Source organism: Streptomyces sp. NPDC043996 (genome assembly GCF_056435225.1).
Genome location: NZ_JBWKEY010000003.1, coordinates 718,276 through 775,946 on the forward strand (window position 1 = coordinate 718,276; position 57,671 = coordinate 775,946).

General features: G+C 74.5%; 40 protein-coding genes. 28 read left to right on the top strand and 12 right to left on the bottom strand.

Annotated features, from left to right (window positions below; all coding sequences use genetic code 11):
- Positions 1 to 185: 185 nt before the first annotated feature.
- Complete coding sequence (locus tag AC07A4_RS10625; RefSeq protein ID WP_478595744.1) at positions 186 to 1,415, bottom strand: serine/threonine-protein kinase; 1,230 nt, start codon at positions 1,413 to 1,415, stop codon at positions 186 to 188.
- Positions 1,416 to 1,570: 155 nt separating this feature from the next.
- A complete protein-coding gene (locus tag AC07A4_RS10630; protein WP_478595747.1) occupies positions 1,571 to 3,175 on the bottom strand; it encodes a serine/threonine-protein kinase in 1,605 nt (534 codons plus the stop codon).
- 581 nt (positions 3,176 to 3,756) lie between these two features.
- On the opposite strand from AC07A4_RS10630, the gene AC07A4_RS10635 reads away from it, so the two are divergent.
- The 8 genes from AC07A4_RS10635 to AC07A4_RS10670 all read left to right on the top strand — a co-directional run bounded on the left by AC07A4_RS10635 (position 3,757) and on the right by AC07A4_RS10670 (position 18,433).
- Complete coding sequence (locus AC07A4_RS10635; protein WP_478595750.1) at positions 3,757 to 6,957, top strand: FHA domain-containing protein; 3,201 nt, start codon at positions 3,757 to 3,759, stop codon at positions 6,955 to 6,957.
- A 309-nt stretch (positions 6,958 to 7,266) separates the two neighbouring features.
- Entirely contained in the window at positions 7,267 to 8,709 is a 1,443-nt protein-coding gene (locus AC07A4_RS10640) for an ABC transporter substrate-binding protein (RefSeq protein ID WP_478595752.1), read from the top strand.
- 7 nt (positions 8,710 to 8,716) lie between these two features.
- On the top strand, positions 8,717 to 10,096 hold the full coding sequence (locus AC07A4_RS10645; RefSeq protein WP_478595754.1) for a carbohydrate ABC transporter permease: 1,380 nt from the start codon (positions 8,717 to 8,719) through the stop codon (positions 10,094 to 10,096).
- Positions 10,093 to 10,968, top strand: a complete 876-nt coding sequence (locus AC07A4_RS10650) for a carbohydrate ABC transporter permease (RefSeq protein ID WP_478595756.1) — start codon at positions 10,093 to 10,095, stop codon at positions 10,966 to 10,968. The genes AC07A4_RS10645 and AC07A4_RS10650 overlap by 4 nt, the downstream gene beginning before the upstream one ends.
- A gap of 209 nt (positions 10,969 to 11,177) precedes the next feature.
- On the top strand, positions 11,178 to 13,472 hold the full coding sequence (locus AC07A4_RS10655) for a bifunctional glycosyltransferase/CDP-glycerol:glycerophosphate glycerophosphotransferase (RefSeq protein ID WP_478595758.1): 2,295 nt from the start codon (positions 11,178 to 11,180) through the stop codon (positions 13,470 to 13,472).
- Between the two features lies 1 nt (position 13,473).
- The gene (locus AC07A4_RS10660) at positions 13,474 to 14,349 is read left to right on the top strand and encodes a class I SAM-dependent methyltransferase (RefSeq protein ID WP_478595760.1); all 876 of its coding nucleotides are present in this window, start codon (positions 13,474 to 13,476) and stop codon (positions 14,347 to 14,349) included.
- A 263-nt stretch (positions 14,350 to 14,612) separates the two neighbouring features.
- Complete coding sequence (locus tag AC07A4_RS10665) at positions 14,613 to 15,569, top strand: hypothetical protein (protein WP_478595762.1); 957 nt, start codon at positions 14,613 to 14,615, stop codon at positions 15,567 to 15,569.
- Positions 15,566 to 18,433 (top strand): stealth conserved region 3 domain-containing protein, encoded by a 2,868-nt coding sequence (locus AC07A4_RS10670; RefSeq protein ID WP_478595765.1) that lies wholly within the window; start codon positions 15,566 to 15,568, stop codon positions 18,431 to 18,433. The genes AC07A4_RS10665 and AC07A4_RS10670 overlap by 4 nt, the downstream gene beginning before the upstream one ends.
- Before the next feature lie 4 nt (positions 18,434 to 18,437).
- Here AC07A4_RS10670 and AC07A4_RS10675 read toward each other — a convergent pair whose 3' ends face one another.
- Positions 18,438 to 19,073: a LuxR C-terminal-related transcriptional regulator gene (locus AC07A4_RS10675; RefSeq protein WP_478595767.1), complete on the bottom strand. Its 636-nt coding sequence runs from the start codon at positions 19,071 to 19,073 to the stop codon at positions 18,438 to 18,440.
- A gap of 326 nt (positions 19,074 to 19,399) precedes the next feature.
- Between AC07A4_RS10675 and AC07A4_RS10680 the strand changes: the two genes are divergently transcribed.
- The 8 genes from AC07A4_RS10680 to AC07A4_RS10715 all read left to right on the top strand — a co-directional run bounded on the left by AC07A4_RS10680 (position 19,400) and on the right by AC07A4_RS10715 (position 25,861).
- Positions 19,400 to 19,681: a hypothetical protein gene (locus AC07A4_RS10680; RefSeq protein WP_478595769.1), complete on the top strand. Its 282-nt coding sequence runs from the start codon at positions 19,400 to 19,402 to the stop codon at positions 19,679 to 19,681.
- Positions 19,682 to 19,774: 93 nt separating this feature from the next.
- Positions 19,775 to 20,368 (top strand): stage II sporulation protein M, encoded by a 594-nt coding sequence (locus tag AC07A4_RS10685; protein WP_478595772.1) that lies wholly within the window; start codon positions 19,775 to 19,777, stop codon positions 20,366 to 20,368.
- A 215-nt stretch (positions 20,369 to 20,583) separates the two neighbouring features.
- Positions 20,584 to 21,291, top strand: coding sequence for a hypothetical protein (locus AC07A4_RS10690; RefSeq protein ID WP_478595774.1), 708 nt, complete (start codon positions 20,584 to 20,586; stop codon positions 21,289 to 21,291).
- Positions 21,292 to 21,327: 36 nt separating this feature from the next.
- Positions 21,328 to 21,846, top strand: coding sequence for a hypothetical protein (locus tag AC07A4_RS10695; protein ID WP_478595777.1), 519 nt, complete (start codon positions 21,328 to 21,330; stop codon positions 21,844 to 21,846).
- The gene (locus AC07A4_RS10700; RefSeq protein WP_478595780.1) at positions 21,843 to 23,540 is read left to right on the top strand and encodes a hypothetical protein; all 1,698 of its coding nucleotides are present in this window, start codon (positions 21,843 to 21,845) and stop codon (positions 23,538 to 23,540) included. Before AC07A4_RS10695 ends, AC07A4_RS10700 begins: the two co-directional genes overlap by 4 nt.
- A complete protein-coding gene (locus AC07A4_RS10705; RefSeq protein ID WP_478595782.1) occupies positions 23,537 to 24,148 on the top strand; it encodes an ATP-binding cassette domain-containing protein in 612 nt (203 codons plus the stop codon). The genes AC07A4_RS10700 and AC07A4_RS10705 overlap by 4 nt, the downstream gene beginning before the upstream one ends.
- On the top strand, positions 24,145 to 25,119 hold the full coding sequence (locus AC07A4_RS10710; protein ID WP_478595784.1) for an ATP-binding cassette domain-containing protein: 975 nt from the start codon (positions 24,145 to 24,147) through the stop codon (positions 25,117 to 25,119). Before AC07A4_RS10705 ends, AC07A4_RS10710 begins: the two co-directional genes overlap by 4 nt.
- Positions 25,112 to 25,861 carry an ABC transporter permease gene (locus AC07A4_RS10715; RefSeq protein WP_478595786.1) on the top strand — a complete coding sequence of 250 codons (750 nt, stop codon included), beginning with the start codon at positions 25,112 to 25,114 and terminating at the stop codon, positions 25,859 to 25,861. Before AC07A4_RS10710 ends, AC07A4_RS10715 begins: the two co-directional genes overlap by 8 nt.
- A 44-nt stretch (positions 25,862 to 25,905) precedes the next feature.
- Here the strand turns inward: AC07A4_RS10715 and AC07A4_RS10720 are convergent, their stop codons facing one another.
- Positions 25,906 to 28,020, bottom strand: coding sequence for a bifunctional glycosyltransferase/CDP-glycerol:glycerophosphate glycerophosphotransferase (locus tag AC07A4_RS10720; protein WP_478595788.1), 2,115 nt, complete (start codon positions 28,018 to 28,020; stop codon positions 25,906 to 25,908).
- A gap of 153 nt (positions 28,021 to 28,173) precedes the next feature.
- Between AC07A4_RS10720 and AC07A4_RS10725 the strand changes: the two genes are divergently transcribed.
- Both AC07A4_RS10725 and AC07A4_RS10730 read left to right on the top strand, forming a co-directional pair.
- A complete protein-coding gene (locus tag AC07A4_RS10725) occupies positions 28,174 to 31,662 on the top strand; it encodes a bifunctional glycosyltransferase/CDP-glycerol:glycerophosphate glycerophosphotransferase (protein ID WP_478595790.1) in 3,489 nt (1,162 codons plus the stop codon).
- Positions 31,659 to 33,173, top strand: a complete 1,515-nt coding sequence (locus AC07A4_RS10730) for a hypothetical protein (RefSeq protein ID WP_478595793.1) — start codon at positions 31,659 to 31,661, stop codon at positions 33,171 to 33,173. The genes AC07A4_RS10725 and AC07A4_RS10730 overlap by 4 nt, the downstream gene beginning before the upstream one ends.
- 41 nt (positions 33,174 to 33,214) lie before the next feature.
- Here the strand turns inward: AC07A4_RS10730 and AC07A4_RS10735 are convergent, their stop codons facing one another.
- Positions 33,215 to 34,750 carry a glycosyltransferase family 39 protein gene (locus AC07A4_RS10735; protein WP_478595796.1) on the bottom strand — a complete coding sequence of 512 codons (1,536 nt, stop codon included), beginning with the start codon at positions 34,748 to 34,750 and terminating at the stop codon, positions 33,215 to 33,217.
- Between the two features lie 134 nt (positions 34,751 to 34,884).
- Here AC07A4_RS10735 and AC07A4_RS10740 point away from each other — a divergent pair, with 134 nt between their 5' ends.
- The 5 genes from AC07A4_RS10740 to AC07A4_RS10760 all read left to right on the top strand — a co-directional run bounded on the left by AC07A4_RS10740 (position 34,885) and on the right by AC07A4_RS10760 (position 40,200).
- Positions 34,885 to 36,549, top strand: a complete 1,665-nt coding sequence (locus tag AC07A4_RS10740) for a glycosyltransferase family 2 protein (protein WP_478595799.1) — start codon at positions 34,885 to 34,887, stop codon at positions 36,547 to 36,549.
- An 85-nt stretch (positions 36,550 to 36,634) separates the two neighbouring features.
- Positions 36,635 to 37,615, top strand: a complete 981-nt coding sequence (gene galE, locus AC07A4_RS10745; protein ID WP_478595801.1) for a UDP-glucose 4-epimerase GalE — start codon at positions 36,635 to 36,637, stop codon at positions 37,613 to 37,615.
- Between the two features lie 117 nt (positions 37,616 to 37,732).
- Positions 37,733 to 38,614, top strand: a complete 882-nt coding sequence (locus AC07A4_RS10750; RefSeq protein ID WP_478595803.1) for an NAD(P)-dependent oxidoreductase — start codon at positions 37,733 to 37,735, stop codon at positions 38,612 to 38,614.
- A 273-nt stretch (positions 38,615 to 38,887) separates the two neighbouring features.
- Positions 38,888 to 39,430 carry a GntR family transcriptional regulator gene (locus AC07A4_RS10755; RefSeq protein WP_478595806.1) on the top strand — a complete coding sequence of 181 codons (543 nt, stop codon included), beginning with the start codon at positions 38,888 to 38,890 and terminating at the stop codon, positions 39,428 to 39,430.
- Positions 39,427 to 40,200 (top strand): GntR family transcriptional regulator, encoded by a 774-nt coding sequence (locus AC07A4_RS10760; RefSeq protein WP_478595954.1) that lies wholly within the window; start codon positions 39,427 to 39,429, stop codon positions 40,198 to 40,200. The genes AC07A4_RS10755 and AC07A4_RS10760 overlap by 4 nt, the downstream gene beginning before the upstream one ends.
- 305 nt (positions 40,201 to 40,505) lie before the next feature.
- Here the strand turns inward: AC07A4_RS10760 and AC07A4_RS10765 are convergent, their stop codons facing one another.
- Positions 40,506 to 41,126: a TetR/AcrR family transcriptional regulator gene (locus AC07A4_RS10765; RefSeq protein ID WP_478595808.1), complete on the bottom strand. Its 621-nt coding sequence runs from the start codon at positions 41,124 to 41,126 to the stop codon at positions 40,506 to 40,508.
- Between the two features lie 161 nt (positions 41,127 to 41,287).
- Here AC07A4_RS10765 and AC07A4_RS10770 point away from each other — a divergent pair, with 161 nt between their 5' ends.
- The 4 genes from AC07A4_RS10770 to AC07A4_RS10785 all read left to right on the top strand — a co-directional run bounded on the left by AC07A4_RS10770 (position 41,288) and on the right by AC07A4_RS10785 (position 47,003).
- Entirely contained in the window at positions 41,288 to 42,199 is a 912-nt protein-coding gene (locus AC07A4_RS10770; protein ID WP_478595811.1) for an ABC transporter permease, read from the top strand.
- A complete protein-coding gene (locus AC07A4_RS10775; RefSeq protein WP_478595814.1) occupies positions 42,186 to 42,968 on the top strand; it encodes an ABC transporter ATP-binding protein in 783 nt (260 codons plus the stop codon). The genes AC07A4_RS10770 and AC07A4_RS10775 overlap by 14 nt, the downstream gene beginning before the upstream one ends.
- 161 nt (positions 42,969 to 43,129) lie before the next feature.
- A complete protein-coding gene (locus tag AC07A4_RS10780; protein ID WP_478595957.1) occupies positions 43,130 to 45,340 on the top strand; it encodes a CDP-glycerol glycerophosphotransferase family protein in 2,211 nt (736 codons plus the stop codon).
- The gene (locus tag AC07A4_RS10785; protein ID WP_478595817.1) at positions 45,330 to 47,003 is read left to right on the top strand and encodes a glycosyltransferase; all 1,674 of its coding nucleotides are present in this window, start codon (positions 45,330 to 45,332) and stop codon (positions 47,001 to 47,003) included. The genes AC07A4_RS10780 and AC07A4_RS10785 overlap by 11 nt, the downstream gene beginning before the upstream one ends.
- A 46-nt stretch (positions 47,004 to 47,049) precedes the next feature.
- Here AC07A4_RS10785 and AC07A4_RS10790 read toward each other — a convergent pair whose 3' ends face one another.
- The 4 genes from AC07A4_RS10790 to AC07A4_RS10805 form a co-directional block, all read right to left on the bottom strand.
- The gene (locus AC07A4_RS10790; protein WP_478595820.1) at positions 47,050 to 48,531 is read right to left on the bottom strand and encodes a hypothetical protein; all 1,482 of its coding nucleotides are present in this window, start codon (positions 48,529 to 48,531) and stop codon (positions 47,050 to 47,052) included.
- On the bottom strand, positions 48,515 to 49,057 hold the full coding sequence (locus AC07A4_RS10795) for a GtrA family protein (RefSeq protein WP_478595822.1): 543 nt from the start codon (positions 49,055 to 49,057) through the stop codon (positions 48,515 to 48,517). The genes AC07A4_RS10790 and AC07A4_RS10795 overlap by 17 nt, the downstream gene beginning before the upstream one ends.
- Positions 49,054 to 49,929 (bottom strand): polyprenol monophosphomannose synthase, encoded by an 876-nt coding sequence (locus AC07A4_RS10800; protein WP_478595824.1) that lies wholly within the window; start codon positions 49,927 to 49,929, stop codon positions 49,054 to 49,056. The genes AC07A4_RS10795 and AC07A4_RS10800 overlap by 4 nt, the downstream gene beginning before the upstream one ends.
- Positions 49,930 to 50,134: 205 nt before the next feature.
- Positions 50,135 to 55,096, bottom strand: coding sequence for an NAD-glutamate dehydrogenase (locus AC07A4_RS10805; RefSeq protein WP_478595827.1), 4,962 nt, complete (start codon positions 55,094 to 55,096; stop codon positions 50,135 to 50,137).
- A 540-nt stretch (positions 55,097 to 55,636) separates the two neighbouring features.
- Between AC07A4_RS10805 and AC07A4_RS10810 the strand changes: the two genes are divergently transcribed.
- A complete protein-coding gene (locus AC07A4_RS10810) occupies positions 55,637 to 56,203 on the top strand; it encodes a DJ-1/PfpI family protein (protein WP_478595830.1) in 567 nt (188 codons plus the stop codon).
- Between the two features lie 133 nt (positions 56,204 to 56,336).
- On the opposite strand, the gene AC07A4_RS10815 is transcribed toward AC07A4_RS10810, so the two are convergent.
- Positions 56,337 to 57,017, bottom strand: coding sequence for an HAD family hydrolase (locus tag AC07A4_RS10815; protein WP_478595833.1), 681 nt, complete (start codon positions 57,015 to 57,017; stop codon positions 56,337 to 56,339).
- A gap of 55 nt (positions 57,018 to 57,072) precedes the next feature.
- Positions 57,073 to 57,588: a DUF6912 family protein gene (locus AC07A4_RS10820; RefSeq protein WP_478595836.1), complete on the bottom strand. Its 516-nt coding sequence runs from the start codon at positions 57,586 to 57,588 to the stop codon at positions 57,073 to 57,075.
- Between the last annotated feature and the right edge of the window lie 83 nt (positions 57,589 to 57,671).

Sequence of the window (57,671 nt, forward strand, 5' to 3'; positions counted from 1 at the left end):
CCGCCCGTGCGCCCCTGGGCCGCGATACGGCGCCCTCGACGCGTGGCGCTGCGGGTACGCGAGCCGTACTCGCTGTGGGCAGCTGGGCCGCCCAGAGGGCGAGGGGGGCACCCCCTGCTCGAGCGAAGCCGAGAGCTTGGGGGAGGGTGGGCACAGCTCGGCGGAGCCGCCGGGTGGTGTGGGCCCTAGGGCGCCGGAGGGGCCGAGTCCCCGGGGGCGGAGGGCGGGGCGTCGTCCGTGGTCGCGTACCAGGCGCCCGCGCCTATGGCGGCGGCCAGGACCGCCCCCGCCGCCCCGAGGGCGATCCGGCGGCGGCGCGTGGAGTCGCGGTTGCGGGCCGAGCCGGGCCGGACGGCGCCGCTCGCGCGCGGGGCCCTCGCGGTGCCCCGGGCGCCGCCCGCCAGCTCCTCGGGCCCGGGGACCCGCATCGAGGTGTGGGTGTCGCGGTTGGCGTCCGCGGGCGCGGAGCCGGGCACCAGGGGGACGGCGCCCCGCCGCGGGGGCCGCTCCCGCGGCTCCGGCGCCGCCTCCTCGTACGCGTCCTGCGGCTGCGCCTCGGCGTCCGGCTCGTCGACGTCCAGGGGCGGCATGCCCGCGAGGAGGGGGAGCTGCTCGCGCAGGCGGGCGGCGAGCTCGGAGGCGCGCAGCCGGGACGCGGGGCCCTTGGCCAGGCACTGCACCATGAGCTGCCAGAGCTCGTCGGGGATGCCGGGCAGGGGGACGACGGTCTCGGTGACGTGGCGGCGCAGGACCGCGCCGGGGTGGCCGCCGCCGAACGGGGTGAAGCCCGCGAGCAGCTCGTACAGGACGGTGGCCAGGGCGTAGATGTCGACCGCCGCGCGCGGGGGCAGGCCTTCGACGATCTCGGGGGCCAGGTAGTCAGGCGTGCCGATGATCTTCGTGGCGCGGGTCCTGCGCGGGGTGTCGATGAGCTTGGCGACGCCGAAGTCCGTCAGGAGGGCCGGGTGCGACCCGCCGGGGCCGAGCGGGCCCTGCATGTCGAGGAGGACGTTCTCGGGCTTCACGTCGCGGTGCACGATGCCCGCGGCGTGCGCGGCGGCCAGGCCGTCGGCCACGTCCGCGACGATGGCGACGGCGGCCTCGGGGGCGAGGCGGCGCTCGCGCTCCAGGCGGGTCCGCAGGTCCGTGCCGCGGACCAGGTCCATGACGAGCGCGAGGTCGTTGCCGTCGACCACCAGGTCGTGGACGCCCACCACGCGCGCGTGGTCGAGGCTCAGCAGGGCCGTCCGCTCCTGGACGAAGCGGCCGACGAGCTCCTCGTCGGAGGCCAGGTCCTCGCGAAGCAGCTTGATCGCGACGGGCCCCTCGGGACCCTCGCCGAGCCACACCGTGCCGGCGCTGCCACGGCCCAGGATCTGATGGGCGGTGTACCGGCTGCCGATCTTGCGTGCCAAGACTGCTCCTACGGATGTGTGTTGGCGTCAAAAGTACGCGGCCATGACGCCAACCTTCACTCCGGGAGCGGAAATCACCCCTCAGATGTCGACAAATCCCCAAGGTCGCGAGGATGTTGCCGTGCTGCCGCCCGGGGCACGGGCCCCGGGGCGGATCAGCCGTTCAGCTTGGAGCTCCACTCGGATGCCTGGTTCCACAGGTCCTTGACCTGCTCCCAGTACCCCTTGGTCGTGCCGATCCAGTCCTGGAGCGGGCTGAGCTCCCAGACCAGCCAGCTGGCGACGAACAGGATCACCAGGACGACCAGGCAGCCCTTGAGGCAGCCGAGGCCGGGGATCTTCGTCGGGTTCGCGCTGCGCTGGCGCCGGGGCTGTGCGGGCTGGGGCGGCTGGGGTGCCTGCGGGGCCGGGGCCGGGGCGGGCGCCTGAGGTGCGTAGGGCTGTGGCTGCGGGTGGTACGGCTGCGGCTGCTGCGGCGGGTGGTACGGCTGCGGCTGGCGCTGCGGCGCGTACGGCTGGGGCTGCTGCGGCGGGCGCTGCTGGGGGCGGGCGACCTGGCGCTGGGGGCGGCGGCGCAGGGGGTCCTGGCTCGGGTCCAGGTGCTGCACCTGCGTCTGGTCGTTGCGGTCGCGGGCGGCGCGCATCTGGTTCTGCCAGGGGTGCGGCTCGTCCGGGCCGGGGCCCACGGGGGGCATGACGGCCGTGGGGTCGGCGGCGCCCTGGGGGCCGCCGGTGTGCGGCATCACGCTGGTCGCCGCGTGCGGGTCGTACGCGCCCGGGGCGCCCGAGGTGTTCGGCAGGACCTGGGTGGGGTCGGCCGCGCCGGGGGTGTCGGGGACCGGCGCCGGGGCCGGGTCCGGGGCGAGCAGGGCGGCGACGCCCTCGGCGGCGGCGATCTGCGCGCCGGAGGCGTGCACCCCGATGCCGTCGGCGACGGTGCGCAGGGCGCGCGCCAGGTTCTCGGCGCTGGGGCGGCGGTCGGGGTCCTTGCTCAGGCAGCGCTCGATGACCGTCCACAGCGGGTCGGGGACGGTCGAGGGGCGGCGCGGCTCGGCGCTCAGGTGCTGGTGCAGGACTTCGAGGGCGGAGCCCCCCGCGAACGGCGGGCGGCCCGTGACCAGCTCGTACAGCAGGATGCCCGCGCCGTAGATGTCGACGGCGCTGGTCTGGGGGCGGCCCTCGGCGGACTCCGGCGCCACGTACGCGGGCGTGCCGACGAACTCCTGGGTGCGGGTCAGGCCCGGGGAGTCGGCGAGGCGGGCGATGCCGAAGTCCGTGAGCATCGGGTGCATGCCGTGGGCGTCCTGCTTGACCAGGACGTTCGCGGGCTTCAGATCGCGGTGGACCACGCCGTCGGCGTGGCTGGAGGCCAGCGCGTCGGCGATCTGCGCGGTCAGCAGGGCGGCGGCGGCCGGGGTGAACGGGCCGTTCTCGCGCAGGTACTTGTGCAGGTCCGGGCCATCGATCAGGTCCATGACCAGAGCGAGGAGGTCGCCCTCCACGACGAGGTCGCGGGTGCGGACGATGTTCGGGTGCGTCAGGCGCAGCAGGACGGAGCGCTCCCTGAGGAAGCGCATCACCACGTCCGCGTCGTTCGCGAGCTCCTCCTTGAGGACCTTGATCGCGACGGTCTCGCCGGGCTGGCCGGGCACGGCCGCCTCGGCACCCGCGGTCTCCCGCTGGCGGGCTCGCCAGACGGTGCCCGTGGCGCCGCGCCCGAGCGGCTCCTCGAGCAGGTACTTGCTGCCTACCGGCCGCACGTCATGCGCTCCCTGCTGGATGTGACTGGTCTGATCCGGTCCGAACGTCGCCGTGAAGGGCGTTCCGACCCACTGTAGTGCCGCCGTACGGGGCACCGGACGACGATCTTGCCCCTGGCTTCCGGCCGTACGGACCTTTGTTCGCAGGGAAGACGCGGGACCAGGGCCGTTGGTTGCCGGCACCCCACAGAAAGAAGCGAGAAAGCGGGAGGAAAAGGACTTTTGCTCGCGCTGGCGGGAGGAGGGGACGCGGGCCGGGTGAGGGGCTCGGCGGGGCTCGACAGGGCTCAGTAGGGGGCGGTAGGGGGCGGTAGGGGGCGCACGGACGCCCCCGGGCCGGGGCGGGCGGCGGCCGGGGCGGGTTTCCTTCTGGCCCGCTTCCCGCACTTTTCCTGGCACGTTTCCGTACAGAGGCGACCAATCAAGATCACTTACGGGTGGGGGATGGGCGTGTTGTCAGTGGCAGGTGCGAGGATGCTTTCCGTACTGGCCGACGTGCCCGTGTGCGGTGGGGGGAATCACAGCGCGAGTCAGCGCGAGTCCCCGTGCCGGGCGCCAGCGCAGAAGGGACCGCTGACGGCATGCAGATCCGGCTGACCGTCCTCGGGCCGCGTGGCGGCCAGACCGATCCGGGGGGACGCCCCGGGACGGCCTGTGACGTGCTGGTCACCGCTCCCGCGGGGACGGCGCTCGCCGCCGTGGCCTCCGGCCTGGCCGCCGCCGTCGCCGCGGGCGAAGGACCCGCCGTGCTGTACGCGCAGTCGGAGCGCCTGGATCCGCAGCGCCGCACCCTCGGCGAGCCCCCGCTGGTCGACGGCGCCGTGCTGTCCGTGGGCGCCCCTGCCGAGCCCGGCCCCGAGCTGGCCGACGCCGCCGCCCAGCTGCATGTGATCGCCGGTCCTGACGCGGGCGGCGTGCACCTGCTGCACGGCGGCCAGATCCGCGTGGGCCGCTCCGCCCAGGCCGACGTGCCGCTGGACGACCCGGACGTGTCCCGGCTGCACTGCGCCGTCACCCTGGAGGCGGACGGCCTGGTCACGGTCACCGACCTCGGCTCGACGAACGGCACGGCGGTGGACGGCCGCGCGGTCGCCGACGCTCCGGTGCGGCTCGCCTCCGGCTCCCTGCTGCGCATCGGCGAGTCCGTGCTGCGGCTGACCACGGGCAGCGGCATGGGCGGCGTCCTGGACTCGGCGTCGGACGGCGAGGGCCACGTGCGCGTGCGGGTCTCCCCCGCCACGGGTGCCGGGGACGGGCCGGACACCGCGGAGAAGGCCGCCCCCGGAGGCGCGGCCCCCGCGCCGGGGGCCACGGCCGCGCGCCCGGCGGACGGCGTGACCCAGCACGCGTACGGAACGGCCGAATGGGGCTCCTCCGGAGACGGCGAGGACGGCACCCGGGCCCCCGTGGTGCCGCGCCAGGGCGGCGCCCCCGAAGCGGAGCGGAGCACGACGCACACCCCCGCGCGCGGGACGGAGCTGCCGCGCGGCCCGCGCAAGCGCGGCGGGCTCTCGGCGTGGGCGCGGCGGCTGACCTCAGGCCGCGGCGAGGAGACGGCGCGCGAGCACGAGGCGTACGACGAGACGTATGAGGGCCCGCAGGGCCAGGGGACGTACTCCGTAGCCGCGGCCGCGGCCGCGCCGGACGTGGCGGCGGTCCGGGGCGAGCCGCTGCCCGAGGTGTGGCCGGACGCGGCGGCGCTGCTCCTGGCGGCCCTGGGCCCTGGCACCCGGCTGTGGGAGCGCGGCCCGGGGCACCCGGAGGCGCTCGCGGTGCGCCTCGGCACGGTCGACCGCGCGGCCCCCGGCCAGCACGGCCTGCTGCCCGCCGTGCCGGTGACGGTGAGCCTGCGGGAGGCGGGCGCCCTCGGCCTCGCCGGGCCGCGCGAGCGGCTCGCGGGCCTGGCCAGGGCGGTGCTCGCGCAGCTGGCCGCGCTGCACTCCCCCGCGGGCCTGGAGATCGTGCTCATCAGCACGGACCGGGCCAGGGCCACGGCCGAGCGGGCCGCGGAGTGGTCCTGGCTCGGCTGGCTGCCGCACGTGCGGCCCGCGCACGGCCAGGACTGCCGTCTGCTCCTCGCCTACGACCGCGAGCAGGCCGCGGCCCGCACGGCCGAGCTGCTGCGCCGTCTCGACGAGCCGGAGGCGGACGGAACGCTGGCCGCCGAGCGGGACGACCCGGAGGCGGCGGGGCCCCGGACGGTCGTCGTGGTGGACGGCGACCCCGGCTCCGCCGCGCTGCGGGAGGCCACCGCGCGGCTCGCCAGGGACGGGGGCGCGGCCGGGATCCACGTCGTGTGCCTCGCCGAGGCGGCGGCCGCATCGCCCGCGTCACCGGTGACGGACACGTATGACACGGCGTGCTCGGCCTCGCCCGCCTTCCGCGAGTGCGGCGCGGTGGCGCTCCTCAGCGGGGACGTGGCGACGGCCCTGTGGGTGCTGCGCACGGCGGACGGACAGCCCGTCGGGCACGGCACGCTCGCCGCGGTGGACGCCGTGTCGGCGGCCTGGGCGCAGCGGTTCGCGCGGGCGCTGGCCCCGCTGCGGCCTGACGGCGCGGGCGGCGGGCACGCGCGCGTGGCGGCGCCCCTGCCGCAGTCCGCGCGGCTCCTGGACGAGCTGGGCCTGGCCCGGGCCACCCCGAACTCACTGATGGCGCGCTGGGCGGCGGCCGCCGATGACGCGGCGGCCGCGGGCGGGCGGGTCGCGGCCGTGCTCGGCGCGGGGGCGCGCGGTCCCGTCGTGGTGGACCTCGCGGCGGACGGACCCCATCTGCTGGTCGAGGGACCGTCCGGGAGCGGGCGCACGGAGCTGCTGCGGTCCGTCGCCGCGTCCCTCGCCGCCGCCGAGCGGCCCGACCGGCTCGGCATCGTGCTCGTCGACGGCAGCGTCGACGGGCGGGACAGCGGCGCGGCGGGCGGCGGCCCGGCGGCCGAGCGGCCCGGCGAGGGACTGCGGGCGTGTACGGACCTGCCGCACGTCACCACGCACCTCGCGGCCAACGACCCGGTGCGCATGCGGGAGTTCGCACAGTCGCTCGCCGCCGAGCTGAAGCGGCGCGCGGAGCTGCTCGGGCGGCAGGGGTTCGCCGAGTGGCACACGGGCCGGGCGGTGTCCGGGCGCCTGGTGGCACAGCGCGGCGCCGCGAACGGCGGCGGCGCCGGTGGTGGCGGGAGCACCAATGGTGGCGGTGCCGGGGACGTGGAGGCGCCGCCCAGCTCGACGCTGCGGCTGCGGCCCGGCGGCGCGGCGCGGCCCGAGCCGCGCCCCGCGCTGCCGCGGCTCGTGGTGGTGGTCGACGACTTCGACACGCTGCTCGCGCCCGCGCTCGGCTCGCCCGGGCGGCCCGCCGCGGGGTCCGTCGTGCGGGCCCTGGAGGCGGTCGCGCGGGACGGCGAGCGGCTCGGCGTGCATCTGGTGGCGGCCGTGCGGGGCGCCGAGCGCGCGGCCGAGACGGAGGTGGGGCGGCACGCCGGGCTCCGTGTGGTCCTCGACCCGCCGGGGGACGGCGTGGAGGACCCCGCTCCCGGGCGCGGCGGCCTGCGGGAGGCCGACGGCCGGTTCACCGCGTTCCAGGCGGGCCGGGTCACGGGCCGCATCCCCCGGACGGCGACGCTGCGGCCCACCGTGGTGCCCCTCGAGTGGGACCGCATGGGGGACCCTCCCACCCGCCGCCCCGTCCGCGAGCTGGGCAACGGCCCCACGGACCTGGCCCTGTTGGCCAGCGCCCTGGACCGCGCGGCCCGCGAGGTCTCGGCCGACCGGGTGCCGTCGCTGCTCTAAGCGCTCCGCTGGTTCCGCGGTGCTCTTGCCGTCAGCCGACTGCGGGTTCGTCGTGGCTGGCCGCGCAGTTCCCCGCGCCCCTTCGGGGCGCGGCCGAACCGCAACGGACTTCACCAAGTCCGCTTAGGGCCCTTCTGGTGGATCTCCGCGGCGTCGCGACGAAAGGGAACAGGCGCCACCGGCGAGCGGACGCTCCGTCACAACGCCATCACGATCACCTACTTGACGCTGTTGACCATCTTGCCGCCGCTCCCCGGCCGGGCGTACACAAGCCGGAACGGGACTGTCGGGGAAGAGAACGGGGCAGCGATGCGCAGCACTCTTCGTACACGCACCACCCGCACCACCGGCACCACAGGACGTACCCGCGCCACAGGCCGTCCCCGCGGGGCGCGGCGCCGCGCGGCCGGGCGGATCGTCGCCTCGCTCACCGTCGGCGCCCTGGCCCTCGGCCTCAGCGCGTGCGGCGACGACAAGGACGACGGCGGGAAGAACGGCGAGGGCGACGGCAAGGACACCAAGGCGACCGTGCGACTGCCCAAGCTGGACGGGCAGAAGCTGTCCGTCGCCGCGGTGTGGGGCGGCGCCGAGCGCAAGGTGTTCCTGAGCGTCCTCGACGAGTTCGAGCAGCGGACCGGCGCCGAGGTGTCCTTCGTGCCCGCGCAGGAGCCCATCATCAGCTTCCTGGCGTCGAAGGTGGCGGGCGGCGAGCCCCCGGACGTGGCGATGCTCCCGCAGGTCGGCGCGGTCCAGCAGGCCGTGGGGAAGAAGTGGGCCAAGCCCCTTGGCCCCGAGGCTCAGAAGGAGCTGGACGAGAACTACGCCGACGGCTGGAAGAAGCTCGGGGCCGTCGACGGCAAGCAGTACGGCGTGTACTTCAAGGCCGCCAACAAGTCGTTGGTCTGGTACAACACCAAGGTCTTCGAGAACGCGGGCGTCAGCGAGCCCAAGACGTGGGACGCGTTCATGAAGACCGCGCAGACGGTGTACGACTCGGGTGTGCCGCCGGTGTCCGTGGCCGGGGCCGACGCGTGGACGCTCACCGACTGGTTCGAGAACGTCTATCTCTCGCAGGCCGGTCCCGAGAAGTACGACCAGCTCGCCCAGCACAAGATCAAGTGGACGGATCCGTCCGTCAAGAAGGCCCTGACCACACTCGGTGAGCTGTTCGGGAAGAAGGGCTTCGTCTCCGGGGACGCCAAGGGCGCGCTCCAGACGGAGTTCCCCGCGTCCGTGAAGCAGACGTTCGTCGGCGGCGACCAGCCGAAGGCGGGCATGGTCTTCGAGGGCGACATGGTGTCGCTCTCCATCTCCGAGACCAAGGCGAAGATCGGCACCGACGCGAAGGTGTTCCCGTTCCCGGCGGTCGGGAGCGAGTCCCCGGCGGTCGTCGGCGGTGACGCGGCCGTCGCGCTGAAGGACGGCGAGGGCGCGCAGGCCCTGCTCACCTATCTCGCGTCGCCGGACGCGGCGAAGATCTGGGCCGAGGCGGGCGGCTTCGTCTCGCCGAACAAGAACCTGGACCTGGCCGCGTACCCCAACGACGTGCAGCGGGGCATCGCCAAGGCGCTCATCGGGGCCGGTGACGACATCCGCTTCGACATGTCCGACCAGGCGCCCCCGGCCTTCGGCGGCACGCCCGGCAAGGGCGAGTGGAAGGCGCTCCAGGACTTCCTGGAGAACCCCGATGACGTCGCGGGCACCCAGCGGGCGCTGGAGGACGCGGCGGCCAAGGCGTACCCGAAGAGCTGACGCGGCGATGACGACCCCGGACGCCGGGGGCACCGCGGCGGTGCCCCCGGCCGAGCCGACGACGCGCACGCCCACGACCGGCCGCGGCGCCGGTCCCCGCCGGAGCGTGACCCGGACCCGCAGAGCGGTCGCGGTCCTCTTCCTGCTGCCCGCCCTGGTCCTGCTCGGCGCGATCGTCCTGTACCCCATCGGGTTCTCGGTGCTGCGCAGCTTCTTCGACAAGGGCGGCGACTTCACCGGCCTCGGCAACTACCGGACGATGACCGAGGATGACGACATCCGCACGGCCGTCAAGAACACGGCGATCTGGGTGGTGGTCGCGCCCCTGGTCGCGACCGCGCTCGGCCTGATCTTCGCCGTGCTCACCGAACGGGTCCGCTGGGGCACCGCGTTCAAGATCGTCATCTTTATGCCGATGGCGATCTCGATGCTCGCGGCGGGCATCATCTTCCGGCTCGTGTACGAGGCCAACCCCGACCGGGGCGTCGCCAACGCCGTGTGGGTGGGCGTGCACGACACGTTCGCCGAGTCGTCGCACTTCCCGCGCGGGCACCCGGCGGCGAAGTCGCCACTGCGGGACGCGGGCGGCGGCGCGTTCATCACCCGGGAGCCGGTCCGCGCCGGGCAGCCGGTGGCGTTGCCGCTCACCGGGGTGCCGCCGAACCAGATGCCGGACGGCGCCGAGCGGGCTCGGCCCGCGCGGGCCGAGCCCGGCGAGGTCACGGGCACCGCCTGGCAGGACTTCACCCGCGGCAAGGGCAGGGGCGAGGTCAACGCGCCGGACCCGGCCGAGTTCGGCTACGCGGGCATCAAGATCGAGGCCGTCAAGGACGGCGAGGTGGTGGCCTCCACGAAGGCCTCCGGCGACGGCACGTTCACACTGCCCAAGGAGGCCGACGGGGCCCAGCTGCGCTATCCCGCGTCGAACTTCCGCGAGCCCTACGACGGCGTCGACTGGCTCGGCCCGGCGCTGGTCACGCCGTCCGTCATCGGCGCCTACGTGTGGATGTGGGCCGGGTTCGCGATGGTCCTGATCGCGGCGGGCCTGGCGAGCCTGCCGCGTGAACTCCTGGAGGCGGCACGGGTGGACGGCGCCAACGAGTGGCAGGTGTTCCGGCGGGTCACGGTGCCCCTGCTCGCGCCGGTCCTCGCGGTGGTCCTCGTGACGCTCATGATCAACGTCATGAAGATCTTCGACCTGGTCTTCGTGATCCCGCCGGGCTCCTCGAAGGACGAGGCGAACGTCCTGGCCGTACAGCTCTACAACGAGGCCTTCGGCGACCAGGACGACGGCGTGGCGAGCGCGATCGCCGTGCTGCTCTTCCTGCTCGTGGTCCCGGTGATGTGGTTCAACATGCGGCGGATGCGGCGGGAGGCCAAGCGATGAGCACCTCGGTCGTCAAGGCCCGGCGGTCCCTCGGCGGGCGGGTCGCGGCGCTGCTCGGCAGCACCGCGCTGCGGGTCTTCCTCGTCCTCGTCGGGCTCTTCTGGCTGGTGCCGTCGTTCGGGCTGCTGCTCGGCTCGCTGCGAACCAAGGAGGACATGAGCGAGACCGGCTGGTGGAAGGTATTCGGCGCGCCCTCCCAGCTGACGTTCGACAACTACGCGGACCTCCTGAAGGACGAGACGATCACCGACTCGATCCTGACGAGCCTGTCCATCACGGTGCCTGCGACGCTGCTCGTCGTGGTGATCGGCTCGCTCGCCGGATACGCCTTCGCCTGGATGGAGTTCCCCGGCCGCGACTGGTGGTTCCTCGGCGTGGTGGGGCTGCTGGTGGTGCCGGTGCAGGTGGCGCTCGTACCGATCTCGGACCTGTTCGGCAAGATCGGGATCTTCGAGACGACCCTGGGCGTGGTGCTCTTCCACACCGCCTTCGGACTGCCGTTCGCGATCTTCCTGCTGCGGAACTTCTTCGCGGAGATCCCCCGGGAGCTCCTGGAGGCGGCCCGTCTGGACGGCGCCGGTGAACTGCGGCTCTTCGTGCGGGTGGTGATGCCGCTCGGGCTCCCGGCGATCGCCTCGCTCGGCATCTTCCAGTTCCTGTGGGTGTGGAACGACATGCTGATCGCGCTGATCTTCGCCGACGCGGGCAGCCCGCCGATCACGGTGGCGCTCCAGCAGCAGGTGCGGTTCTTCGGCGACAACGTGCAGATCCTCGCGCCCGGCGCGTTCATCTCGATGGTGATCCCGCTGGCCGTGTTCTTCGCGTTCCAGCGGCAGTTCGTGTCCGGTGTGATGTCGGGCGCCGTCAAGTGAGCACGCGCGAACGCCCGCGCGCCGGGCGGCGCGCACGCGATCAACTGGCCTGTTCATAGCGCCACTTCGGCGAGCGGGGACTGTTTCACGTGAAACAGTCCCCGCTCGCCCGCTTGACCCGCGTCCCCCGAAAGACACACCCCGGCGTAACCAGATCAGCACACCGGCCGTTGCCGGGCAGAATGCCCGCGCCGACCCATGGATGTGCCGTGCCCCGGTTCAGTGTCATCGTCCCCGCGTACCAGGTGCAGGCGTATCTGCACGAGTGCCTGTCCTCCGTACTCGAACAGACATACACGGACTGGGAACTGATCGCGGTCGAGGACCGCTCGCCGGACGGCTGCGGCGCCATCCTCGATGAGTTCGCGGCCAAGGACGCGCGCGTCAGGGCCGTGCACCTGGAGGAGAACGTCGGGCTCGGCCGGGCGCGCAACGCCGGGATGGAGCACGCCACCGGCGACTACCTGATCTTCCTCGACGCCGATGACAGCCTGCTGCCCGGCTCGCTGCAGGCGATCGCCGACCGGCTCAAGGAGACCGGCGATCCTGACGTGCTCGTCTACGACTACGAACGCGTCCACTGGTCGGGCGAGCGGGTCCGCAACCAGCTCGCGCCGCTGCTCACCGAGGAGGGCCCCGCCCCCTTCGAACTCGCCGACCGGCCAGGGCTGCTGCGGCTGCTCATGGTCGCCTGGAACAAGGCGCACCGCCGCGAGTTCGTCGAGCGCGAGGGCCTCACGTTCCCGCCCGGCACCTATGAGGACGCGCCGTGGACGTACCCGCTGATGATGACGGCGGAGTCGATCGCGACGCTCGACCGGGTGTGCGTGCGCTACCGGCAGCGGCGCCACGGCGGCATCCTCAGCACCACCAGCCGCGCGCACTTCGACGTCTTCGACCAGTACGAGCGGGTGTTCGCGTTCCTCGACACGCGCCCGGACCTGCCGGACGCCTGGCGGTCCGTGGTCTTCCGGCGCATGGTCGACCACCTCCTGACGATCTACAGCAGGCCGGAGCGCCTTCCGCGCGACAGCCGCCCGGAGTTCCTGCGCCGGGCCCGCGCCCACTACCGCCGCTTCCGGGTCCCCGGCGCCCGGCCGCGCCCGGGCGCCCGCACGCGCCACGCCCTGGTGCGGCTCGGCTCGCACCGCGCGTACCAGGCGCTGCGGGTGGCGGGGCGGTTCGCCACGGCGGGCAGGCGGTACGCCACCGGGGTGCTGCGCGGCGTCCGCGCGGCCCTGCTGCGGCTGCACTACCGCGTCCAGCTGCGGCGCCCGGTCCGCGCGGACCTCGCCGTTTTCACCACCGGCGGCGGGCGCGGGTACGGCGGCGACCCGGGCGCCCTGGAGGCCGCGGTGCGCACGCACGTGCCGAACGTGCGCACCGCCTGGATCGCCGCGCCCGCGCGCCAGCACACCGTGCCCGCCGCGACCCGGCGGCTCACGCCCGGCACGGCCGCGTACTGGACGGCGCTCGCGCGCGCCGCGTACCTGGTGAGCGACGACCACTTCGAGCCGCGCCTGGTCAAGCGGCCCGGTCAGCTGCTGCTCCGCACCCAGGACGGCACCCCGCTCAAGCACATGGGCATGGACCTCCAGGAGCGCCCGGCCGCCGCGGGCGGCACCGACTTCGCCGCGGTGCTGCGCGACGCCGACCGGTGGGACTACGTCCTGTCGGGGAGCAGGCACGCGACGCTGGCGTGGGAGCGCGCCTTCCCCGCCGCGTACACGACGCTGGAGTACGGCTGTCCGCGCAACGACCGCTACCAGCACGCCACGGAAGAGGACGTGGCCCGCGTCAGGGAGAGCCTCGGTGTGCCGCAGGGGGCGACGGCGATCCTGTACGCGCCGGAGCACCGCGACTACCGGCGCTCCCAGCGCCTCGGCATCGACCTGGAGCGGCTGCTCCGCCGCCTCGGTCCGCGCTTCTTCGTCCTGGTGCACGCCCCGGGCGCCGAGCCGCAGCCGCTGCCCTCCGACCTGGTGGGCCGGGCCGTGGACGTGTCCGCGGACACGCGCGTGGACCGGCTGTGCCTGGCGGCGGACGCGCTGGTCACGGACTACTCCTCGCTGATGTTCGACTACGCGGACCTGGACCGCCCGATCGTCCTGCACGCCGACGACTGGGAGGCCTACGAGGCCGCCCGCGGCACCTACTTCGACGTGCGCGCCTTCCCGCCGGGCGCGGTGGCGCGCGGCGAGGACGAGCTCGCCGACATCTTCGCGTCCGGGCACTGGCGCGGCTCGCGCTCGGCACAGCTGAGGCGGGCGTTCCGGGAGAGGTTCTGTCCGTACGACGACGGGCACGCGGCGGAGCGTGTCGTGCGGCGGGTGGTGCTCGGCGAGAAGATCCCACTACCTTCGGTCGTGGCGCTCTCGGAGCGGCACCCCACGCCGGCGGCGGGGCCCGAGGGCACCCGTGCGTCCGGGGCCGCGGATTCCGGGATCGCGCAGGCCGCCGCGCTCCTGTCGCAGCAGCGCACTCCCCCCAACTCCAGGATCTGAGATGCCCGAAGCCTCCGCTTCCGTGCCCGCGTCCGCCCGGGAACCGGACGACGCGCCGCCGCCACCCGCCCGGTTCTCCGATGTGAAGGGCTGGTTCCATCCGGCCGACCAGGTGCTCTTCGACTGGTTCCTCAGCCGCCAGCTGGACCTCGGCGAGTCGGGCGACCTGCTCGAACTCGGCGCCTATCTGGGCAAGAGCGCGATCTTCATGGGTGCCTACCGGCGCCCCGGCGACGCGTTCACGGTGTGCGACCTGTTCGACTCGCCCGCGCCCGACGACGCCAACTCCAAGGAGATGGGCCGCTCGTACGCGACGCTCACGCGCCGTGCCTTCGAGGCGAACTACCGCTCGTTCCACGACGAGCTGCCCACGGTCGTGCAGGCCCCTTCGTCCAGCATCACCACGCACGTGCCCGAGCGGAGCTGCCGCTTCGCGCACATCGACGCCTCGCATCTGTACGCCCATGTGCACGCCGACATCGAGGCGGCGCGCGAGCTGCTCACGCCGGACGGGATCGTCGTCCTGGACGACTTCCGCGCCGAGCACTGCCCCGGCGTCGCCGCCGCGACCTGGGGCGCCGTCGCCACCACCGGGCTCAAGCCGCTGTGCATCACGGCGACGAAGTTCTACGGGACGTGGGGGCGGTACGAGGCGGTGCACGGGGAGCTCGGGCGGCTCCTGAAGGGGCGGGACGACATGTGGCACGGCGCGGAGGAGGTGGCGGGCCACCCCATGATCCGCATCAGCGGGCGCAAGGCCCGCACCCCGGCCCACCCGCGCTCCCGGCACGCCGCCGCCGCGCCCCCGCGCCAGCCGGACGCCCGGGGGCCGCGGCGTCCCCGGGGCCTGGCGGCCCTGTTCGGCCGCCGGCCTTGACGGCGCGCGGCGGCGCGGCCCCCGGGCGTCGGAGCGGGTGACCGCCGTCGGCCGGTGCGGGTGATCCGCCGCTGCGCGGCGGATTTCCCCCCACCCGCGAACAACGGACGATCAAGCGCACCGCGTCGGGGCCCGACCTGGCGAAGGCAGCGTGTACGGGTGGGCGGGTGGGAGAATCCCGCCGCGGTAGCGGCGGGCAGCCAAAGCGCAAGCCGCAGCGTGCCGTGCGCCGCAAGCCAGGGGCAACCAGGCAAAGTGGGGCAATGCACCCCTTCGCGATCCCCGTCGGCCTGGCCCGAAGGGCCCGGCGGGCCGCCCGCGCCACCCGCTTCCGGGCGGAGCGCGCGACCGCGGGCCGCCAACGCCCCGGCGCCGCCGGTCAGCTCACGCCCGTACACCTGTCCCTGCGGGACAGCCGCACCCTGAACCTCGCCGTCCCCGCCCCGGGCGCCCGTACCGGCGAGCTCCTGCTCAGCCGTGGCGCCCGCCGCCATCGCGTACCGCTCGCCGTCGAGCGGCACACCGACGGCCACCCCCTCCTGACCGCGACGGTCACCCTGCGCGACGCGCTGGAAGGCACCGGCCCCGGGCCCGCCTTGAGCGAGGGCGCCTGGCGCCTCACCGTGGTGACGACCGGCGCCGACGGCCGCGTACGCCGTCATGGCCTCGCCCTGGCCGAGGCCCCCGCGCCCCCGACGCCGACGCTGCCGCACGCCCCGCATCCGCGCACCGGCACCCTCCTGCGCGTCGTGCGCTGCCGCGGCGGACGGGCGGCGGTGCAGGTCACCCGGTCGCGGCCGCGCGCGGAGCTGGTGCGGTTCGAGCCGCGCGGGCACGGCATCACCGTGCACGGACGCGTGGTCGCCGCGCGGGCCCGCGCCGTCCGGGGCGCGGGCCCGGCACGTGCGGTCCGGCGCCGGGACGGGCTGACCGTGCCGGTGCCGCTCGTCTGGGACGGCGAGCGCTTCAGCTTCGCGCTGCCGCTCGCGGCGATGGCCCGGGCGGGGAGCGGCCAGTGGGTGTGGGACTTCCACGTCGGCGGGCTGCCGCTGGGCCGCTGGCTGACCGATGTGAGGGACCTGCCGTCCGCGTTCCCCACGCCGTTCCGCCTGGTCGCCCTCGACGGGGGCGGCCTGGTGCGCGCCCACCCGCACTTCACCCCCTCCGGCGCGTTCGCCGTGACCTGCCTGGACCTGACGCAGCAGAAGGAGACCCCATGAAGATCACCTACCTCCTCGGCTGGGGCGACGAGATGGGCGGCACCGAACTCGCCACGTACACCCAGGCGCTGCACCTCGCCGAGCGGCACGACGTGGAGGTCCTCTCCGTCTTCCGCACCAGGGCCGAGCCGTTCTTCCCCGAGGCGCGCGGGCTGCCCGTGCGCTATCTGGTGGACCGCACGGCGACGCCCGAGCGGCCGGTGCGCGCCTCGCGGCTCGACGAGCCGGCCTGCCGGACCCTCGCCGCGCTGCCCAGCGAACTGATCGCGCCCGCCTGGGAGTCGGCGTTCGACCGGCTCACCGACGTCGAGCTGACCGCCGCGCTCACCGCCCTGGACACGGACGTCCTGGTCACGACGACGCCCGCGCTGCTCGCCGCCGCCGTGCGCCTGGTGCCCGCGCGCGTGGTGACCGTGCACCAGGAGCACCGCCCCACCCAGCGGCGCGGCCCCTCGGGCGAGCCGCTGCTGCTCTTCGCGCCGCGCCTGGACGCCCTGGTGACGCTGACGGAGCGGACCCGGGAGTGGCTCGCGGAGTCCCTGGGCGCGACGGCGCCGGAGCTCGCCGTGATCCCCAACGCCGTACCGGACGGCTTCCGGCCGCGCGCCGACGGCGAGAGCAAGGTCATCGTGATGGCGGCGCGGCTGACCGGCGAGAAGCGCGTCGACCACGCGATCCGCGCGTTCGCCCGCCTCGCCGACGCGCACCCCGAGTGGACCCTGCGGATCTTCGGCGGCGGGCACCGCGAGCCGAGCCTGCGCCGCCTGGTGGACGCCTTCGGCCTGCAGGACCGGATCGAACTCCTCGGCCCCTGCCAGGACATGGCCGCCGAGTGGGCGAAGGCGGGCCTGACGCTGATGACGGCGGGCCACAACGAGGCGTTCCCACTGGTGCTCCTCGAGGCGCTCGCGGCGGGCGTGCCCGTGGTCGCGTACGACGTCCTGACGGGGCCCGCCGAGATCGTCAGGCACCGGGTCGACGGGCTGCTCGTGCCGCCCGGCGAGATCGAGCGGCTCGCCGCCGCCATGGACGAGGTGATGGCCGACGACGCGCAGCGGCGGGCCTACGCGGAGGCCGCCCGCGAGGGCGTGTACGCGCGCTTCTCCAGCGCGCGCGTGACCGGCCTGTGGGAGGAGCTGTACGCCCGGCTCGTGGCGGGCCGCGACAGGCCCGAGCGGCTCGCCGGGCGCGCGGACCGGGTGGCGCTCGGCGTCGCCTCCGGCGGGCCCGGCTTCCGGCCGACCGCGCCGCACGCCCTCGTCGCGGCCGCCCCGGAGGCCGAGCGGGCCCGCGAGGACGAGATCCTCGCCGGGGACGGGAGTCTGATCCGCTCGGTGGGCCGTCTCGCCGAGCGGCGCGACGACGTGCTCACCCCGCGCATGACCGCGTGGAACCTCGATCTGACGGCGTCCGCCCTGGCGGCGCGGGACGTGCCCTACGTCCTGGTCCGCGCGCGCGGGGGCGCCGCCGCGCACACCCTCGCCGTCGCCGACGACCACCGCGACGCCGCCCTGAAGGCACTCGCCGAGGCGCACCACGGGCAGGCCGTGTACGCCGAGCTGGTGGCGCCGCGCGACGCCGCGCCCGGCGTGGTGCTCGCCGAACGCCTCGACGGCGTGGGCGAGGTGGCGGGCGTCCGCGTCTTCAAACCGGTCACCACGACGACCCTGTCGCTGCGCCACGGCGTGCAGCAGGCCTGCACGGTGGCGTTCTGGACGCGTACCCAGGAGCCGGAGGCGGGCGGCCGCGCTTGGCGGGCACCGTTCGGCTCCACCCTCGCGGGGACGGAGCTGCCGTCCCTCGCGCCCACCGCGCGGCTGCGGGTCGCCGAGCGCGAGCACCCGACCCTTGACGTCTTCACGCGGGTCCTCATGACCGACGTCGACTTCCCCGTCGACGCCGTCTACACCTGGGTCGACGACTCCGACCCGGCCTGGCGCGCGGCCCGCGCGAGCGCGCTCGGCTCCCGCGGCGTCCAGGCCGACGGCACCGACGGCGCCGACGGCTCCTCGGCGGACAGCGGCGCGGTCCGCTTCCGCAACCGCGACGAACTCCGCTACTCCCTGCGGTCCCTGGCGATGTACGCGCCGTGGGTGCGGCACGTGTACCTGGTGACGGCCGGGCAGGTCCCGGCCTGGCTGGACGAGGACCACCCGGGCCTGACGGTGGTCGACCACCGCGACCTGTTCGCCGACCCCGGCGGCTGTCTGCCGACGTTCAACTCGCACGCCATCGAGACCCAGCTCCACCGCGTCGAGGGCCTGTCGGAGCACTTCCTCTACTTCAACGACGACATGTTCCTCGGCCGCCCCACCACCCCGGACACGTTCTTCCTCGGCAACGGCCTGCCCCGGTTCTTCTGGTCGTCGGTGTCCGTGCCGGACCTGCCCGTCGCCGCCGACGACGAGGGCTATCTGGCCGCCGCGAAGAACAACCGGGCGCTGCTGCGCCGCGACTTCGGCCGCACCTCGACGCACTGCCTGCTGCACGTCCCGTACGCGCTGCGGCGCGGTGTCCTGGAAGAACTCGCCGAGCGGTACGGCGACGAGCTCGCGGCGACCGCCCGCAACCCCTTCCGGGGCACGGGCGACCACTCCGTCGTGTCGTCGCTGTTCCAGCACTACGCGTATCTGACGGGCCGGGCGGTGCCGGGCTCGATCGCGTACGACTTCGTGGACATCGCGGACCGCGCGGACCACGCCCGGCTCGGCCAGCTGCTCCAGTCCCGGAACAAGACGGCGTTCTGCGTCGGGGAGACACCCGGCGGCGAGGTGTCGGACGCGGAGTCGGCGCTCGCGATGCGCGCGTTCCTGACGGCTTATTTCCCGGTGCCGTCGCCCTATGAGAAGGCGGCGGCCCAGTGAGTGCCTAGGCCGCCGAGACGTCGATGCCGTGGGCGAACAGGGCGGCCCGGACCCGGTTGTCCACGCCGCATTTGGCGTACACGGCGCTGATGTACGACTTGACCGTCCCGGCGCTGAGGCCGAGGCGGCGGCCGATCTGCTGGTTCGTCAGGCCCTCGCCGACGAGCGCGAGGACCTCGCGCTCGCGCAGGGACAGGGGCGCGACGCCGTGCGTCTCGCGCGTCTCGCCGCGCGCGACGGTGGCGCCGGTGTGCTGGATCCAGGCGGCGGGCAGCACGGCGGCGCCCGAGGCGAGGGTGTGCACGGCGTGCGAGAGGGCGCGGACGTCGGCGTCCTCGGGCAGATAGCCGGAGACGCCCGGGGGCAGGCCGACGACGGAGGGGTGCGTGACGGCGGCCTCGCCGAGCAGCGCCACGGGCACGCAGGGCAGCTCGCCGCCCCGCACCGCGCCGAAAAGCCGGTCGATGCCGGGCAGCGTCCGGGACGCGAGGACGACGGAGTCCGGGCACTTGCGCACCCGCCCGAGCACCTCGTCGACGTCTCCGTACGCGGTGACCGCGAATTCACCACCGTCCGCGAGGGACTGCGCGAGCCCCCTGCGGATGAACGGGTGGTGGTGAGCGACCGTCACATTCAGCATGGGCTCCCCCGAGCAGGCCAATTAGTCAAGAAGTCGTCAATATCTGGTCGGGCTTCAACCTACCCCAGCGGCGCCGCGTTGACGTGCGGCGTTGTCCGTGCGGTGAACCCGGGCAACTCCCGCCTTAATGTCCGAGTTTGATCCGGCTACGCGCCGGTAACTGCCGAATGGCCCCGTCAACAGGCAGTAGGGCGCTCCCGCGATCACCCACAAGATCGTCACGAGTCCGGCACAGCGGCCGGACTCGGACCCGGCGTGCCCGCCCCGCGCCAATCGGGGCGGGCACGGGTCCGATCGTAATGAACCGATTCGAAGGAACACACGACATGAACCGCTCGGCCACCCGCCGTCCCCTGACCACCGCCGCCGTCGCCGCCACCGTCTTCGGTGCCTTCATGGTCGCCGCCACGGCCGCCCCGTTCTTCCTCAAGAACATGTTCAACATGAGCAAGGACTCCGCGTCCGTCGTCTACCAGTCGATCATGACGGGCATGGACGTCGCCTCGGCGATCGGCCTGGTCTCCGGCGGCCTGGCCGTCGGCTCCGTCGTCATCTGGGGCGTCAAGCAGGCCATCAAGAAGGGCGGCAAGAAGGCCGTCATCGCCTAAGTCCCAAGGCGGCGCATCCGGCCGGGACCCCGCACGCGCGGGGTCCCGGCGGGACCGCACGGCGACACCCACGACGCGGAGAGGCGGGGGCAGATGGATACGACGACCGGACCGATCGTCCGGCCCACGGCCAGGGGCGCGTGGACGTCCGCGGCGGCCGGGCTCTTCCGGCGGCAGTGGCCCGCCGTGGTCAGCGGCGCCCTGCTGTGGCTGGCCGCGTTCGGCGCGGGCTGGTGGTTCGCGCCCACCGACGCGACCGGGCTCAGCCGAGCCCCCAAGCAGCCCGACTGGGGCCTGTTCGCGGAGATCCTCGCGCGCAACGTCGGCGTCTCCGCGGCCCTCTTCCTCGGTGTCGCCACGCTCGGCGTGATGACGATCCCGCTCACGCTCGTGACCGGGACGCTCGCCGGTTACTACTGGGGCCAGGGCAGCGCCGTCCTCGGCACCCAGGACGTCGTACGGCACCTGCTGCCGCACATGCCGCTCGAACTGGCCTGCCTCGCGCTCGCCGCGGCGGCCGGTCTGGTGCCCCTGGTGACCTGGGCGCGCGCCGGACTCGGACGGCGGCCCGCGCCCGAGGTGACCGCGCGGGGCCGCTTCGGCTTCCAGGACGCGTGCCTGCTGTGGGGCGTGTCCCTGGTGGGTCTGACGGTGGCGGCGGTGGTGGAGACATGGGTGAGCACGTGACGGCGGAGGCGCCGGTGACGGACGGGGCTTCCGCCGTGGCCGGGGACTCCACAGCGGCCGGGGCTTTCACAGCGGCTGAGGCCACCTCGACGGACGGGGTCGCCGTGGGCGGGGGAACCTCCACGGCCTGTGGGCCCGCCACCAGCAACAGAACTTCTGAGACGAACGGGACGACCGGGACGACCGGGATGGGCGGGACAGGCGGGATGGGCGGCATGACCGAGACGACCGGCACCACCAGGGCGACCGGCACGGCGGGGCTTCCCGCCTACGAAGACGGCGCCCTCGACGGCCTCGAAACCCCCGACGCCCCCGGCATCCCCGGCGCTGGCGCGGCGGCCGTGCCCGGTGCCTTCGGCCAGGGCCTGCTGACCCGGCGCGGACACGCCCTCGGCGTGAGCGCGCTGGTCGTCGCGACGGCCGGGTTCAGCGTGCCGCTGTGGGGCGAGATCCGCGACCGGGTCACCGAGCGCCTCGACAGCGCGTCCGAGGGCGCCATCGGCATCGGCGCCAGCATCGCCTGGTGCACCAGCCTCCTGGCCAACGTCCTGACGCTCGGTCTGCTCGGCGTCCTGGTGGGCGCGCTCGGCGCGGTCGCCACGCGGCACCTGCCGCTGCCCGGGGACTCCGCGGGCAGCGCGGCCAGCGCCGACTTCACCCGCCTCCGGCGGGCGTTCACGCTCGGCTGGGTCGCCTTCGTGCTCGCCAAGCTCACCGCCTGGACCGCGGCGGGCCTCGCCCTCGGCCACGGCGTCGCGCGGGCCGTGCCCACGGTGACGCACCTGGACGCCTGGCTGCTCCTGCTGCCCTGCGCGCTGCTGCTCGCGGGCCGCGCCGCCGGGTCCGCCTGGCCGCGCGCCGCCGCCGTCGCCGCCGCGGTCACCGCCGCCTACGCCACCGCGCTCTGGCTGCTGCCCTCCTGACGTCTCCCCCGCCCCCACGCCCCACCCCGGAGAACCATGCTGCACCGCCTCTTCTTCGCCACCCTGGGAAACCCCCGGCTCCTGGCGTTCGCCCTGCGCTGCTGGAACGTGGTCGCGGACGGCGTCGCCCGGCCCGGGGTGCGGATCGCGGGCGGGGTGTGCGCGGCGGTGGCCGGGGTGTGCGCGGTGGCGTACTTCGCCGCGTTCCGGGCCACGCACGACGCGACGCGGCGGGCCGTCGAGGCCTCCGCCGATCTGCGCGGCGACCCCGGTGACGTGATGGGCGTCCTCCAACTGCTCAGCGTGGTGTGGCTGATCAGCGGCGTCGTGCTGCTGGCCCTCGGCCTCCTGGTCGCCGCCGCCCGCTGGGGCAGCGTCCTGATGATCGTGGGCGGGGTGCTGTGGTGGGCCCCCCTCGGCATCCTCGCGCTGTACCTGCCGTCCGCGTCGGCGCCCAAGGTGCTCGCCGTGGCCTTCGTCGCCCTGATCGTCCCCGCCACCGTGCTCTGCCCCGCCGAGCGGTTCGGCGGGGCCCGCACCGGTGAGACGGCATGACCGCCCGCACCGGCGGCACCTGGCCGCGCGCCGTGTACGCCCTGTGGCTCGCCGACACCCAGCGGCGGCTCAACCTCCTCGCCGGCAGTGGCCCCGCGGCGCGGCGCCGCCGCCGGGCGGCGGGCCTCGTCGTCGGCGCGGGCGCGGCCGCGGTGCTCGGCACCCTGGTCGTGCTCGGCCGCACCCTCGGCGCCCTGGCCCCGCCGGGCCCCGCGCTGCGTACCGACCTGGCCACGTGGACCTGGACGCCCGTGGCCCTGTGGTTCCTCTCCCAGGTCCTGACCGCGGAACCGGCGCGGGCGCGCGCCCTGGTGAGCCCGCCCGACGCGAGCGTGCTGCGGACGCTGCCCCTGTCCCGCGCGCAGGTCGTCACCGCCCGGCTCGTCGTCCCGGCCGCCGGGATCGCGGCGGGCCTGCTCGTCGCCGCCGCCGCGATCGCCGTGCCGTGGCTCGCGGCCGGGCCCGAGGGGCGCGCCGCCCTGCCGGTCCTCGCGGTGCACGCGGTGGGCGCGGCGGCCTGCGGCGTCGCCCTGCGCGTGGCCCTGGTGACGGCGCTGATGGTGCGCGTGGTGCGGGTGCCGCACCTGCCGCGCCTGGCCGTCGCCCTGGTGGGCGGCGGCCTGGTCGGCGTCGTGGCCGCGCCGTTCGTGCGCGCGCTCGGCGGCGGCTCGGGCCCTTCCGAGCAGGACGTGGCCCGCCTCATCGGGGACGCCGTGACGGCCTCGCGCCCCCGGCTGTGGACGGCACTGCACCAGACGGACACCCTGGTCGTGGCCGCCGCCGGGTACGCCGCGCTCACCCTGCTCCTGGCCGCCTTCGCCGCCGTGCGGGTACGGGCCACGGTCCGCCGGGACGCGGCCGCGGGCCCGGCGGCGCGCGCGGCCACCGGCACCACCGGGGCCTGGCCCGCGTCGCCGTACCGCGCGGTGTGGCGCGTGACCCGGCTGCGGCTGGTCCGCGGGCACCCGGAGACCGTCGGCGGCCTGCTGCGGCTCCAGCGGTTCGGCGTGTTCGCGGGCGCGGCCTGCGCGGCCGTCGTGGTGACGAACGGTCAGCCGGTGTGGCAGCTGCCCCCGGCCGCCGTCGGCGCCCTGTTCGTGGCGGTCGCGCTGATCACGACGAGCGAGGTCGTGCAGGTCTGCGGCATCGAGGCGGACCGGGAGTGCTGGGACGCGCTGCGCCAGTCGCCGCGCCCCACCGGCGTCTGGGTGGCCGCGAAGGCGTGGGCGGCGAGCGCCGCGGTCGGCGCGGCGATCGGCCCGTTCGCCCTGGGCGCGGCCCTGCTGTGCGGCGTGAGCGGCGTGGCCGCCTGGGCCCAGACCCTGCTCGCGCTCGCCGCCGTGGCCTGCGGCGCGGGCTGCGCCACCGTCCTCACGTTCTTCTGCGTGCCCCGCGCCGAGGCGTTCGCCGACGGCCGGGTGACGCGGGCGCCCGCCGCGGACGTCACCGAGGGCGTGTTCGTGGCCCTGCTCACCGTGCCGGTCACGGCGGGCGCCGGCCTCTGCCAGGCCCTCGCCGATGGCACCGCGGCCCGCCTCGCGCACGCCGCGCTGTGCGCCGTCTCGCTCGCGGCCGCCTGGGCCGCGCTGCGCGCCGTCGCCACCCGCGACCTGCCCGACCCCAAGGCGGCGGCCGCCGCCCCGGCGCCCACCGCCTCCCCCGCCCGCCAGCAGAAAGCCGGAGCGCTCCAGTGATAGACATCGACGACCTCGTCGTCCGCCGGGGCACGGCGGACGTCCTCAGCGGCCTCACCGCCCGTGTCGTGCCGGGCGAGTCGGTCCGTGTCACCGGACCCAACGGCAGCGGCAAGAGCACCCTGCTGCGGGTCCTCGCCGGTCTCGCCGCGCCCGACGCGGGCACCGTCACCGTCGACGGGCGCCCGCCCGCCGACCCGGCGGTGCGGTCCCTGCGCGGCTTCGTGCAGGAGCCGCCGCCGCTGTACGAACACCTCACCGCCGACGAGCAGCTGGCGTTCACGGGCGGGGTGTGGGGGGTGCCCGCGCGGGAGCTGCGGGAGCGCGCCGCTGCCATGGGGCTCGGCGACCGGCTCGACGTCCTCGTCGGTGAGCTCTCCCTCGGCCAGCGCAAGAAGCTCGGCTACGTCTGCGCGACCGCCCACGCGCCCCGGCTCGTGCTGCTCGACGAGCCGTTCAACGGCCTGGACGCCGAGGCCGAGTCCACCGTGCGCGCCGACCTCGCCCGGTGGCGCTCCGAGGGCCGCACCCTCGTCGTCGTCTCGCACTCCGACGCCTCGGTGGCGGGCCTGGTGGACCGCGACCTGACCCTGGGGGCCGCCGCGTGATCGAGGTGGAGAACCTGGTCAAGTCGTACGGCGGCCGCCGCGTCCTGGACGGCCTTTCGTTCACGGCGGAGCCCGGGAGCGTCACCGCGTTCCTCGGGCCCAACGGCGCGGGCAAGAGCACCACCCTGCGGATGGTCCTCGGCCTCGGCACCCCCGACGCGGGCAGCGCCCTCGTCCGCGGCGTGCCCTACGCCGCACTGCGCGACCCGCTGCGCACGGTGGGCGCCCTGCTCGACGCCTCCGCCTGCCACCCGGCGCGCGGCCCCCGCGCCCATCTGGCCTGGCTGGCGCGCACGCACCGGATCCCGGCGGCGCGCGTGGACGAGGTCCTCGGCCTGGTGGGCCTCGCGACGGCCGCGCGGCGGCCCGTGCGCGGCTTCTCCCTCGGCATGCGCCAGCGCCTCGGCATCGCGGTGGCGCTGCTCGGCGACCCCGAGGTGCTGCTGCTCGACGAGCCCATGAACGGCCTGGACCCCGAGGGCATCCAATGGCTGCGCACTCTCCTGCGCGCCCTCGCCGACGAGGGCCGTACGGTCCTGGTCTCCAGCCACCTCATGCACGAGATGGCGGTCACCGCCGACCACGTCCTGGTCATCGGCCGGGGCCGGGTGCTCGCCGACGGCGACATGGCCGCGCTCCTGACGGCGGGCCAGACCGCGGTCCGCCTGGTCTCCCCGCGGCTCGACGCGCTCGCGCCCGCCCTGCGCGCCGAGGGCGCCGACGTGGCGTACGACGACGAGCCGGACACCGCGACCGTGACGGGCCTGACCGGCGCCCGCATCGGGGACGTCGCCGCCGCGCACGGGTGGAGCGTGCACGAACTCACGCCCGTACGGCCCTCGTTGGAGGAGGCGTATCTGCGCCTGACCGCGCGCGCCGCCGAGTACCGCGCGACCGCCCCCGTCTCCAGCAAGCCCGACGTCTCCAGCAAGCCCGACGCCCCCAGGAAGGAGGCGGCAGCCCATGCGTGACCTGCTCGCCGCCGAGTGGATCAAGCTCCGCACCGTGCGCTCCACCTGGACCCTGCTCGCGACCGGCTGCGCCCTGACCGTCGCCGTGGGGGTGCTGTTCTGCGCCCTGATCGGCCCCGAGTTCCGCGCCGCGGACGCGGGGCGCCAGGGCGAACTCGACCCGGTGGGGCTTCCGTTCACCGGGCTCCAGTTCGGCCAGGTGCCGCTGGTGATCCTGGCGGTGCTCGCCGTCGGCAGCGAGTACGGCACGGGCATGATCCGCACCACCCTCGCCGCCGTGCCCCGGCGGGGCCTTTTGCTCGCCGCCAAGCTGGCCGTGCTCGGGCTTACCGGGCTTGCCTGGGGCCTTGTCACCGGGGCGCTCGCGCTGGGCGTGGGCAGCTCCGTGCTTGGCGCGGGGGTTCCTCTCGGCGGGGAGGGGCTGCGCGCCGTGGCCGGTGCGGGGGCTTACGCCGGGTTGCTCGCCGTTTTCGCCGGTGCCCTTACGTTTATGGTGCGGCGGTCGCTGACCGCGCTGGGTGTGTTGCTGCCGCTGTTGTTCGTTGTTTCTGGGGTCATGGCTACGGCGCCTCGGTTGCGGCCGCTTGCTCGGCTGCTGCCGGACCGTGCCGGGCTGCGGTTGATGCAGGGGCATCAGGACGCCGGTGATCTGACTCCTCTGGCCGGTGGTGGGGTGCTGCTCTTGTGGGTGGTGCTGGCTGTTGTGGTGGCGCGGTTGGTCCTGCGACGTCAGGAGTGTTAGCGGCTGCGGGTTAGTGGGGGCTTGTCGCGCAGTTCCCCGCGCCCCTAAAGGGGCGCGCTTCGGGCACCGTCCAAGAACAGCCTCCTCACCACTCGTTCCGCCGCTCCCCCATCGTCGTACGGGCAAAAGCGCGCCCGGAAGGCCTTGCGCAGCCGGGTCGTGTCCGGGGTGTCCCAGGCTCCGTCGCGGAACAGGGCGATGAGGGCGTCCTCCGTGGTGGCCACCGCGCCGGGGGTTTCGCCCTCGTGGCCCGACAGGAGGTCGAAGTACGCGCCTCGGGCCAGGCGGTAGGCCTGCCAGTCGGGGGCGTAGGTGACGATCGGGCGGTCCAGGCAGGCGTAGTCGAACATCAGCGAGGAGTAGTCCGTCACCAGCGCGTCGGCGGCCAGGCAGAGGTCCTCCACGCGCGGGTGGCCGGTCACGTCGACGAGGCCGGGGTGTGCGGCGAGGCCCGCGTCGGCGCCGTAGAAGTAGTGGGCGCGGACGAGGATGACGTACGCGGGTCCGAGCGCGGCGGCCAGGCGCTCCAGGTCGAGGCGGGGCAGGAAGCCCTTCTGGTAGTCGCGGTGCGTGGGGGCGTACAGGAGGACCTTTCTGCCGTCGTCGACGCCGAGTTCCTCGCGGACGCGGCGCACGTCGTCGTCCGTGGCCGTGAAGTACACGTCGTTGCGCGGGTAGCCGAGCTCCAGGGCGCGGTAGGACGCGGACGGGTAGACGCGCTCCCAGGTCTCGGTGGAGTGCGGGTTGGCGGAGAGGCTGAAGTCCCACTGGTCGACGTGGTCCATGAGGCGCTGGAAGCTCAGGTTGTGCGTGCTGGCCGGGTAGCGGCGCTGGTCCATGCCCATCTTCTTCAGGGGCGTGCCGTGGTGGGTCTGGAGGTAGACCTGGCCGGGGCGCTTGGTGAAGCCGCCGGGGAAGCTGGAGTTGTTGATCAGGTACGTGGCGCGGGCCATGGCCCGCCAGTAGCCGAGCGAGCCCGCGAGGACGTGGTCGACGCCGGGCGGGACCCGGTGCCGGTGGTGGTACGAGACGACGAAGACGCCCCTGATGTGCGGGGCGAGTTCGCGGGCCTTGGCGTGGATGGCGGCCGGGTTGCAGGCGACGCCGCGGTTCCAGTACGCCCCGTAGACGGCGAGTTCCGGGTCGAGGCGCGCGGTGCGGAGCTCGGCGCGGTAGGCGGTGCGCTTGACGCGGGCGGCGAGCTGCTTCTTGCGGCGGGCCAGCTGGGCGCGCAGGGCGGCGCCCCGGCTCGCGGACCGCTGAAGGCGCTCGTAGGCGCGGTGGGCGCCGTCGGCGAGGGCGCGCTCCTCGGCGGAGGCGGCCTGGTGGCCCGGCGGGCGGTGGGCGCCCAGGAGCTCCGCCGCGCGGCGGAAGAACTCCGGCCGGTCGCGCGGGGCGACGCGCCCGGGGTCGCCGACGACGGCCAGCAGATGGCGTACGGCGTGCGGGTAGAGCCGGGTGACGGCGTCCGGGCGGTCGTAGGCGCCGGTGAACAGCTCCGCGTAGCGCTCGATCACGGCGAGGTGCCGCGCGCCGGGGGCGTTGGCGAAGCCGCCGACGCGCCGCTCCCGCCAGCGCACGCACACCCGGTCGAGGGCGGCGACGCGGTCCCCGGCCTGGAGGGTCGCCCGGTGCGCGGGCACCACGTCCTCATAGGGGCCCGCCGCGAACGCGAGGCGCTGGGCGGTCCAGAACTCCCGGCGCACGACGCGGTTCCAGGCGGCGGGCGTCACGGCGAGCGGGTCGCCGGCCAGGTCGTCGCGTCCGGCGCGGACGTCGCCCCACCAGTTGACCCGGTCGTGCCCGAACAGCAGGACGTCCGGGTCGCCCGCCCCGGTGAGCGCGGCGTCGACGGCGCCGAGCGCGCCGGGGAGCAGCAGGTCGTCGCCGTCGAGGAAGAGCAGGTAGGCGCCGGTGGCGCGGGCGGCACCGTCGTCGCGGGCAGGCCCTGGGCCCCGGCTCTCGGGCAGGCGGACGAGGCGGGCGCGCGGGTCGCGGCGCGCGTACGCGGCGGCGATGTCCGCGCAGCCGTCGGGGGACGCGTCGTCGACGACGATCAGTTCGAGGTCGTCGAAGGTCTGGTCGAGCACCGAGTCAAGGCACTCCCTGAGATAGCCCTGGACGCGATGGGCAGGCACGACTACGGAGAAGCGCGGCATGGGCGCCGACGGTAGCCAATGCGTGCGGACCGCCGAAGAACCCTCACTCGTAGGGGTGATTGAGGCCAAGAAGGCCGACATGGCCGGGCAAACGGAATGAATACGCCCGTAATAGGCGTATTGCCCCCGTGTGTCCAGGAAAGGCCGGTCGTCGTGCAGCCCCGACTCAGCGTCGTCGTGCCCATCTACAACGTCGAGGACTTCCTTGAGGAGTGTCTGGAGTCGATCGCCCGGCAGACGCTTGGCGCACCGGGCGACGGCGACGGCGGTGAGCTCGAAGTCGTCCTCGTCGACGACGGCTCCACCGACGCCAGCCCGGCCATCGCCCGCGCCTTCACCGCCCGCGACCCGCGCTTCCTCTATGTGCGCCAGCCCAACGCCGGTCTGAGCGCCGCCCGCAACACCGGCGTGCGGCACGCGAATCCGGCCGCGGCCTATCTGACCTTCGTGGACAGCGACGACGTCGTGCCGCCCGGCGCGTACGCCCGGATGGTGGCGAGCCTGGACGCCAGCGGCTCCGACTTCGCCACCGGCAACGTCTGGCGGCTCACCGAGCGCGGCCGCTCGCAGGCCTGGCAGTACCAGTGGCTCACCGCGCCGCGCACCCGCACCCACATCAGCCGCGACCTGGCCCTGCTCGCCGACCGCGTCGCCTGGAACAAGGTGTTCCGCAGGGACTTCTGGGACCGCCACGGCTTCACCTTCCCCGAGGGCAGGCTCTACGAGGACACGCCGGTGATGATCCCCGCGCACTTCCTCGCCGCGTCCGTGGACGTGCTGAGCGAGCACGTCTACTACTGGCGGGTGCGCGAGGGCTCCATCACGCGGCGGCGCACCGACGTCAAGGGCGTGCGCGACCGCGTCGCGGCCTGCGCGCACGTCAGCGCCTTCCTCGCCGAGCACGCGCCCCGCCTCAAGGCCACGTACGACACCTCCTGCCTGCGCGATGACTTCGTGTACTTCCTGGAGGGCCTGCCGATGGGCGGGCCCGAGTACCGGGACGCGTTCCTCACCGGCACGGCCGCGTTCCTGCGCGCCGCCGACCCTGAGGCGGCGCACCGGCTCCCGGTGGACCTGCGCGTGAAGTGGGAGCTGGTGCGCGCGGGCCGCGCCGACGAGCTGATCGCGCTGCTCGCCTCCGAACGGCGCGGCGGCAAGGGCGCGTTCACCGTGCGCGGCGTCCGCGAGCGGCACGCCGTCTTCCCCGGCGTCGCCTCGGTGCCGGGCGCGCTGACCCGGCTCGGCAAGGACGAACTGCCCGTCGTGGCCCGCCTGCGCGAAGCGTCCTGGGACGCGGACGGCAGGCTGCGGGTGCGCGGGTACGCGTACGTGCGCAACCTGGAGGCGGCCCGCCCCCGGCACAGCGTGAAGGCCGGGCTCCTCAAGTCCGCCCACAGCAGGGGCCGGTTCAGGCGCGTGCCGACGAGGACCGTGGCCGCGCCCGAGGCCACCGAGGCATCCCGGCAGCGGCTGCACTGCTACGACCTGTCCGGCTTCGAGATGACGATCGACCCCCGGCGGCTGCGCACCGGCGGCCGCTGGCGGCCCGGCAACTGGCTGCTCGGCGTCATCGTCGCGGGCCACGGCACGGTGCGGCGCGCGGCCGTGCGCGCCCAGGAAGGCGCGAGCGCCCAGAGCCTGGTCAGGGACCTCGACGACGGCACGCGCCTGGTGCTCGGCTTCAGCAAGGGGCGCCTGGTCCTGCGCGTCCAGGAGCACGCGGCACGCGTCGACGCCCACCGGCTGGATGACGGCGCCGTCGTCCTCAGCGGCAAGCTCACCGGGCCCGCACGCCCCACCGCGCTGCGCCTGACTCACCCGGGCTGCGGCACGTCCTTCGACTACCCGGTGGCCGTCACGGGCGACCGCTTCGACGTCCGCGTCCGCCTCGCCGACCTGGAGGACGTGGAGCCCGCCCCGCACCACGCGCCCGCCCAGGTCGAACCCCCGCACGGCGACCGCTGGGCGGCCCACCTGGTCCTGCCCGACGGCACCCTGACCGCGCCCGCCGCCGCGCTCGCGCTGCCGCCGGGCCGCTACGCCTCGCGCCCCGGCCGCGAGCTGTGCGCCACCGCGAACGACCAGGGCCGCCTCGTCGTGGAGCTGACCCGGCAGCCCATCGCCGACCGCGTCCGCTGGACCGGCGATGACACCCTCACCATCGAGGGCACGGCCACGCCCGGCAGCTGGCCCACCGCGGAACTGGTCCTGCGGCACAGCGGCCGCGACGACGAGGTGACGGCGCCCGTCGAGCGCGTCCCCGGGGAGAGCGGCGCGCGCTTCCGCGCGGTCCTCGCGCCGGGCGGCGGCGCGCTGCGGCAGGGCCGGTGGTACGCCTTCCTGCGCGAGGCGGGACACGGCGGCCCGGGCGTGCCGGTGCGGGTGCTCGCCTCGGTGGGGGCGGCCCTTCCGGAGCACCGCACCGTCCAGGGGCGGGACTTCACCCTCGACCGGCGCTTCGGCGACCGGCTCCTGATCGAGGCCGGTTCGGTGCTCGCGCCCGCCGAGCGCGGCGCCTACCGGCGCCACCGGCTGCGCACCGAGCACTACCGGCGCGAGCGCGCCAAGTCCCTGCGCGACGCCGTCCTGTACGTCGGCTCCTTCGACGGGGACTCGCCGCGCGCCGTCCACGACGAGCTCGTGCGGCGCGCCGCGGACGTGGAGCACCTGTGGGTGACGCACGACCAGCAGACGCGGGTGCCGCCGGGCGCGCGCGGCGTGGAGGAGCACAGCGCCGCCTGGTACGAGGCGCTCGCCCGCTGCCGCAGGATCGTCACCGCGGGCCATCTGCCGGACTTCTTCGAGCGGCGCCCGGGCCAGACCGTCGTACAGACCTGGCACGGCACCCCGCTCAAGCGCATCGGCACCGACCTGACGGACACCCTGTACGCCGACCACGGCCACCTCGACGCGCTGCCCCGCCTGTCGTCCCAGTGGGACGTCCTGGTCTCCCCCAACCGCTTCTCCACCCCGCACCTGGGCCGCGCCCTCGCCTTCGACGGCGAGGTCCTGGAGGCCGGTTCGCCGCGCAACGACGTGCTGTTCGCCGCCGACCGCGACAAGGTCGCCGAGCGCGTGCGCGGCGACCTCGGCCTGACCCCCGACCAGCGGGTCGTGCTGTACGCGCCGACGTACCGCGACCACCTCGCCGCGGCCCCCGGCCGCTTCCGCTACGAGCACGCGCTCGACTTCCGCGCCGTCGAGCGGGCCCTCGGCGGCGACCACGTGCTCCTCGTCCGCAAGCACCCGCTCACCTCGGGCCGCCTCCCTGGCGCCCGCGCCCCCTTCGTCCGCGACGTCACCTCGCACCCCCGCGCCGCCGAACTCCTCCTTGTGGCCGACGTCCTGGTCACCGACTACTCGTCCCTGATGTTCGACTTCGCGCACACCGGCCGGCCGATGCTGTTCCACGCCTACGACCTGGAGCACTACCGCGACACCGTGCGCGGCTTCTACCTCGACTTCGAACGCAGGGCGCCGGGACCGCTCCTGTCCTCCACCGACGACGTCGTGGCGGCGCTGCGGGACCTGGAGGGCGTCTCCTCGCGGCACGAGGCGGCGTACGCGGCGTTCCGCGAGGACTACTGCGACCTCGACGACGGCCGGGCGGCGGCCCGCGTCGCGGAGAGGCTCATGCGGTGACCGCGCTCCTGACCCGGCGCGCCGCGAACGGCGCGACGGCCTCGGGCGCGGGCTTCCGGTGGCGGCCGACGCCCTACCAGGCGTGCGGCGGCCTGTTCTGGCTCGTGCTGACGCTCGCGTACTGGCGCGTCCCGATGTGCTGCGACTTCGGGCAGCACGCGGCGGTCGTCGAGCGCCTCACGGCCGATCTGCGCCACCCCGCGCACCCGATGGCGGACCTGCCGGGCGAAGGCAGCGCCTACTACTCGCCGTACGCCGTCGCCCAGGCCCTGTTCGCCAAGGCGACGGGCCTCACCGGCTGGGAGGTCGTCAAGCTCAGCGGCCCGCTGAACCTCCTGGTGCTCCTGAGCGGCGTCGGCCGCTTCGTGCGCGTCCTCACGCCCCGGCCGTGGGCACCGGTCCTCGCGCTGCTCGCGCTTGTGCTGCTGTGGGGCACGCGGATGGCGTGGTGGAGCGGCTATCTGGGCCTGATGTCGATGACGGGGAACCTCGGCTATCCCTCCACGTTCGCGATCGGATGCGCGTTCTGGGCGTGGGCGTGGGCGGGCGCGGGCCCGAGGCCGCCGTGGGGGTACGCGGGCCTCGGGCTGCTGTGCGGGGCGGTCCTGCTGATCCATCCGATCTCCTCGGTGGCGGCGGTGATCGGAGTGGTCGCCTTCGCCGCCGCCCAGCGGCCGCCGCGGCCCGCGCCGTGGGCACTCACCGGCCTCGCCGCGCTCGCGGTGGCCGTCACCTGGCCGTACTTCAACCCCCTCGCCCTGGTCGGGGACCACAGCGTCGACGGCATCCACCGGCAGCTGTACACCGAGCTGCCGCAGCGCTTCTGGCTGGCGGCGCTCGGCCTTCCGGCCCTGTTCCTGCGCTGGCGCCGGGACCACCGCGACCCCCTGGTCCTGATGTTCGTCCTGGACTGCGCGGTCGTCGGCTACGGCTGGTTCAGCGGCCACTACACGTACGGCCGCATCCTGGGCCTGACCCTGGTGCCGCTCCAGTTCGCGCTTGCCGTCGAGCTGGCCGCGCCGCGTCCCTGGGGGACGCGGCGGGCCGCGCTCGCCGGGGCCGCCGCGCTCGGCGCCGCCGTCGGCTTCTTCCAGGTCCAGGCGGGCGCGGTGGTGCCGCGCGCCCTCGACCCGGTCGGCTTCGACCAGCCGCCGCGCTGGCCGGGGTACGGGTGGGCGGCGGCCCGGGTGCGCCCGGGCGACGTGGTCCTCACCGACGGCTACCGGCCCACGCGCTCCCTGCCCGCGTTCGGCGCCAACCTCGTCGCGCCCGCCTGGCCGGACACCTCGCTCGCCGAGGAGGTGCGGCAGCGGCGGCTCGGCGCGGTGCGGTCCTATCTCGCGCCGGACTCCACCCGCGCCGAGCGCGCCGCCGTCGTCCGCCGCTACCACGTGCGCTGGCTGCTGCTCGACCCCGCGCAGCGGGTGCCGCCGGAGGCGGTGGTGGTGGCGTGGGGGCCGCGCACGGGCGAGGTGCTGGCGCGCGTGGGGGGCGGTCAGGGGCGTACGTAGATCCTTACCTGCGTACGTAGCGCCTCACTTGCGTACGGACCTTACTTGCGCACGTAGAGCCGCAGCGTGCCGCCCGCCGCGCGGTGTTCGGCCCGCCGGGTGAACTCCGCGCGCAGCACGCGCAGCTTGAGGGCCTCGGCGCCGCCCCGGTCCCGTGCCGCCCGCCCCAGCGGGCCCGTCTCGGACAGGACCCAGACGCGGTCCACTCCCGCGAGGCCGCGCCCGATCCTCGCGGGCCCCCACTCGCGGCCGTAGAGGGTGCCGGAGGCGGGTCCCGGCTCGCGCAGCGCCACGTCCCGTACGCCACGGAAGGCGTCGGGGTAGGCGAGCGGGACGCGGCGGGCGATCAGCGGCAGATACAGGACCGTGTCGCCGGGCCGCAGTTCACGGGCGGCGACGGCGGCGAGCGCCGCGTGGTCCTCGCCGCGCCCGGCGGCACGGTCGCTACGGTGCAGCGGCAGCTGCCACCAGAAGGCGCAGCCCACGGCGAGGGCCCCGGCGAGGGCGACCCGGCCGCGCGCTCCCCACGGCCCGGCCCCCCGGGCGACCGCCCGCTTCCCGAGCGCCCGCACCACCCGGTCCGCGCCCGCCGCGACCAGCAACGGCCCGCCCGCCAGGGCGAACAGGACGTACCGCGCGTGGTACAGCGGCCACCCCTGGGACACGGCGAGCAGCGCGGCGGGCGGCACCACGAGCAGCGGCAGCGCGACGGCCTGGAGCGGGAGGGGGCCGCGGGGCCGGGCGTCGCGGCCGCGCCAGGGTCCGCGCAGGGCCAGGGCCGCGAGGGCGAGCTCGACGGCGACGACCGCGAGGGTCGGCCCGGTGAACGCGCGCAGCAGCCGCACCGCCGCCGCGCCGTCCGGCGGCCGCAGCCAGTCGACCTGGGCCGCCTGCCGGTGCGAGACGAGGGCCAGCGGCAGCAGGGCGAGCGCGGTCAGGGCCGCCGCGCCCGTCCAGGCGCGCCACACGCGGGGCGCGGCGCGGGCGAGGAGCAGGGTCACGGCGTGCGCGGCGAGCAGCAGGGCGGCGAGTTCGTGCAGGAGCGCGGTGGCCGCGGTCGCGGCGGCGTACGCGCACCAGGGCCCGGGGCGCGCGGGGCGCTCGGCGGCCCGGACGAGCAGCAGCGTGGCCAGGGCGGCCCCGGCGGCGACGAGCGCGTACGACCTGCCCTGCTGCGCGTACTGCCCGGCCAGCGGCGTCACCGCGTACAGGAGCCCCGCCCACAGGCCGACGCGCGGCCGTGCGAGGCGCGCCCCGAGCGCCGCGACGAGCCCGGCGGTGGCCGCGGCGGCGAGCACGGACGGCAGCCGTACGGCGGTCTCGCCCGCGCCGGCCGGGAGCAGGGCGTGCATGAGCAGGTAGTACAGGCCGTGCACGGCGTCCACGGTGCGCAGCAGCCGCCAGATCTCGGGCAGGGAGCGGTCCGCCACCTGGAGCGTGACGCCCTCGTCGCGCCAGACGGTGCCGCGCTCGAGGCCCCAGAGGCCGACGGCGAGCATGACGAGGGCCGGGAGGAGCGGGAGGAGCGGGCGGAACGGGTGGAACGGGTGGAACGGGAGGGCAGCGGCTGTGGGCATCCCTGCGATGCCCCTCTTGACCTGCATAAATGAAATATTTGCTCGGCTTTGCCCGACATTAACGCCAGATGAGGCAGACGACCCGCCAAAGACCCTTAGTCAGATAATTTCCGGCAACCCATAACATTTCCCTTGTGGACCGGAATTCGCCTGAACCCGAGGAGCAGCCGCATCCGTCGGCGCCCGCCGTCACCGTCGTCGTGATCGGCTACAACGACGCCCCGCACGTCGCGGACGCGGTGTGCTCCGCGCTCGCCCAGGGCCCCGCCGTAGGGGAGGTGATCGCCGTCGACGACTGTTCGACGGACGACAGCCTCGCGGTCCTGCACGGCCTTGCCGAGGCCGAGCCGCGCCTCAAGGTCCTGCGCCGCGCGGCCAACAGCGGCGGCTGCGGCGCCCCGCGCAACGACGGGATCGACGCCGCGCGGGGCGACTACGTGATGTTCCTCGACAGCGACGACGTGCTGCCCCCGGGCGCGGTCGACGCCCTGCTCGCCGCCGCCGCGCGGCACGGCGCCGAGGTCACCTCCGGCCTGTGCGTGCGCCGCGAGCTGCCGTCCGGGCGCGAGACGCCCTGGCAGCCCGAGCTGTACCGCAAGCCCGCGCTCGTCGCGCGGCCCGAGCTGCGCCCGCGCCTGGTCCACGACACGCTGTGCGTCAACAAGCTGTACCGCACGGCCTTCCTGCGCGCGCACGGCGTCCGCTTCCCCGAAGGGCACTTCCTCTACGAGGACTTCGTGTTCGGGGCGCGGGTGCTCGCCGCCGCGCCGCGCATCGCGCTCGTCCCCGACCCCGTCTACGTGTGGCACGTACGGCGCTCCGCCGCCAAGCTGTCGATCTCCCTCGACCGCTCCACCATCGCCAACTGGAAGGCCCGCGTCGGCGCCCACCGCCAGGCCGTGGACATCCTGCGCGAGGCCGGGGACAGCGGCGGCAAGGCGCTCGCGCGGGCCGCCCGCGCCAAGTTCCTCGACCACTCGCTGCGCATGTACGTGCGCGAGCTGCCCGCGCGCGGAGCGGAGTACCAGCGCGAGTGGTGGGCGCTCACGCGGGCGTACCTCGCCGAGTTCGACGCGGCCGACCTGGAGGCCGCGCCCGCCCCCGGGCGCGTCATCGCCCGCGTCCTGCTCGCCTCGCCCCGCCCCCGCGACCTGGCCCGGCTCCAGCAGGTCGCCGCGCGCCCGGCCCGCCTCGCCCCGCCGTACGCGCGCGCGGGCGACGGCGCCCCCGTCTGGTCCGAGGACCTGCCCGGCATCGGCCTCGACCACCTGCTCGTCCGGCCGCTGCGGCTGCTTCCGCTGGCCGTCGACGCCGAGCTGCGCCCCCGCGCGGGCACGCTGCGGCTGCGCCTGCACGAGCTGTACGGGCGGGTGGCCGAGGCCGGTCCCGCCGTGGTCGACGTGGAGCTCGTGCCCCGGGACGGCGGCCGCCCCGGGGCGCGCCGCACGGCGGCCTTCGCGGTGGAGACGCCGGGCGAGACCTGGGCGGCGGAGGTCCGGCTCGACCTCGGCGCCCTCAAGGGCGACGGCGCGGAGGTGTTCGACCTGCGCCTCCGGCTGCTCTTCGACGACGGCACGGCCCGCGAGACGACCGCCCGCGCGGTGTCCGGGCCCGGCCTGCTGCGGCGGGCGGTGGTGCCGGGCGGTCGGCGCGGGGTGCTGCTCGTCCAGCCGTACGCGACGCAGGCGGGAAACCTCGCGGTGCGGCTCGCGCCGGGCGTCCGGGGCGTGGTCCGGGTCGCGCGGCGGCGGCTCGCGCGCCTCACCCGGCGCCCGCACCCCACGGAACGCGCCCGCTGAGCCGGGCGGGTGACGGCCCCCGCCCCACCGCCCGCCCCGCCTCTGCGAGACTGCACCGAACGACACACGACAGGACGAGCTGACCATGACCTGGCTGATCACCGGCGGCGCCGGATACATCGGCGCGCATGTCGTGCGCGCCATGACCGAGGCGGGCGAGCGGACGGTCGTGTACGACGATCTGTCCACCGGCATCGCCGACCGCGTGCCCGCGGGCGTCCCCCTGGTGACGGGCTCCACGCTGGACGCGGACCTGCTCGCGCGCGTCCTCAAGGACCACGCGGTCACCGGCGTCGTCCACCTCGCGGCGAAGAAGCAGGTCGGCGAGTCCGTGGAGCAGCCCCTGCGCTACTACCGGGAGAACGTGGAGGGCCTGCGGGTCCTCCTGGAGACCATGACGGACGCGGGCGTCCCGGCCTTCGTCCTGTCCTCGTCCGCCGCCGTGTACGGCATGCCGGAGGTGGAGCTCGTCACGGAGGACACCCCCTGCCTGCCGATGAGCCCGTACGGCGAGACGAAGCTCGCGGGCGAGTGGCTGACCCGCGCGACGGGCCGCGCCACGGGCCTGCGCACGGCCTGCCTGCGCTACTTCAACGTGGCGGGCGCGGCCTCCCCCGACCTGGCCGACACCGGCGTCTTCAACATCGTCCCGATGGTCTTCGAGAAGCTCACCGAGGGCGCGGCGCCGCGCGTCTTCGGCGCGGACTACCCCACGCCGGACGGCACCTGCGTGCGCGACTACATCCACGTCGCCGACCTCGCCGAGGCCCATGTCGCCGCCGCCCGCCGCCTGGCCGACGTGCCCCCGGGCACCGACCTCACCCTGAACATCGGCCGCGGCGAGGGCGTTTCGGTCCGCGAGATGGTCGACCTGATCGCCGACGTGACCGGGTACGCGACCCCCGCCGAGGTCACCGACCGGCGCGCGGGCGACCCGGCCCGCGTGGTGGCCGCCGCCGACCGCATCACCGCCGAGCTCGGCTGGTCCGCCCGGCGGGACGTGCGCGAGATGGTGGAGTCGGCGTGGGCGGGCTGGCTGCGGCTGCACACCCCCACCGAAAGGTAAGCACTCACTAATTAGTGGGTACTTGAGGATCACGGCGGCTGAATCCAGGCTGGGACGAGCGTTCTCTTCACGCACCCCACCCCACCCCACCCCGCCCCTCCCCGCATCGGAGCCGCCATGCCCACGCCCGCCCGTACCCCCGTGACGATCGTCGGCCTCGGCTCCATGGGCGCGGCGCTCGCGTCGGCGTACCTCGCGGCCGGACACCCCACCACCGTCTGGAACCGCAGCCCCGAGAAGGCCGCGCCCCTCGTGGAGCGGGGCGCGCGGCACGCGCCCGGCATCCGCGAGGCGATCGCCGCGAGCCCCCTGACGATCGCCTGCCTGACGACGTACGACGCGACCCTCGCCGCCCTGGACCCGGCCGCCGCCGCACTCGCCGGGCGCGCCCTGGTCACCCTCAACTCCGGCAACCCGACCGGCGCCCGCGCCATGGCCGACTGGGCGCTCGGGCACGGCGCCCGCTTCCTCGACGGCGCGATCAAGAACGTGCCGACGGCCGTGGGCGCGCCCGACACGCTCCTGTACTACGGCGGCGACCGCTCCGTGTTCGACGAGCACGAGGCGACGCTGCGCGTCATGGGCGGCGACACCCAGTTCCTCGGCCCCGAGCCGGACCTCGCCGCGCTGTACGAGCAGGCCGTCGGCGGCACCCTGCTGCCCGCCCTGCTCGGCTTCTTCCAGGGCGCGGCCCTGGTCACGGCGCGCGGCCTGGACGCGAGCACGCTGGTGCCGCACACCAAGAAGTGGCTGGAGATGATCGCCTCCGTGCTGCCGCACTTCGCGGCGGAGATCGACCGGGGCGACTACTCCGCCCCCCTCTCCTCCATCGAGATCTTCCACGCGGGCATCCCGTACGACGAGGAGATCGGCACGGAGAACGGCCTCGACGTCCGCTGGCACGCCCCGATGCACGACCTGCTGCGCCGGGCGATGGCCGAGGGGCGCGGCGACCAGAGCGTCTCGGCCCTGGTGGAGCTGTTGCGCGACCCGGCGTAGCGGAACGGCATCCCCTGCCTGGCCCGGGCCACTCACACACTCCCGCCACTGTCGCCGCCGAACCCTTTGAAGGTCACCCACACGGTCTTGCCGACGGAGTGTTCAATGACGCCGAAGTCATCGGCGAGCGTGCTCACCAAGTAGAGCCCGCGGCCGGTGAGCGTGCGGGGATCGGGCCGCCGGACCTCGGGACGGCCGCCGTCGTGAGGGCAGTTGTTCGCTTACTGTGTAAAGCGGCAAGGTTGGGGACCGTCGACCATGCGGGAGGACGCCGTGAGCGTGAACGGGTGGGTCAGCACCTCGATGCCGTACCTGGTACCGCCAGAGCCGGGGCAGCCGGACGCGTGGGGCGCCGAGACAGCCGCTCAAGGGCGCCGGGGAACCCAACGCGTCGTCCACGCCGGCGAGGTGACCGCACCCGACCGGGTGACCGAGCTCCTCAACCTGGCGGCGGGCGAAAGCGTCGTCGTACGCCGACGCGTGATGTACCTGGACGGCGAACCCTGCGAATTGACGGACACGTACTACCCCGCGCCCATCGCGCGCGGCACCCGTCTCGCCGGAACCGCGAAGATTCCCGGTGGCGCGGTCAGGCTGCTGGCCGAGTTGGGGCACGTCGGCACCCGGGTCCGGGAGGATGTCACCGCGCGCATGCCGGACGCGGGGGCACGTGACACGCTGCGCCTCGACCCCGACCAGCCCGTGCTGCTCCTGCACCGCGTGACCTTGGACCGCGAGGATCGGCCGATCCAGGCCGACTTGATGACCATGCCCGCGCACCGGCAGCGACTGCGCTACGAGATCGAGATCGGCTGACCGTGACCGAACCGGAGAACACCGACCGCCGCTCCCTGCACGAGCGGATCGCCGCCGACCTGCGCGACGAGATCATGAGTGGCGACCTGGCCCCGGGCAAGAGCCTGCCCTCCACGGCACAGCTCAAGGTCCGCTTCGAGGCCTCCAACGCGACCGTGCAGAAGGCCCTGCAACTCCTCAAGGACGAACGGCTCGTCGTCGGCCGCGCCGGGGCCGCCGTCACCGTACGCGAGCACCGGCAACGAACCATGCGCCCCTCCGCGTTCATGGCTCCGGCCGGGGCGGGCGAGCCATACCGCTGGCTCACCGAGGCCGCCAAGCACGGGACCCGTGCGCACAGCAGGCTCCTTGAGGTGGCCGAGACGCGGCCTCCTGCCGATGTCGCGGCCGCCCTGCGTCTCCCCGACGACGGCACGGCACTGCTGCGCCGTCAGATCCTGATGATCGACAGTGAGCCCGTGGAACTCGTCAGGTCCTACTATCCGCTGGAGATCGCGCGCGGCACGGCGATCACAGAGCGCCGCAAGATCCGGGGCGGCACCCCGGCCCTCCTGGCCGAGCAGGGGTTCCCGCCGCGGCTCAGCGTGGACAGGGTCTCCGCCCGCGTCCCCACCCAGGAGCAGTTCCAGGCACTCCGGCTGCCGAGCGACCTCCCCGTGCTGCGGACCCTGCGCGTCGTCTACAGCGACCACGACCGCCCGATCGAAGCCACCGTCATGGTCAAGGCCGGGCATCTGTACGAGGTGCAGTACGCGTTCACGCCCGACTGACGGCCAGAGGCCCTTCTCCCCCGTCTCCTCCCGGCGGCGTGACCTCCTTGCTACCCCATCCGCCGGGCACCCCGAACCCTCCGCTGCCGATCGCGACGACCGGGCCCCGCGAGGAGACCGCGGCCACGCGGCTGCCGCCGCAACGTCGGCCGTCGCTTCAACGGGCACCGCGATCCTGCGCAGCGGCGCCACGGATCGGCTCCCGCGACTCGCCCGGGCCGGGAAGACCGACAGTTCGACGACCTCCTCGCCTTCATGGAGCTCGTCCTTTCCCTTCAGCCCGCCACCACGCGCCGCCCCCCAGGTCACAGCGCCCTGAGCCCCGCCCCCACCGCCCCCGTCAGCCGCTCCACGTACCCCTCGGGCAGCTCGCCCCGCACCACCACCGCCCGCCAGTACAGCGGCCCCGACATCAGGTCGAGCGCCAGCTCCCCGTCCAGGCCCTCGCGGAGTTCGCCGCGGGCCACGGCCTGGGCGACGATGCCGCTCGCGACGCCGTGCTGGCCCTCGCGGAGCGCCTGCTGCAGGGCCGCGTCGATGTCGGGGTTGCGGGCCGCCTCGGCCATGAGGTCGGGGATGACCTGGGCGGCGACGGGGTGGCGCAGGGCGCGCGACGTCACCTCGTACAGCAGGCGCAGATCGCCCTCCAGGGAGCCGGTGTCGGGCGTGGGCAGGCCCTGGACGGCGATGGCGGAGACCAGGTCGAGGACGAGGTGCAGCTTGGAGCGCCAGCGGCGGTAGACGGCGGTCTTGCCGACGCCCGCGCGGCGCGCGATGCCCTCGATCGACATGCGTGCGTACCCGACGGCCGCGAGCTCGGCGAAGACGGCGGCCCGGATGGCCTCGGTCACATCCTCACGGAGCACGGCGGCCCCGGCCGGCGCCCTGCGGCCCTGCTCACCCGGCTTCTTGTCGCGCGTCGTCATGGCACCAGCATAGAACGTGACGACGAAACGGTTGCGTCCCGACGTAGCGACGCCCTACTGTCGGCGTCACGACGATACGGACCCGTCCCGACGTAGATGCAGATCGAGACGGAGGGTCGCGTCGTCGGCCGTCCCCGCGCCCCCGAGCGAAAGCAGCGGACGTGACCCAGACCCTGGAGAAGCCCAAGAAGCCCTCCGCCCCGCCCCTGACCCCGGCCGAGCTCGCCGCCCGCCACGGCCTCACGGTCAGCGGCGCCCGCGTCCCGCTCGGCGCCTATGCGCGCCAGCTGTGGCGGCGGCGCCACTTCGTCACCGCCTTCGCCACCGCCAAGCTCACCGCCCAGTACAGCCAGGCGCGGCTCGGCCAGCTCTGGCAGGTGATGACGCCGCTGCTCAACGCGGCCGTCTATTACTTCGTCTTCGGCGTGCTCATGAACACCAAGCACGACGTGCCGGACTATGTGCCCTTCCTGGTCACCGGCGTCTTCGTGTTCACGTTCACGCAGCAGTCCGCCCTCGCGGGCACCCGCGCCGTCGCGGGCAACCTCGGCCTGGTGCGCGCCCTGCACTTCCCCCGGGCCGCGCTGCCGGTCTCATACTGCCTGCAGCAGCTCCAGCAGCTGCTGTTCTCCCTGTGCGCGCTGCTCGTGATCCTGCTGTGCTTCGGCGTGCCGCCCACCGCGTCCTGGCTCCTCGTCGTGCCCGCGCTCGCGCTCCAGTTCACCTTCAACGCCGGGCTCGCGCTCGCGCTCGCCCGGCTCGGCGCCAGGACCCCGGACGTCGCGCAGCTGATGCCGTTCGTGCTGCGGACGTGGATGTACGGCTCCGGGGTGATGTGGAGCATCGACAAGGTCCTCGCCGACCGCGACCTGCCGCGCGCGGTGACCGTGCTCCTGGAGGCCAACCCGGCCGCCGTCTACATCGACCTGATGCGCTTCGCCCTCATCGACAGCTTCCGCGCCGACCAGCTCCCGCCGCACGTGTGGGCCTGGGCGGCGGGCTGGGCGCTGCTCGCCGGAGCCGGCGGGTTCCTCTACTTCTGGAAGGCGGAGGAGACCTATGGGCGCGGCTGAGGCCGAGGGGCGCACTCCCACCGTGATCGCGGACGAGTTGCACATCGTCTACCGGGTCAATGGCGGGAAGACGGGCCGGGGCAGTGCGACGGCGGCGTTGAGCCGGATCATCCGGCGGGGTGAGTCTCCGGGTGTGCGCAAGGTGCACGCGGTGCGGGGGGTGTCGTTCACCGCGTACCGGGGTGAGGCGATCGGTCTGATCGGGTCGAACGGTTCGGGCAAGTCGACGCTGCTGCGGGCGATCGCGGGGCTGCTGCCCGCCGAGCGGGGGATGGTCTACACCGATGGCCAGCCGTCGCTGCTCGGGGTGAACGCGGCGCTGATGAACGATCTGACGGGTGAGCGGAACGTGATCCTGGGCGGTCTGGCGATGGGCATGAGCCGCGAGCAGATCCGGGAGCGCTACCAGGACATCGTGGACTTCTCGGGGATCAACGAGAAGGGCGACTTCATCACGCTGCCGATGCGCACGTACTCCTCGGGCATGGCGGCCCGGCTGCGGTTCTCCATCGCGGCGGCGAAGGACCACGACGTGCTGATGATCGACGAGGCGCTCGCGACGGGTGACCGCACGTTCCAGAAGCGCTCCGAGGCCCGCATCCGCGAGCTGCGCGAGGAGGCGGGCACGGTGTTCCTGGTGAGCCACAACAACAAGTCGATCCGTGACACCTGCGACCGGGTGCTGTGGCTGGAGCGCGGCGAGCTGCGGATGGACGGCCCGACCGAGGAGGTCATGAGGGAGTACGAGAAGTTCACGGGCGGCGGTTAGGGCCGGGCCGGATCGACTCCCCGCCCCCCGGCCCCGGCCCCGGGGACGCGGCAGCCCAAGCCAGGCCCCTTTGCCGCGCCAATGTCCGTATCCATACACTATGGGGGAATTGAGCGTCACCCCGCGGGTGCATGGGGCGTCGAGAGGAGTGCGCGGTGCGAGTGCGGCCACGACTGAGCGTCATCGTCCACGGTCCCGACGTCCAGGGCCGCTTGGGCGAGAGCCTCGACGCCGTCGCCGGGCAGGCCGGTGCGGACGTGGAGGTGGTGGTCGCCGCCGTCGGCGCCGCCGCCCGGTCGGCCGCCGCCCGGCACCCGGACCTGATCGTCGTGGAGCTGCCCGAGGGCACCCCGGACGGAGCGGCCCGCGCGGCGGGCGCGGCCCGGGCCACCGGCCACTGGCTCCAGTTCGCGCACGCCAAGGACAGCGTGCCGACGGGCGCGGCCCGCGCCCTCGCCGAGCGCGCGGCCGCGCTGCCGCAGACGGTGGACGTCCTGCTCGCCGACCACACCTGGTCGACCTGGCGGCACACGCGGGTGCCGGGCCCCGACGGCGGCCTCCTGGCCAGGACCGGCGGCCGCGAGGTCACCCTGGAGGAGGCCCCCCACCTCCTGAAGGTCACCCCGATCCTCGGCAACCGCGCCGTCCGCGCCGGATTCTGGCGGGCCCACCAGGACCAACTCGCCACGGACGACGAGCTGTTCGCCGCGTACGCCACCCTCCTGAGCGCCGACCGGATCGCCGTGCTCGACCACGTGGCCCTGGACCAGCGGCGGCCACGGCCCCAGAGCCTGCCGCCGGTCACTGCCGACGACCGCTTCGCGCTGCTCGACGCCTACGCGCGCCTCCTTCGCCTGGCCGAGGGGCGCGGCACGGGTACCGGGCCGCGCGCCGTCCTGTACGCGGCGATGGTCACGGCCGCCCTGCGCACCGTCGCCCGCGCCGGGCTGCCGGAGCCGGTGGCCCGGGAGTACTTCCACCGCGCGTCCCGGGCGGCCAGCAGCCTGCGGCCGCCCGGATACCAGCGGCCCGGCGGCCTCGAAGGCGTGCGCCGCCGTCTCCTGGAAGAGGACGCGTACGCGAAGTACCGCGCCTTCCAGACGGTGAACCAGCGGCGCCGCGCGCTGAAGTCGGCGGTGGCCAGCGGCAGGCGCGCGGCGGGCGGCAGGCTCCGCGAGGCCCAGTACCGCCAGGACCTGAAGCGGCCCCTCGACCCGCGCCTGGCGGTGTTCTCGGCGTACTGGGACCGGGGCGTGGCCTGCAACCCGGCGGCGATCGCCGCGAAGCTCGCGGAACTCGCCCCGCACATCCACCCCGTCTGGGTGGTGTCGCGGGACGCCGTGCCGCTGCTTCCGCCCGGCACCGACCACGTCGTGCCCGGCAGCCGCCGCTACTGGCGGACCCTCGCGACCGCCACGTACCTCGTGAACAACGCCAACTTCCCCAACTCCACCGTGAAGCGCGAGGGTTCCGTCCACCTCCAGACCCACCACGGCACGCCCCTCAAGCGCATGGGCCTGGACCAGCTCGACTACCCGGCCGCCGCCCAGGGCCTGAACTTCCACGACCTGCTCGCGCGCGTCGACCGCTGGGACTTCAGCGTCAGCTCCAACAGCCACTCCACCCGCATGTGGCGGCGCGCCTACCAGTCCCGGTACGCCGAACTCGAGTACGGCTACCCGCGCAACGACGTCTACTACACGGCGACGGCGGCCGACGTCCGCGCGGTCCGCGACCGCCTCGGCATCGCCCCCGGCCGCCGCGCCCTGCTCTACGCCCCCACCCACCGCGACTACGAGGCGACCTGGACCCCCCGCATCGACCTCGCCGCCCTCGCCAGCCGCCTCGGCGACGACACCGTCCTGCTCGTGCGCGGCCACTACTTCTACGGCGGCGCGGGCGCCTCCCTCGCGGCCCTGCGGCGCACCGGCCGGGTCCTCGACGTATCCGCGTACGACCCGGTCGAGGACCTGGCCCTGGCGGCCGACGCCCTGATCACGGACTACTCGTCCCTCATGTTCGACTACGCCAACCTGGACCGCCCGATCGTCGTCTACGCCGACGACTGGGAGACGTACGCGACCACGCGCGGCGTCTACTTCGACCTGCTCGCGGAGCCGCCGGGCGCGGTGGCGCGCACCCAAGAGGAGCTGGCCCAGATCCTCGGCACGGACGCCTGGCGCGACGAGCGGGCGAGCGCCGCGCGGGCGGCGTTCCGGCGGCGCTTCTGCGAGTTCGACGACGGCCGGGCGGCGGAGCGGGTGGTGCGCCGGGTGTTCCTCGGCGAGCCGGAGCACGCGCTGCCCCCGGTCACCCCGCTCGAAGAGCGGACCCCCGCCCCGGCCCCCGAGGAGGCGACGCGTGACTCCTGACGTGACGATCACGGTCATCGTCTACAACGACGCCGAGCGCCTGCCCCGCGCGGTGGCGTCCCTGTTCGCCCAGACCCACCACAACATCGAGATCGTCATCAGCGACGACCACTCCACGGACGACACCCCGCGCGTGGCCCGCGCCCTCGCGGCCCTCGACCCCCGCGTCACCCATCTGCGCCTGCCCGAGAACAGCGGCGGCTGCGGCGTGCCCCGCAACCGCGCGATCGACATCGCGCGCGCCCCGTACCTGATGTTCCTCGACAGTGACGACGAACTCCCCGAGCGGGCCGTGGAACTGCTGCTGGCCGCGCACGCGGAGCACGAGGCCGACTTCACGATGGGCGCGGTGGAACGGGTCCGCGTGGACACCGGCCGCACCTCCACCTGGATGCCGCACCTGGTGGCCGAGCGCCGCACGGTGGCGGGCATCGCCTCCGAACCGGCCCTGTTCTTCGAGCACTTGTCGACGAGCAAGATGTACCGCAAGTCGTTCCTCGACCGGAACGACCTGCGCTTCCCCGAAGGCATCCACTACGAGGACCAGCTGTTCTCCGCGCAGGCCTACTGCCTGGCGAAGGCGTTCACGGTGATCCCCGAACCCGTCTACCGCTGGTACATAGAGCCGTACGGCGCGCGATCCTCGGCGTCCATCTCCAACCAGCGGCACAAGCTGACCAACGTCCGCGACCGCGTGCACGTGCAGGGCCTGATCGACGACTTCCTGGTCAGCGGCGGCCACGCCGCGCTGCGCGAGGCCAAGGACTACAAGTTCCTCAAGCACGACTTCCGCATGTACGCCGGTGACCTGCCCTACCGCGATGACGAGTGGCTGGAAGGCTTCGCCGACCTCGTGAACCCCTACCTGGCGGGCCTGTCCCAGGGTGCCTACGAGCGCCTTCCGCGCGCTGAGCGCGTGGTCGTCCAGCTGGTGCGCGACCGCCGCCTGCCCGAGGCGCGCCTCGCCGCCCGGGGCCTCGGCCACGGCGTGGCACCCCGGGCGGTGACACCGGACCCGGACGGCCGCCTGTACTGGGGCACGCGCGTCCCCGAGTCCCCCGCCGCCCGCCGCGAGCTGGACGTCACGGACCTGGGCCTGGACACCCGGCCGTTCCCCAGCGCCCAGTTCCGCCACGAGATCACCCGCGTCGAGCGGGCGCCGGGGGCCGCGCTGCGCCTGCGCGTGCGCACCTACGACCCCGGTCTGCGCCTGCCCGTGGGCCCCCAGGTGGCGTCCCTGGTGGTCGCCCCGGCGGGCCGCCGCCTGACGACGCGCTTCCGTCTGGACCCGGTCCGCCCCGGCGTCTTCGACGGCGAGGTCCGGCTCGACCTGGCCGCGGCCGCCCTGCCGCTCCAGGGCTTCGCGGGCACCCGCCACCCCCTGGTCCAGCTCACCGAGGGCCGCCTTCGCCACACCGGACTGCTCCTGGCCCCGCTCGGCTTCCCGCCCCTGACGGCCCGCGTCCCCTACCGCCACGGCACGGCCCCGCACCAGGTCACCGCCGAACCCGAAGGGCGCGGGGCGGGCCGTCTGCAGCTGCGCTGGACCCCCGTCGGCCTGCCGTCCCGCGTGCTTCGCCCCCTCACCGAGCGGGCCCTGGCAAGGCGAACGGGCGCTCGCGTGCGCGAGGCGGCGAAGCTCCTGCGCGGCGCGCTGCGCTGACGTCCGGGGGGTGCGGGTTCAGGGGGGCCGGCTCAGGGGTGCTGGCTCAGGGGCGCGCCACCTCGTAAAGGACCAGCCCCCGAGGCCCCGCCGCCACCTTCCGCACCACGGGATCGCCCGCCCCGAGGCCGCCGTCGCCCGCGGACGCCACCACCCACCGCACCCCGTACCGCCGCAGGATCCGCAGGCGCTCCTCGCGGGGCGTGCCCGGTGCGAAGTAGCGGTCGGTGGCCGCCGCGCGTTCCCGCTCGTCGGGGAGGAAGAAGTCGGGGTAGCCGGGGGCCACCGTGTAGGGGCCGTACGCGGGGATCTGGCGGGCCGGGAAGGTCTTGGCCATGACGACGTCGCCGTAGCGCGTCCAGGGCGTGAGCCAGCGGTAGCCGGGCCACGGCTCGCGGTACTTGGCGGCGACGGGCGGCGGCAGCGCGGCGGCGGGCAGGACGTAGCCGAGGGCGCCCGCCTGCGTCCAGGCGCCCGCGGCGAGGGCCAGGGCGAGCAGCCCGGCGAAGGCGGCGCGGGCCCGCTCGCGCGTGGCCGCCGCGGCTTCCAGGGCCGCCGCGAGCTGCGCGGGGATGACCGCCGCGGGCAGGGCGCGGCCCCAGGAGTAGTGGCCGGTGAGCCCGCCCGCGGTGACGAGGGCCGCGCCCAGGGCGAAGAACAGGACGAGCGGGTCGCGCCGGTCGCGCCGGAAGCGCAGGACCAGGGCGGCGACGCCGAGCAGGACGAAGGCGTAGCGGGCGGCCAGGTCCCGGTAGAGGGCGCGGTGGATGTCCTCCAGGCCGCCGCCCGCGCCGAGGAGCGCGAAGAAGGAGTAGTACGGCCACAGGGCGAGCAGGGCGACGCCGAGCGCCGGGCCGACGGCGAGGCGGACCAGGTCGGGCCGCGGCGGGCGGGCGGCGAGGACCAGGGCCAGGGCGCCGAGCGAGGCCACCACGCCCGTGAACTGGTGGGTGAGGAGGATGGCGGCCCACAGCGCGCCGAGGGCCGCGAAGGCGCCTGGTCCCGCGCCGCCGCGCAGGGCCGCGCGCAGCCACGCCCACAGGTGGAAGGCGAGGCCGAGGGCGAAGGTGCTGGGGTAGGAGACGGTCAGGGCGAGGGAGTCAAGGCCCAGGAAGCCGCTCCAGCCGAAGAGGGCGGGCCCCCAGAGCAGGAGCAGGCACAGCCATGCCAGCGGCGGGGCCTCGGGGCGGTCGCTGAGGGTGCGTACGAAGCGCCAGACGCCGGTGGCGAGGAGCGCGAGCCCGGCCACCGCGGCGATCCGCAGCACCCCGAACGCGCCGGTCCCCGTCGCCTTGGCGAGGGCGCCGAGCAGCAGCGTCCAGGGCGAGTAGTAGGGGCTCGGGACGTCCGCGTCGACCAGGGGGTCGCCGGGGTGGAGCAGGTCGTGCCGCAGGCGTTCGACGGTGGCCGCGTGGATGCCGAGGTCGCCGCGCCACGGCAGGCGCACGACGACGGCCAGGAGGAAGGCGGTGACGGCAGCGGCGCCCGCGTGGAGCGCGACCGTGAGAGCCCTACGCGGCCCGCGCATCGCGCCGTCCGGCGCGGTCCTTGAACACCCACGTCCGGTAGACCAGGAAGCGGAAGGCCGACGCCAGGAGGATGGACAGGGCCTTGGCGACGTTGGAGCCGAGCGGCCCGTTCATCCCCGCGCCGTGGTAGGCCGCGTAGAACAGCAGGCTCTCCATGGCGATGCCGACGCCGCTGAAGGCGAAGAACAGGGCGATCTGACGCTTGGTGCGCGTCGCCCGGTCCCGGTAGGCGAAGAAGCGGAAGCCCAGGTAGTTGGTGCCCATGGCGACGACGCTGGCGAGGACGGTCGCCGTCATCGGGGCCGAACCCAGGCCGTGCAGCAGCAGGTTGAAGACGACGAAGTTGACGCCGACGCCGCTGCCGCCGACCACGCCGAACTTCACGAGTTCGAGGCCGACGCGGCGCAGCCGGGGCGGCAGGCGGCGTGGCGCGGTCCGCCGTGCGGGCGCCGTCGCCACGGCGGCCGGGGCGTCGTCACGCGCCCCCGGCATCCGGGCGGCGGCCTCGTGCAGCGTGCTCGTCATCCGAGGGGCCCCCGGCCACCGCGCGCGGCCCGCCCAAGAGCGTCGCGGGCCGCCCCGCTGCTCCCGCGCAGCCGCAGCTTCCAGGGCATGACGACCGACTCCAGCTGCACCATCAGGTTCATCTTGGACTCGCCGACGGTGCGGTCCTCGAAGTGGATGGGCACCTCGACCAGGCCGAAGCCGTGGCACAGCGCGCGGTACTTCATCTCGACCTGGAAGCTGTAGCCCGCGCTGTCGACGGTGGCGAGGTCCACGGCGCGCACCGCGTCCGCGCGCCACAGGTTGAAGCCGCCGGTGATGTCCCGCACGCGGGTGCCGAGGACGGTGCCCGCGTAGGCGTTGGCCCAGCGGGACAGCAGCTTGCGGTGGGTGCCCCAGGCGTCGGAGAGCGTGCCGCCCTGGACGTAGCGGCTGCCGACGGTGACCCCGGCGCCGGTGGCGAGGGCCACGCCGAGGAGCTGGGCGACCTTGTCGGCGGGGTGGCTGCCGTCGGCGTCCATCTGGAGCACGTAGCGGGCGCCGTCGGCGACGGCGCGCGCCATGCCCGCCGCGTAGGCCCGGCCGAGGCCGTCCTTCTCGGTGCGGTGCAGCACGCTCATGCGCCGCCGCCCGGACGTCTCCTCGACGCGCCGCGCGTGCTCCTCGGCGATCGCCCCGGTGCCGTCGGGGCTGGAGTCGTCGACGACGAGCAGCCGCAGGCCGGGCAGCGGCAGCGCCATGAGGGCCGCGGCCATGCCGGGCAGGTTGCCCGCCTCGTTGTACGTCGGCATGACGACGGTGAGCGGGGTTGCCGCCCACTCCTCGGGCAGCTGCGGCGCTCCGAAGGCACGGACCGCGCGCTCCGCGGCGTCCAGCGGACTTGCTTCTGTCATCGGCTTACCCTGTGACCTTCCCGAAATAATCTCATCCACCGTACCCCAAATGCCCGTTTTGCCGGTGCAGGCACGGGCGGCGTGTACACCGCGTACAGCGCCTGGCGCACGCACGGCACAGGCAGCACCCGCGGCACCGGCGGCAGCGAAAAGCCGGGGGCGCCCCGCACCGTTCGGTGCGGGGCGCCCCCGGCTCTGGCGACCGTCAGGAATGCGTGCGAAGGAGCGTGCGCATCGTCCTCATGGCCACCGACAGGTTCGCCAGGTCGAAGGCGTCCGAGCCCTGGATCTCCTCCAGGGTGACCCGCGCCCGGCCCAGGATCGCCGCGTTCTTCTCCTCCCACGCCTGGAAGCGCTGCTCCGGCGTCGAGGTGCCGTTGCCGACGGCCAGCACGTCGGCCGTCAGCGCGGCGTGCGCCGCGTACAGGTCCTCGCGGATGGAGGCGCGCGCCATCGACTGCCAGCGGTCGTTGCGCGGCAGCTCGATGATGCGGTCCATGAGCTGCGTCATGCGCAGCCGGTCGGCGAGGTCGTAGTACACCTCGGCCACCGCGAGGGCCTCCTTGCCCATGCGGTCGGCGACGGCGACGATGTCGAGCGCCGGGAAGGCCGAGGAGAACCCGGCCACGCGCTGGGCAAGATCGTCCGGCACCCCGGCGCCGGTCAGCTCCTCGCGGATGTTCTCGTACCACTCCAGGTCCGAGCCGCGCACCAGCTTCGGCAGCGCCGACCACACCTGGCCGACGCCCTCGCTGAAGAAGCTGACCGTCTCGGCGAGCTGGAGCGGCTGCGGCCGGTTGTTGAGCAGCCAGCGCGTGCCGCGCTCGACCAGGCGGCGGCAGTGCAGGCGCACCCGCGTCTGCACATCGGCGGCCACCACGTTGTCGAGCGCCTCGACGGCGTCCCACACCTCGCCGAGCCCGAAGATCTCGCGCGCGGCGAGCTGCGCCCGCACGATCTCCTCCAGGGACGCCCCGGTCTCCTCGCGCAGCCGGTGCAGGAAGGTCGAGCCACCGCTGTTGACGGTGTCGTTGACCAGGATCGTGGTGACGATCTCCCGGCGCAGCGCGTGCCCGTCGACCTGCTCGGGGAACCGCTCGCGCAGCGCCTTCGGGAAGTACGCGTGCAGCAGCCGCCGCAGGTACTCGTCATCCGGCAGCGAGGTCTGGATCAGCTCCTCGGCCGTCACGATCTTCGTGTACGCGAGGAGCACGGCGAGCTCGGGCTGCGAAAGGCCGCGCCCGGAGCCGAGCAGCTCGCGGATCTGCCGGTCGGTGGGCAGGAACTCCAGGGAGCGGTCCAGCTGGCCCTCGCGGCCCAGGCGGCGCATGAAGCGCTGGTGGGCGTGGAGCAGCGAGGGGGCCTCGAAGACGGAGTTGGCGAGCGCGGTGTTCTGCGCGTAGTTGTTGCGCAGGACCAGCTGGCCGACCTCGTCGGTCATCTGGGCGAGCAGCTTGTTGCGCTGCTTGACCGTCATGTCCCCGGCCTGCACCACGGCGTTCAGCAGGATCTTGATGTTCACCTCGTGGTCGGAGGTGTCCACGCCCGCGCTGTTGTCGATGGCGTCGGTGTTGATGCGCCCGCCGGAGCGCGCGAACTCGATCCGGCCGAGCTGCGTGAGCCCCAGGTTGCCGCCCTCGCCGACGACCTTCACGCGCAGGTCCGCGCCGTTGACGCGGATCGCGTCGTTGGCCTTGTCGCCGACGTCCGCGTGCGACTCGGCACTCGCCTTCACATACGTGCCGATGCCGCCGTTCCACAGCAGGTCCACCGGCGACTTCAGGATGGCCTGCATCAGCTCGGCGGGCGTCATCTTGGCGCCGCCGGTCTGGATGCCGAGGGCCTCGCGGATGTGCGCGTTGAGCTGGATCGCCTTGGCCGAGCGCGGGAAGATCCCGCCGCCCGGGGAGAGCAGCTCCTTGTTGTAGTCGGCCCAGCTGGAGCGGGGCAGCTCGAACAGGCGGCGGCGCTCGGCGTACGAGGTGGCCGCGTCCGGGTTCGGGTCGATGAAGATGTGCCGGTGGTCGAAGGCGGCGACCAGGCGGATGTGCTCGGACAGGAGCATGCCGTTGCCGAACACGTCACCGGACATGTCGCCGACGCCGACGACGGTGAAGTCCTCGCTCTGGGTGTCCACGCCCAGCTCGCGGAAGTGCCGCTTCACGGACTCCCAGGCGCCGCGCGCGGTGATGCCCATGCCCTTGTGGTCGTAGCCCGCCGAGCCGCCGGAGGCGAAGGCGTCGCCGAGCCAGAAGTTGTAGCTCTCGGCGACCTCGTTGGCGATGTCGGAGAACGTCGCCGTGCCCTTGTCGGCCGCGACCACCAGATAGGTGTCGTCCTCGTCGTGGCGCACCACGTCGGCCGGGGGCACGACCTCGCCCGCGACCAGGTTGTCGGTGATGTCGAGCAGCGCCGAGATGAAGATCTTGTAGCAGGCGACGCCCTCGGCGAGCCACGCGTCGCGGTCCACCGACGGGTCGGGCAGCTGCTTGGCGACGAAGCCGCCCTTCGCGCCCACCGGCACGATCACGGTGTTCTTCACCATCTGCGCCTTGACCAGGCCGAGGATCTCCGTACGGAAGTCCTCACGCCGGTCGGACCAGCGCAGGCCGCCGCGCGCGACCTTGCCGAAGCGCAGGTGCACGCCCTCCACGCGCGGCGAGTACACCCAGATCTCGTACGCCGGACGCGGCGCCGGCAGGTCCGGGATGGCCTGCGGGTCGAACTTCATGGAGACGTAGCCGTGCGGCTTGCCGCCCGCCGCCTCCTGGAAGAAGTTGGTGCGCAGCGTCGCCTTGATGACGGTGAGGAAGGACCGCAGGATGCGGTCCTCGTCCAGGCTCGCCACCTGGTCGAGCGCCCCGTCGAGCTCTTCGAGGAGGCCGTCGGTCAGCTCCGTCCCCGCCCGCTGCCGCTCCGGCGACATGCGGGCCTCGAACAGCGAGACCAGCAGGCGCGTGGTGTGGACGTTGGTGCGGAGGGTGTCCTCCATGTACTCCTGGCTGAAGGTGGAGCCCGCCTGCCGCAGGTACTTGGCGTACGCGCGCAGGACCACCGCCTGGCGCCAGTTCAGGCCGGCGCGCAGGACCAGGGAGTTGAAGCCGTCGACCTCGGCCTCGCCGGTCCAGGCGGCGGCGAAGGCCTCCTGGAAGCGCTCGCGGCCGTCGTCGCCCAGGTAGTCGCCGCTGCCGTTGCCCAGCTTGGGCAGGCGCAGGCCGAAGTCGTAGATCCAGGCGTTCGTGCGGTCCGAGCAGCGCAGCTCGTACGGCCGCTCGTCGGTGACCTCGACGCCCAGGCGCTGCAGCACGGGAAGCACCGCCGACAGCGAGACCTGCCCGCCCGAGCGGTAGATCTTGAAGCGGCGCTCGTCGGGGGCGGCGCCCACCGGCTCGTACAGGCTGAGCGCGAAGTCCTTGTGGCCCTGCTGGAGCTGCTCCAGGTGGACCAGGTCGGCGACGGCGGCGCGCGGGGTGTGGTCGGCTTTGTAGCCCTCGGGGAAGGCGCCCTGGTAGCGGCGGAGCAGCTCGGCGGCGCGCTCCTCGCCGCACTCGGCGGTCAGTGCCTCCGCGAAGCCGTCGGCCCAGGAGCGGGCGGCCTCCACCAGGCGGGACTCGATGCGCTCCACGTCGGCGTCGGAGAGCGCGGGGACCTCGCCGCCCTTGGGCACGCGGACCACGAAGTGGATGCGGGACAGGATCGACTCGGTGTTCCAGGCGGTGAAGTCGACGCTGGCGCCGTTCAGCTCCTCCTTGAGGATGTCGATGATCCGCAGCCGGACGCCGGTGGTGTAGCGGTCGCGCGGCAGGTAGACCAGGGCCGAGTAGTAGCGGCCGTAGACGTCCTTGCGCAGGTAGAGCCTGAGGCGGCGGCGCTCCTGGAGGTACAGGACGCTGGTGACGATCGAGCGGAGCTCGTCGGGCGGCGTCTGGAACAGCTCGTCGCGCGGGTACGTCTCCAGGATCTGCAGCAGGTCGCGGCCGTCGTGGCTGTTGGGCGAGAAGCCCGCGCCCTTGAGGACCTCGGCGACCTTGCGGCGGATGACGGGCACGCGGCGCACCGACTCGGTGTACGCGGCCGAGGAGAACAGGCCGAGGAAGCGGCGCTCCCCGATGACGTTGCCGTCGGCGTCGAACTTCTTCACGCCCACGTAGTCCAGGTACGAGGGGCGGTGGACGGTCGCGCGGCTGTTGGCCTTCGTCAGGACGAGCAGCTTGTGCTCGCGGGCCTTGGCGCGGGCGTCGGCGGGCAGCCGGTTGAAGGACGGGCCGCCCGGGTGGTGGTCGTCGCCGCTGTGCTTGGGGTCGGAGCGCAGGATGCCGAGGCCGGTGCCGGGGACCGCCGTCAGGGAGTCCTCGTCGGTCAGGTCGTACTCGCGGAAGCCGAGGAACGTGAAGTGGTCGGCGGCCAGCCAGCGCAGCAGCTCGCGGGCCTCCTCGACCTCCTCGTCCCGGACGTCGTTGGCGGTCGGCTCGGCGGGCAGTTCGTCGGCGATGCGCAGCGCGGCGTCGCGCATCTTCTCCCAGTCCTCGACCGTCTCGCGGACGTCGGACAGGACGCGCAGCAGGTCGGTGGTGATCTGCTTCAGGTCGGCGCGGTCGGTCTCGCGGTCGATCTCGACGTGGATCCACGACTCGGTGAGCGAGTCGTGCGGCTTGTCCGCGGCGCTCGCGCCCTCCGGGAGGACCTCGAGGAGCTTGCCGGTGAGGTCGCGGCGCACGACGACCTGCGGGTGGATCACGACGTGGATGCCGCGGCCCTGCCGGGACAGCTCGTTCGTGACGGAGTCCACCAGGAACGGCATGTCGTCGGTGACGACCTCCACCACGGAGTGGCTGCACGTCCAGCCGTTCTCCTCGACCGTCGGCGTGTGCACGCGGACGTTGGCGGTGCCCTGCGGGCGGGTCTCGGCGAGACGGTAGTGCGAGACCGCGGCGCCGAAGACGTCGACCGGGTCGCGGTCGGTGAGGTCCTCGGGTGCGGTGTGCAGGTAGTAGCGCTGGAGGAACGCGAGCACCTTCGACTGGTCGGGACCTGACCCGCCGTCGCCCCCGCCCGTCGACCCGGTCGGTGCTCCCGCTGGCAGGCGCCCCCCGACCGGGCTGTTCTCAGCTACCCGGGCGGCCCGCGCGAGCAGCTCGGCCTTGGCTTCGTCCAGCTTGGTCTGCATTGTCCTCTGACTCCTGTCGCGCGCCGTTGCGTGACGTAGAAGGAAGTGATGTGACGTAACGCCGCGACGCGGGGTCTCCGGTCGGTGTCGACGTTATGCCGCGATGAGCGATTCGCGGGCGGGATTCCGCCATTTCCAGTGGGGTGCCGGGCCGGTGCCCGCAGCCGCGCCGAGCGCGCTGTCCGCGCCGCGAAGAAACGTCAGCGAAGCGCCCGCCACGGATGTCCTCCGTGCATACCGGGCGCAGGACGGAGGCGGCAGTGCCTCCGCGGGATATCGCGCTGATCACGGGACAAGGCTATCGCCCCCCACCGGGAACTCGTCATGAGCCGTATGTGTACAAAACCAGGGCTCGAAATTTGACAGTCTGCACAGTCCCGGCCCTCTCAGCCCCCCTGCGGCCCGGGAGGCCCCCTTGGCAAACCGCCCGACCGGATGCACGTTGACCGGGACGGGCGCCACGAGGCGACCGGCGCGAGGCGTGCACCGCGGGCGCGCGGTCAAGCGGCCGAGCGGGGCCGAGCAGGGGAGCGAGCAGCGATGGCAGCGAAGGTCCTGATAGTCACCGGTGACGCGGCGGAGTCACTGGAGGTCCTCTACCCGTACCAGCGACTGCGGGAGGAGGGGTACGACGTCCACATCGCCGCGCCCGCCCGCAAGAAGCTCAGGTTCGTCGTCCATGACTTCGAGCCCGGCTTCGACACGTACACGGAGAAGCCCGGGTACACCTGGCCCGCCGACCTCGCCTTCTCCGAGGTCGACCCCGGGCAGTACGCCGCCCTGGTGATCCCCGGCGGCCGGGCCCCCGAGTACCTGCGCGGCGACCCCGAGCTGCGCAAGATCCTCAAGGCCTTCTTCGACGCCGACAAGCCGGTGGCCCAGATCTGCCACGGGCCGCTGCTCACGGCGGCCATCGGAAGCCTCTCCGGCCGCCGCGTCACGGCCTATCCGGCCCTGGAACTGGACATGCAGGCCGCCGGGGCCACCTTCCAGGACGCGGAGGCGGTCGTCGACGGCACCCTGGTCTCAGCCAGGGCCTGGCCGGACCACTCGGGGTGGATGCGGGAGTTCCTCACGGTACTGAGGGCGAAGGCACCGGTGACGTAGCACCGCGGCCCGGCGGGGGGCGCCCTGTCGCTTCCCGGCTGTGGGCAATCGTCCCGCAGGGCGGGACGGGTGGGCACAGCCCCGAAGCCGCCGGTGCCCCGGCAACGCCAAGCGCGCACCCCGGCACCGGCGGCTACGCCACCAGCCGCTCCGCGGTGTCCACGGCTTCCTCAAGCGTGTCCACCACGGGGACCCCCGCAGCGGCGAGGCTCCCCCGACTGTGCGACCCCCCGGTGTACAACACGGCCCGCGCCCCCACATGCGCCGCCGCGACCGCGTCATCGACCGCGTCCCCGATCACCACGATCCGCTCCGCGGGCACCGAGGCCAGCGCCTCCAGATGCCGCACCATGCGCTCGGCCTTCCCCCGGTGCGACCCGTCGTCCGTACGCCCGTCGATCCGCAGGAACCGCTCCGCGATCCCGTGCCGCCGCACCAGCGGCACCAGCTGCTCGTGCGGCGCGAGCGAGAGCAGCGACTGCGTCCGCCCGGCCGCCTGCCGCGCGGCGAGCAGCTCCGCCGCCCCCTCGGCGAGCCCGCACGCGTCCACCCGCGCCCCGTAGTGCCGATGGAAGACGGCGTCCATCATCAGCCACTCGTCCCGCGTGGGCAGCCGCCCCATCAGCCGCTCGTAGAACCGCGGCACCGGCACGCAGTACAGCTCCCGATACCGCTCCAGAGTGATCGGCTCCAGGCCTATCTCCAGGAACGACGCGTTCGTCGCCTCGATCACGGCGTGGATGTCGTGCAGGAGTGTCCCGTTCCAGTCCCACACGATGTGGGCCCCGTGCGCCCCGCGCTGCAGCTTCCCCATCCCACGACCGTACCCGGCCGCACTGACAACCCGCCCCGCGCGCCCCTTCGCCCGCTCAGGCCTCCGGGGCCACCAGGTTCGGGATCTCCTGCGTCGCGTACCAGAGCAGCTCGTGGTCCTCGGCCCCGTCCACGACGAACCGCGCGTCGTCGTCGCCCTGGTCCGCCGCGCCAAGCGCGTCCGCCGCCGCCGTGACGTCCGCCGCCGCGTCGTCCGCGTCCACGTGCACGGCCGCCGCCTCGGCAAGGGGCAGCGCGCCCGCGATCCGCACCTCGCCGAGCGCGCCCTGGTCCAGGCCCCGGTCGGGGTCGGCCACGGCCGCGCCGTCCGGCACGTCCGCCGCGAGGACCACCCGGCGCCGCGCGGTCCCGGGCTCGCCCGCGAGCAGCCGCAGCGAGGCGAGCGCGGCCCGGTTGAGGGCCGCGTACTCCAGCTCCTCGATGTCGTCGGAGACGTACCACTCGCGCAGCGCGGGCGTCACGGCGTACGCGGTCAGCGGCCCGGGACCCAGCTCGCCCGCTTCGAGCGCCCGCGCGAGGCGGGGCAGTGTCAGAGGTACGTACACGCGCATGGCTCGGCCGCTTTCGTAGTCGCGAAGACCCCTCGCGGGGGCCTTCAGGATACGTGCGCGCGTCCCCCTTCGAGGTGCTGCCC

What these genes read in the sequence shown, in the direction of transcription:
- AC07A4_RS10635 (WP_478595750.1), top strand. Translation starts at nt 3,757, where the DNA reads ATGCAGATCCGGCTGACCGTCCTCGGGCCGCGTGGCGGCCAGACCGAT.
- AC07A4_RS10640 (WP_478595752.1), top strand. Translation starts at nt 7,267, where the DNA reads ATGCGCAGCACTCTTCGTACACGCACCACCCGCACCACCGGCACCACA.
- AC07A4_RS10645 (WP_478595754.1), top strand. Translation starts at nt 8,717, where the DNA reads ATGACGACCCCGGACGCCGGGGGCACCGCGGCGGTGCCCCCGGCCGAG.
- AC07A4_RS10650 (WP_478595756.1), top strand. Translation starts at nt 10,093, where the DNA reads ATGAGCACCTCGGTCGTCAAGGCCCGGCGGTCCCTCGGCGGGCGGGTC.
- AC07A4_RS10660 (WP_478595760.1), top strand. Translation starts at nt 13,474, where the DNA reads ATGCCCGAAGCCTCCGCTTCCGTGCCCGCGTCCGCCCGGGAACCGGAC.
- AC07A4_RS10665 (WP_478595762.1), top strand. Translation starts at nt 14,613, where the DNA reads ATGCACCCCTTCGCGATCCCCGTCGGCCTGGCCCGAAGGGCCCGGCGG.
- AC07A4_RS10670 (WP_478595765.1), top strand. Translation starts at nt 15,566, where the DNA reads ATGAAGATCACCTACCTCCTCGGCTGGGGCGACGAGATGGGCGGCACC.
- AC07A4_RS10675 (WP_478595767.1), bottom strand. Translation starts at nt 19,073, where the DNA reads ATGCTGAATGTGACGGTCGCTCACCACCACCCGTTCATCCGCAGGGGG.
- AC07A4_RS10680 (WP_478595769.1), top strand. Translation starts at nt 19,400, where the DNA reads ATGAACCGCTCGGCCACCCGCCGTCCCCTGACCACCGCCGCCGTCGCC.
- AC07A4_RS10685 (WP_478595772.1), top strand. Translation starts at nt 19,775, where the DNA reads ATGGATACGACGACCGGACCGATCGTCCGGCCCACGGCCAGGGGCGCG.
- AC07A4_RS10690 (WP_478595774.1), top strand. Translation starts at nt 20,584, where the DNA reads ATGACCGAGACGACCGGCACCACCAGGGCGACCGGCACGGCGGGGCTT.
- AC07A4_RS10695 (WP_478595777.1), top strand. Translation starts at nt 21,328, where the DNA reads ATGCTGCACCGCCTCTTCTTCGCCACCCTGGGAAACCCCCGGCTCCTG.
- AC07A4_RS10700 (WP_478595780.1), top strand. Translation starts at nt 21,843, where the DNA reads ATGACCGCCCGCACCGGCGGCACCTGGCCGCGCGCCGTGTACGCCCTG.
- AC07A4_RS10715 (WP_478595786.1), top strand. Translation starts at nt 25,112, where the DNA reads ATGCGTGACCTGCTCGCCGCCGAGTGGATCAAGCTCCGCACCGTGCGC.
- AC07A4_RS10720 (WP_478595788.1), bottom strand. Translation starts at nt 28,020, where the DNA reads ATGCCGCGCTTCTCCGTAGTCGTGCCTGCCCATCGCGTCCAGGGCTAT.
- AC07A4_RS10735 (WP_478595796.1), bottom strand. Translation starts at nt 34,750, where the DNA reads ATGCCCACAGCCGCTGCCCTCCCGTTCCACCCGTTCCACCCGTTCCGC.
- galE (WP_478595801.1), top strand. Translation starts at nt 36,635, where the DNA reads ATGACCTGGCTGATCACCGGCGGCGCCGGATACATCGGCGCGCATGTC.
- AC07A4_RS10750 (WP_478595803.1), top strand. Translation starts at nt 37,733, where the DNA reads ATGCCCACGCCCGCCCGTACCCCCGTGACGATCGTCGGCCTCGGCTCC.
- AC07A4_RS10765 (WP_478595808.1), bottom strand. Translation starts at nt 41,126, where the DNA reads ATGACGACGCGCGACAAGAAGCCGGGTGAGCAGGGCCGCAGGGCGCCG.
- AC07A4_RS10775 (WP_478595814.1), top strand. Translation starts at nt 42,186, where the DNA reads ATGGGCGCGGCTGAGGCCGAGGGGCGCACTCCCACCGTGATCGCGGAC.
- AC07A4_RS10790 (WP_478595820.1), bottom strand. Translation starts at nt 48,531, where the DNA reads ATGCGCGGGCCGCGTAGGGCTCTCACGGTCGCGCTCCACGCGGGCGCC.
- AC07A4_RS10795 (WP_478595822.1), bottom strand. Translation starts at nt 49,057, where the DNA reads ATGACGAGCACGCTGCACGAGGCCGCCGCCCGGATGCCGGGGGCGCGT.
- AC07A4_RS10800 (WP_478595824.1), bottom strand. Translation starts at nt 49,929, where the DNA reads ATGACAGAAGCAAGTCCGCTGGACGCCGCGGAGCGCGCGGTCCGTGCC.
- AC07A4_RS10805 (WP_478595827.1), bottom strand. Translation starts at nt 55,096, where the DNA reads ATGCAGACCAAGCTGGACGAAGCCAAGGCCGAGCTGCTCGCGCGGGCC.
- AC07A4_RS10810 (WP_478595830.1), top strand. Translation starts at nt 55,637, where the DNA reads ATGGCAGCGAAGGTCCTGATAGTCACCGGTGACGCGGCGGAGTCACTG.
- AC07A4_RS10815 (WP_478595833.1), bottom strand. Translation starts at nt 57,017, where the DNA reads ATGGGGAAGCTGCAGCGCGGGGCGCACGGGGCCCACATCGTGTGGGAC.
- AC07A4_RS10820 (WP_478595836.1), bottom strand. Translation starts at nt 57,588, where the DNA reads ATGCGCGTGTACGTACCTCTGACACTGCCCCGCCTCGCGCGGGCGCTC.